Source organism: Streptomyces sp. NPDC051109, from assembly GCF_044455885.1.
In the GTDB taxonomy this organism is placed as follows: Bacteria; Actinomycetota; Actinomycetes; order Streptomycetales; family Streptomycetaceae; genus Streptomyces.
This window is the reverse complement of the sequence record NZ_JBITFF010000036.1, coordinates 1-42,911: the sequence shown is the minus strand read 5'-3', so window position 1 is coordinate 42,911 and position 42,911 is coordinate 1. Positions and strand designations below refer to the sequence as shown.

Annotated in this window: 42 protein-coding genes and 2 pseudogenes; 24 read left to right on the top strand and 20 right to left on the bottom strand. The window is 68.2% G+C overall.

Annotated features, from left to right (window positions below):
* Positions 1-322 precede the first annotated feature (322 nt).
* Entirely contained in the window at positions 323-487 is a 165-nt protein-coding gene (locus ACIBAD_RS35605) for a hypothetical protein (RefSeq protein ID WP_398911065.1), read from the bottom strand.
* A gap of 139 nt (positions 488-626) precedes the next feature.
* Here ACIBAD_RS35605 and ACIBAD_RS35600 point away from each other — a divergent pair, with 139 nt between their 5' ends.
* Positions 627-3,332: a Helicase associated domain protein gene (locus ACIBAD_RS35600; protein WP_398911063.1), complete on the top strand. Its 2,706-nt coding sequence runs from the start codon at positions 627-629 to the stop codon at positions 3,330-3,332.
* Between the two features lie 851 nt (positions 3,333-4,183).
* Positions 4,184-4,612, top strand: a complete 429-nt coding sequence (locus tag ACIBAD_RS35595; RefSeq protein ID WP_398911061.1) for a YidB family protein — start codon at positions 4,184-4,186, stop codon at positions 4,610-4,612.
* Positions 4,613-4,773: 161 nt separating this feature from the next.
* Here the strand turns inward: ACIBAD_RS35595 and ACIBAD_RS35590 are convergent, their stop codons facing one another.
* The 3 genes from ACIBAD_RS35590 to ACIBAD_RS35580 all read right to left on the bottom strand — a co-directional run bounded on the left by ACIBAD_RS35590 (position 4,774) and on the right by ACIBAD_RS35580 (position 8,148).
* Positions 4,774-4,983, bottom strand: a complete 210-nt coding sequence (locus ACIBAD_RS35590; RefSeq protein ID WP_398911059.1) for a hypothetical protein — start codon at positions 4,981-4,983, stop codon at positions 4,774-4,776.
* Positions 4,984-5,464: 481 nt separating this feature from the next.
* The gene (locus ACIBAD_RS35585) at positions 5,465-7,111 is read right to left on the bottom strand and encodes a replication-relaxation family protein (protein WP_398911056.1); all 1,647 of its coding nucleotides are present in this window, start codon (positions 7,109-7,111) and stop codon (positions 5,465-5,467) included.
* Between the two features lie 863 nt (positions 7,112-7,974).
* Positions 7,975-8,148 carry a hypothetical protein gene (locus tag ACIBAD_RS35580; protein WP_398911054.1) on the bottom strand — a complete coding sequence of 58 codons (174 nt, stop codon included), beginning with the start codon at positions 8,146-8,148 and terminating at the stop codon, positions 7,975-7,977.
* Between the two features lie 138 nt (positions 8,149-8,286).
* On the opposite strand from ACIBAD_RS35580, the gene ACIBAD_RS35575 reads away from it, so the two are divergent.
* From ACIBAD_RS35575 to ACIBAD_RS35565, 3 genes are all read left to right on the top strand, one after another.
* Entirely contained in the window at positions 8,287-8,730 is a 444-nt protein-coding gene (locus tag ACIBAD_RS35575) for a hypothetical protein (RefSeq protein WP_398911052.1), read from the top strand.
* 393 nt (positions 8,731-9,123) lie between these two features.
* Complete coding sequence (gene lysM, locus ACIBAD_RS35570) at positions 9,124-9,564, top strand: peptidoglycan-binding protein LysM (protein ID WP_398911050.1); 441 nt, start codon at positions 9,124-9,126, stop codon at positions 9,562-9,564.
* Positions 9,565-9,715: 151 nt separating this feature from the next.
* Positions 9,716-11,419, top strand: coding sequence for an IS1182 family transposase (locus ACIBAD_RS35565; protein ID WP_398911048.1), 1,704 nt, complete (start codon positions 9,716-9,718; stop codon positions 11,417-11,419).
* Between the two features lie 400 nt (positions 11,420-11,819).
* On the opposite strand, the gene ACIBAD_RS35560 is transcribed toward ACIBAD_RS35565, so the two are convergent.
* Both ACIBAD_RS35560 and ACIBAD_RS35555 read right to left on the bottom strand, forming a co-directional pair.
* Positions 11,820-12,122 (bottom strand): hypothetical protein, encoded by a 303-nt coding sequence (locus ACIBAD_RS35560; protein WP_398911046.1) that lies wholly within the window; start codon positions 12,120-12,122, stop codon positions 11,820-11,822.
* A 52-nt stretch (positions 12,123-12,174) separates the two neighbouring features.
* Positions 12,175-13,416, bottom strand: a complete 1,242-nt coding sequence (locus tag ACIBAD_RS35555; protein WP_398911044.1) for an IS110 family transposase — start codon at positions 13,414-13,416, stop codon at positions 12,175-12,177.
* Positions 13,417-14,129: 713 nt separating this feature from the next.
* Here ACIBAD_RS35555 and ACIBAD_RS35550 point away from each other — a divergent pair.
* From ACIBAD_RS35550 to ACIBAD_RS35540, 3 genes are all read left to right on the top strand, one after another.
* Positions 14,130-14,309: a hypothetical protein gene (locus ACIBAD_RS35550; protein WP_134066981.1), complete on the top strand. Its 180-nt coding sequence runs from the start codon at positions 14,130-14,132 to the stop codon at positions 14,307-14,309.
* A 29-nt stretch (positions 14,310-14,338) separates the two neighbouring features.
* A complete protein-coding gene (locus ACIBAD_RS35545) occupies positions 14,339-15,196 on the top strand; it encodes a GNAT family N-acetyltransferase (protein WP_134066983.1) in 858 nt (285 codons plus the stop codon).
* Positions 15,197-15,288: 92 nt separating this feature from the next.
* On the top strand, positions 15,289-15,591 hold the full coding sequence (locus ACIBAD_RS35540) for a hypothetical protein (protein ID WP_398911042.1): 303 nt from the start codon (positions 15,289-15,291) through the stop codon (positions 15,589-15,591).
* 863 nt (positions 15,592-16,454) lie between these two features.
* Here the strand turns inward: ACIBAD_RS35540 and ACIBAD_RS35535 are convergent.
* A complete protein-coding gene (locus tag ACIBAD_RS35535; protein WP_398911040.1) occupies positions 16,455-17,216 on the bottom strand; it encodes a hypothetical protein in 762 nt (253 codons plus the stop codon).
* Positions 17,217-17,332: 116 nt separating this feature from the next.
* Between ACIBAD_RS35535 and ACIBAD_RS35530 the strand changes: the two genes are divergently transcribed.
* On the top strand, positions 17,333-17,584 hold the full coding sequence (locus ACIBAD_RS35530) for an ATP-binding protein (protein ID WP_134066987.1): 252 nt from the start codon (positions 17,333-17,335) through the stop codon (positions 17,582-17,584).
* Between the two features lie 773 nt (positions 17,585-18,357).
* Here ACIBAD_RS35530 and ACIBAD_RS35525 read toward each other — a convergent pair.
* Together ACIBAD_RS35525 and ACIBAD_RS35520 are read right to left on the bottom strand one after the other, a co-directional pair.
* Positions 18,358-18,831 carry a lamin tail domain-containing protein gene (locus ACIBAD_RS35525; RefSeq protein ID WP_398911037.1) on the bottom strand — a complete coding sequence of 158 codons (474 nt, stop codon included), beginning with the start codon at positions 18,829-18,831 and terminating at the stop codon, positions 18,358-18,360.
* A gap of 829 nt (positions 18,832-19,660) precedes the next feature.
* Positions 19,661-20,332 carry a hypothetical protein gene (locus tag ACIBAD_RS35520; protein WP_134066991.1) on the bottom strand — a complete coding sequence of 224 codons (672 nt, stop codon included), beginning with the start codon at positions 20,330-20,332 and terminating at the stop codon, positions 19,661-19,663.
* Between the two features lie 5 nt (positions 20,333-20,337).
* Between ACIBAD_RS35520 and ACIBAD_RS35515 the strand changes: the two genes are divergently transcribed.
* A complete protein-coding gene (locus tag ACIBAD_RS35515) occupies positions 20,338-20,940 on the top strand; it encodes a hypothetical protein (RefSeq protein ID WP_398911035.1) in 603 nt (200 codons plus the stop codon).
* Positions 20,941-21,590: 650 nt separating this feature from the next.
* Here ACIBAD_RS35515 and ACIBAD_RS35510 read toward each other — a convergent pair.
* A complete protein-coding gene (locus tag ACIBAD_RS35510; protein ID WP_398911033.1) occupies positions 21,591-22,103 on the bottom strand; it encodes a hypothetical protein in 513 nt (170 codons plus the stop codon).
* 741 nt (positions 22,104-22,844) lie between these two features.
* Positions 22,845-23,561 carry a hypothetical protein gene (locus ACIBAD_RS35505; protein ID WP_398911031.1) on the bottom strand — a complete coding sequence of 239 codons (717 nt, stop codon included), beginning with the start codon at positions 23,559-23,561 and terminating at the stop codon, positions 22,845-22,847.
* Positions 23,562-23,817: 256 nt separating this feature from the next.
* Here ACIBAD_RS35505 and ACIBAD_RS35500 point away from each other — a divergent pair, with 256 nt between their 5' ends.
* Complete coding sequence (locus ACIBAD_RS35500) at positions 23,818-24,066, top strand: hypothetical protein (RefSeq protein WP_398911029.1); 249 nt, start codon at positions 23,818-23,820, stop codon at positions 24,064-24,066.
* A 53-nt stretch (positions 24,067-24,119) separates the two neighbouring features.
* On the opposite strand, the gene ACIBAD_RS35495 is transcribed toward ACIBAD_RS35500, so the two are convergent.
* From ACIBAD_RS35495 to ACIBAD_RS35485, 3 genes are all read right to left on the bottom strand, one after another.
* Positions 24,120-24,656: an AAA family ATPase gene (locus ACIBAD_RS35495; RefSeq protein ID WP_134066999.1), complete on the bottom strand. Its 537-nt coding sequence runs from the start codon at positions 24,654-24,656 to the stop codon at positions 24,120-24,122.
* Positions 24,657-24,858: 202 nt separating this feature from the next.
* Positions 24,859-25,062, bottom strand: coding sequence for a transposase (locus ACIBAD_RS35490; RefSeq protein ID WP_398911071.1), 204 nt, complete (start codon positions 25,060-25,062; stop codon positions 24,859-24,861).
* Positions 25,046-25,291 (bottom strand): hypothetical protein, encoded by a 246-nt coding sequence (locus ACIBAD_RS35485; RefSeq protein ID WP_398911067.1) that lies wholly within the window; start codon positions 25,289-25,291, stop codon positions 25,046-25,048. Before ACIBAD_RS35485 ends, ACIBAD_RS35490 begins: the two co-directional genes overlap by 17 nt.
* A 495-nt stretch (positions 25,292-25,786) precedes the next feature.
* On the opposite strand from ACIBAD_RS35485, the gene ACIBAD_RS35480 reads away from it, so the two are divergent.
* From ACIBAD_RS35480 to ACIBAD_RS35435, 10 genes and pseudogenes are all read left to right on the top strand, one after another.
* The gene (locus ACIBAD_RS35480) at positions 25,787-26,107 is read left to right on the top strand and encodes a hypothetical protein (protein ID WP_134067001.1); all 321 of its coding nucleotides are present in this window, start codon (positions 25,787-25,789) and stop codon (positions 26,105-26,107) included.
* 2 nt (positions 26,108-26,109) lie between these two features.
* Complete coding sequence (locus tag ACIBAD_RS35475; RefSeq protein ID WP_134067003.1) at positions 26,110-26,751, top strand: hypothetical protein; 642 nt, start codon at positions 26,110-26,112, stop codon at positions 26,749-26,751.
* Positions 26,752-26,772: 21 nt separating this feature from the next.
* On the top strand, positions 26,773-27,429 hold the full coding sequence (locus ACIBAD_RS35470; RefSeq protein ID WP_398911026.1) for a hypothetical protein: 657 nt from the start codon (positions 26,773-26,775) through the stop codon (positions 27,427-27,429).
* A gap of 206 nt (positions 27,430-27,635) precedes the next feature.
* Positions 27,636-27,812, top strand: coding sequence for a hypothetical protein (locus tag ACIBAD_RS35465; RefSeq protein ID WP_166681882.1), 177 nt, complete (start codon positions 27,636-27,638; stop codon positions 27,810-27,812).
* Positions 27,813-28,590: 778 nt separating this feature from the next.
* Positions 28,591-28,788 (top strand): hypothetical protein, encoded by a 198-nt coding sequence (locus ACIBAD_RS35460; protein WP_134067007.1) that lies wholly within the window; start codon positions 28,591-28,593, stop codon positions 28,786-28,788.
* Positions 28,789-28,795: 7 nt separating this feature from the next.
* Positions 28,796-29,671 (top strand): DUF692 family multinuclear iron-containing protein, encoded by an 876-nt coding sequence (locus ACIBAD_RS35455; RefSeq protein WP_134067009.1) that lies wholly within the window; start codon positions 28,796-28,798, stop codon positions 29,669-29,671.
* Entirely contained in the window at positions 29,668-30,516 is an 849-nt protein-coding gene (locus ACIBAD_RS35450) for a hypothetical protein (RefSeq protein WP_398911022.1), read from the top strand. Before ACIBAD_RS35455 ends, ACIBAD_RS35450 begins: the two co-directional genes overlap by 4 nt.
* 6 nt (positions 30,517-30,522) lie before the next feature.
* Positions 30,523-32,502 carry a B12-binding domain-containing radical SAM protein gene (locus ACIBAD_RS35445; RefSeq protein WP_398911020.1) on the top strand — a complete coding sequence of 660 codons (1,980 nt, stop codon included), beginning with the start codon at positions 30,523-30,525 and terminating at the stop codon, positions 32,500-32,502.
* Positions 32,499-33,512 carry an SAM-dependent methyltransferase gene (locus ACIBAD_RS35440; RefSeq protein ID WP_398911018.1) on the top strand — a complete coding sequence of 338 codons (1,014 nt, stop codon included), beginning with the start codon at positions 32,499-32,501 and terminating at the stop codon, positions 33,510-33,512. The genes ACIBAD_RS35445 and ACIBAD_RS35440 overlap by 4 nt, the downstream gene beginning before the upstream one ends.
* Before the next feature lie 46 nt (positions 33,513-33,558).
* Positions 33,559-33,670: pseudogene (locus ACIBAD_RS35435) on the top strand (IS30 family transposase); the annotation flags it as partial.
* A gap of 591 nt (positions 33,671-34,261) precedes the next feature.
* Here ACIBAD_RS35435 and ACIBAD_RS35430 read toward each other — a convergent pair.
* The 4 genes from ACIBAD_RS35430 to ACIBAD_RS35415 form a co-directional block, all read right to left on the bottom strand.
* Entirely contained in the window at positions 34,262-34,558 is a 297-nt protein-coding gene (locus tag ACIBAD_RS35430; protein ID WP_134067017.1) for a hypothetical protein, read from the bottom strand.
* A 611-nt stretch (positions 34,559-35,169) separates the two neighbouring features.
* Complete coding sequence (locus ACIBAD_RS35425) at positions 35,170-35,874, bottom strand: replication-relaxation family protein (protein ID WP_398911016.1); 705 nt, start codon at positions 35,872-35,874, stop codon at positions 35,170-35,172.
* A gap of 759 nt (positions 35,875-36,633) precedes the next feature.
* Positions 36,634-37,389 carry a GlxA family transcriptional regulator gene (locus tag ACIBAD_RS35420; protein ID WP_398911014.1) on the bottom strand — a complete coding sequence of 252 codons (756 nt, stop codon included), beginning with the start codon at positions 37,387-37,389 and terminating at the stop codon, positions 36,634-36,636.
* A gap of 288 nt (positions 37,390-37,677) precedes the next feature.
* Positions 37,678-38,517, bottom strand: coding sequence for a serine protease (locus ACIBAD_RS35415; protein ID WP_134067021.1), 840 nt, complete (start codon positions 38,515-38,517; stop codon positions 37,678-37,680).
* Between the two features lie 160 nt (positions 38,518-38,677).
* Here ACIBAD_RS35415 and ACIBAD_RS35410 point away from each other — a divergent pair, with 160 nt between their 5' ends.
* Together ACIBAD_RS35410 and ACIBAD_RS35405 are read left to right on the top strand one after the other, a co-directional pair.
* Positions 38,678-39,676 carry a GlxA family transcriptional regulator gene (locus tag ACIBAD_RS35410; RefSeq protein ID WP_398911012.1) on the top strand — a complete coding sequence of 333 codons (999 nt, stop codon included), beginning with the start codon at positions 38,678-38,680 and terminating at the stop codon, positions 39,674-39,676.
* 942 nt (positions 39,677-40,618) lie between these two features.
* Positions 40,619-40,882, top strand: coding sequence for a hypothetical protein (locus tag ACIBAD_RS35405; protein ID WP_398911069.1), 264 nt, complete (start codon positions 40,619-40,621; stop codon positions 40,880-40,882).
* A gap of 402 nt (positions 40,883-41,284) precedes the next feature.
* On the opposite strand, the pseudogene ACIBAD_RS35400 reads toward ACIBAD_RS35405, so the two are convergent.
* Positions 41,285-41,921: pseudogene (locus ACIBAD_RS35400) on the bottom strand (alkaline phosphatase family protein); the annotation flags it as partial.
* Positions 41,922-42,107: 186 nt separating this feature from the next.
* Between ACIBAD_RS35400 and ACIBAD_RS35395 the strand changes: the two are divergent.
* On the top strand, positions 42,108-42,254 hold the full coding sequence (locus tag ACIBAD_RS35395) for a hypothetical protein (protein WP_398911010.1): 147 nt from the start codon (positions 42,108-42,110) through the stop codon (positions 42,252-42,254).
* Positions 42,255-42,266: 12 nt separating this feature from the next.
* Here ACIBAD_RS35395 and ACIBAD_RS35390 read toward each other — a convergent pair.
* A partial coding sequence (locus ACIBAD_RS35390) for a serine hydrolase domain-containing protein (protein ID WP_398911008.1) occupies positions 42,267-42,911 on the bottom strand: 645 nt, incomplete at its 5' end.

Sequence of the window (42,911 nt, the reverse complement as noted above, 5' to 3'; positions counted from 1 at the left end):
AGGTGGGACGCTGCGCGTCCCACCCACCCCCGGTGCTGCGCACCGGGGGTGACGCTCCGTTCGCTGCGCTCTCGGAGCTGTGGGCCTGTGGCCCACTTCCCGGGCTTCCGCTTCGCTTCAGCCCGGGCCGGCGGGTCCGCTGCGCTCCCCCGCCTCAACGGTCCTTCCGGCTGCGCCTCCAGTTTCCGGGGCCCGCTGGCGCGGGCCTAGCTGGCTACGGTGGTGGGGCTTGTTCGTGTGGGTTCCAGCGTAGCGCGTGCATCATAAAGATGCAGCATGTAACGTTGGCAGAAGTGCAGGACATGGTCTTCGGTCGTTGAGATTATTCGAGCCACTCTTTCCAGCGGGGATGAGCTGGATCGCAATATCCGTCTTCGATGGCCTGCTGATAAAGCCGCTGCGGGTCATCCGGGGTTCCGAAAGAGGAGAGGGCGCAGTCGGGGTAGACCGGCTGCAGACCATACCAACCAATCGACACTATCAGCATGATCAGGAGGGTCGCGGGAAGGTGCTTCCGCGTAGGAGGACCTGAAATAGGACGGATCATGCAGAGAGCATAGGGCAACTGTCATTTATCTGATTGCCTGAGGGTTCTCTGTGCCCCATGCATACCAGAAGTGGACATTATGACTGCCGTTCAGCTTAGGGAGCATCAGGTAGACCAGCGCTCCGCGTTTCGCAGGTGGGTGGGATTCCCTGCAAGGTCATCTGTGCCCCCGCAGGGTGCCCGGGGCACGATCGTGTCAGCGACCGGCTCGGGCAAGACGATCACGGCCGCCGCGTGCGCGTTGGAGTCGTTCTCGGACGGCCGGATCCTCGTGACGGTGCCGACCCTGGACCTGCTCGCGCAGACCGCCCAGGCGTGGCGGCTGGTGGGCCACACCGCCCCGATGGTCGCGGTGTGCTCGCTGGAGAACGACCCGGCCCTGGGCTCGCTGGGGGTGCGCACCACCACCAACCCGATCCAGCTCGCCCTATGGGCCGGGTCCGGGCCCGTGGTCGTGTTCGCCACGTACGCCTCTCTCGTGGACCGGGAGGACGTCGACGCTCCCGAGGGGCAGCGGAAGGTTCGCGGACCGCTGGAGGCCGCTCTGGCGGGCGGGGAGCGGCTCTACGGCCAGCGCATGGACGGCTTCGACCTCGCCATCGTGGACGAGGCCCACGGAACCGCTGGTGATCTTGGCCGTCCGTGGGCGGCGATCCACGACAACACCCGCATCCCCGCGGACTTCCGGCTGTACCTGACCGCGACCCCGCGCATCCTCGCCGCTCCCCGGCCGCAGAAGGGCGCGGACGGCCAGGAGGTGGAGCTCGCGACCATGGCCGACGACCCGAATGGGACCTACGGCGCATGGCTCGCGGAGCTCGGTCTGAGCGAGGCGATCGAGCGCGAGATCCTCGCCGGGTTCGAGATCGACGTCCTGGAAATCCGCGACCCCTCCCCCGTGCTCGGGGAGTCGGAGGAAGCGCGGCGCGGCCGGCGCCTGGCGCTGCTGCAGACGGCGCTCCTGGAGCACGCCGCCGCCTGGAACCTGCGCACCGTCATGACGTTCCACCAGAAGGTGGAGGAGGCCGCCGCGTTCGCGGAGAAGCTGCCGCAGACCGCTGCCGAGCTGTACATGAACGACGCCTCAGACGAGGACCTGGCGCAGGCGGCAAAGCTCCCCGCGTCGTCAATCGACGCGGAGTTCTACGAGCTGGAGGCCGGCCGCCACGTCCCGCCGGACCGCGTGTGGTCGGCGTGGCTGTGCGGCGACCACCTCGTGTCCGAGCGCCGGGAGGTGCTGCGCCAGTTCGCCAACGGCATCGACGCGGCCGGGCGCAGGGTCCACCGCGCCTTCCTCGCCAGCGTTCGCGTGCTCGGCGAGGGCGTCGACATCACCGGCGAGCGGGGAGTCGAGGCCGTCTGCTTCGCCGACACCCGCGGCTCCCAGGTAGAGATCGTGCAGAACATCGGCCGGGCGCTCCGCCTCAACCGCGACGGGTCCACCAAGGTCGCCAGGATCATCGTGCCGGTCTTCCTGGAGCCCGGTGAGAACCCGACCGACATGGTCGCCAGCGCCTCGTTCCGCCCCCTTGTAGCGGTTCTCCAGGGCCTGCGTTCGCATGACGAACGTCTGGTCGAGCAGCTCGCCTCACGTGCGCTCACGAGCGGCAAGCGCAAGGTCCACGTCCGGCGGGACGAGGACGGACGGATCGTCGGGGCCGGCGGGGAAGGCAACGGCGAGGACCAGGAGGACGACGACACGCAGGCCGCCGCCGACGCCGCCCTGCTCCACTTCTCCAGCCCGCGCGACGCCGCGACCATCGCCGCGTTCCTGCGCACCCGGGTCTACCGGCCGGAGTCCCTGGTGTGGCTGGAGGGCTACCAGGCCCTGATCCGGTGGCGGGCGGAGAACGCGATCACCGGCCTGTACGCCGTTCCGTATGACGTCGAGGTCGAGGTCGGCGTCACCAAGGACTTTCCGCTTGGCCGGTGGGTGCATCAGCAGCGGAAGGCGCTGCGGGCCGGTGAGCTGGAGGAGCGGCGCAAGACGCTGCTCGACTTGCCGGAGGCCGGGATGGTCTGGGAGCCGGGCGAGGAGGCGTGGGAAAACAAGCTCGCCGCGCTGCGGTCCTACCGGCGGGCCATGGGGCACCTCGCACCGCGTCAGGACGCGGTCTGGGGAGAGGGCGAGGCGATGGTGCCGGTCGGCCAGCACATGGCGAACCTGCGCCGCAAGGGCGGTCTGGGAAAGGACACGGAGCGGGCCGCCGTGCGCGCGCAGCAGCTGGCCGCGGTCGACGAGGACTGGAACTGCCCGTGGCCGCTGGACTGGCAGCGGCACTACCGCGTCCTCGCGGACCTGGTCGACGCCGACGGCGTCCTGCCGGCCATCGAACCGGGGGTGCTGTTCGAGGGCGATGACATCGGGCGCTGGCTGGAGCGGCAGAAGAACCCGGGCACCTGGGCGCAGCTGTCGACCGAGCAGCAGCAGCGGCTGTCGAAGCTGGGCGTCCAGCCCGACCAGGCCCCGTCTCCCGCCCCGGCAGCCGCTCGTGCGGCGAAGGCCCCGAGCAAGGTACAGCAGGCGTTCCAGCGGGGCCTGGCAGCCCTCACACAGTGGGTGGAGCGGGAAGGCGCGGACCGGCCCGTGCCGAGGGGGCACAGCGAACAGATCGCGGTCGACGGCGAGGAGGAGCCGGTGACCGTCAAGCTGGGCGTATGGATTTCGAACACGAAATCCAGGAGGGACCGGCTGGACGCCGACCAGCTCGCCGCGCTCGCGAAGCTGGGCATGGACTGGGCGAAACCGGTGGCGGTCCCCCAGGCCGCCCCGGGCAATCCCTGACCGCTTCCAGCGTCGTAACTGGACCCCGGGCCTCAACGGGCCCGGGGTCCGGTGCTGTTCCGAGAGTGCAACGCGCTGCCCCGACCTCAGCTCAGATCGGGTGTTTCCGCAGCTCAGGGCTGCAACACGGGTCTGCAACACGGGGCTCTGTTGCAGCCGGTGTTGCAGTGCCGCGTTGCAGGGCGCGTGCTTCGCCCGGCTGGCCCAGGTGCCGGCGCAGGTTAGACCGATGCCCCGCCCGCCGTGCTCCAAGGCTTCGACCTCCCACTGCACCGGGTGCTCGATGTCGAAGCCGTAGCGGCGGGCGAAGGCCGGCCACCGCGGATCGCCGCGCTTGCCCTCGGTCGCGGGCAGCCCGTACGCGCGCATCTGCTCGTAGGTGAGCAGCACACGCGTGACCCGGCTCCAGCATCCGGTGCGCTGTACCCAGTCGCGTTCGATGTCCTCGCCTGAGCAGTCGAAATCCCCGACGTTTCTCCGGGGCGCCACGAGCGTGCGGTTTGAGTTCACGCAGCTCAGGAGCGGTCAAGACGAGCGTAGCGGGTGCAACAGCTGTGGTGCACGAGGTTGGCCGCGAGTTCACCTGCCCGCGCGGGATTGGGGCCTAGGCCCGTGGACCTGGCGACAACGGCACGGGCCTGGTGTCGTAGTGAGTGGCATGGGACGGCTTTCAAGGGCGGATCAGCGCGAGGCCGGGTCGTGGCGCCAGAACCTGGCACGCCCTGGTCAGATTCTGCGACGGCGCAGGGGGACGGGATTTGACTCAAAGTATCCCCGGCGAAGATCACGCATTGCTAGCCTCCTGCTACAGGCCGGTCATACCCGGCTGTCCGAGCTGACCAGGGGACATCATGACCGCGAACGACGGAATCTCCATCGCCCAGACCACCGAGGGTGCGTTGACGGAGATCACCAACAACGTACAGAGGATTGGAGCGGCCAACGTTCAGTCCTGGGTTGGCACGGGGGCCAATGAGCCGCTCACGTCCCCTGAGGTCGTCACGATCCTCGGTGAGGACACTCTTGCCGAGGTCGCCGAGAAGACCGGAGCCGACAGCGGTGCACTCGCGGAGTATGTGGCAGAGCAGCTGCCGGTGCTGATCGACCAGATTTCCCCGGACGGGCAGATCACCAGTGACCCTGAGGTGCTCGACCAGGCGTTCACTGAGTTCGAGAGCAAGGCCCCGTTCACGGTGCCCACCGCCCGGATCGGAATGGCCGCAGTACGGCCCGCCGAGTTCATCATCCTCCAGTTCACGCAGGGAGTCGACCAGGTCTAGAGATCCGCAGCGTCTCACGCACAGGTGCCCCGAGCCGTCCGTACGGCTCGGGGCACCTGTGCGTGACGTCAGGCGGTCAGCTTCAACGCGGGAGCGATACCACTACCGGGGCCCAGGGAAGCGGCTGGGCGGCAGCCCGCCAGTGCAGTCCGCTGCGCCGACTACCCCTCCCTACGGGCCGGATCGCGGTTGAGCTGGGCCATGAGTTCGCGGTTGGTCGCGCGGGCGGCGTGCAGCTCGTCGCCCTGGTCGTGGAGTTTGAGTTCCAGGTCGACCGCTTGCTGTTCGAGGGTGGTGATCCGGGCCTTGAGCTGCTCGATGTCGTCGGGTGCGCCGATGCCCACCTCGCGCCAGACCTGCTCGCCCAGCACCTCGCCGAGGCGGGCTTCGAGGCTGCGGACCTGGGCGGCGAGCCGGGCTGTGCGGGCGTCGGCCGCCAGGAGGTCGGCCTGCAGGGAGGCCCGGCTGACCGCGGGTCCCCGGCCGCCAGGAACGGCGGGCGGCTCGGCGGCCTGGGCGTGGACCTGGCCGAGGAGGTCGCGGTGGCGGTAGAGGAAGCGGTCGGGGAAGCGGCCCTCGCGGGGCCTGAGCGAGCCGGGAAGACAGCCGCCGGTACATCGACGGCGTGTGCGGCAGGACGCCTTCGGAGACGAGCCGGTACATCACCTGTCGCAATATGACGTCGCCCTCGTAGCTCTCCACGATCTGCCGGGCCCGGTCCACCACGGCTGGCCATCGCACCCGCTCACTCGCCATGCGGTACATGTACCCATCGCCGCGCCGCCACCGACGGCGCGGGCTTGCCCAGGGTGACCTTGGGGTTGCCCGCGCTCCTCGGAGGGCTTGCCCGCGTCAGCCGCGCAGACGTGAGAACCAACCGGTCTTCCGCTGCTCGGGCACGGCCTGGTCCTGCTCCTGGGGCTGCTCCTTGGGCTGGGGCCGGGGGTCGTCCGGCCAGGCTTCCGTCCAGTCGGTGTCGTACCGGCGGTCGCAGTCTCCGCACAGCGTCGGGCGGGCTTCCATGGGAACGGGGCCCCAGCCGGTGCGGTTCACCGCCTTCCACCGCTCGTCGGTGAACGCCGCTTTGCACTCGGTGCAGCGTGGACGACGGGGGAAGCGCAGGAGGTCCGTCTGCTTGGCCCAGTCGGGGAGCGGCTCCTGGTGCTCCTCCTGCCTGCTGGGCGTGGGGACAGCGCTCGCGACGGCGCCGGCCTTGCAGCTGTCGCACAACTGGGGGTGGGAGTCCTTCGGGGTGCCCCAGTCCGTCGCTTGTGCCACCTGCCAGCGTTCGTCGGTGAACTTCTCCCCGCAGCCGGCGCACACGGGACGGCGCGCCTCACGCTCGGCTGCCTGCTTCGCCGCCTGCTCCTGCGCCGCGCGCTGCACCTTCGCCCTGTGCTCCTCCTGAGCACGCGCGGTCTCTTCCCGGGCGCGAGCTTCGACGGCCTCGCGGCGGGGATTGCCGATCGCTTCCCACAGGTGCTGCTTGTGGTCACGGCCGAAGCGGAGGAACACCGGTCCGGCCGGGCCGTGCTCGCGCAGCTGGTTCAGTCCGGTCGCGATGATCGGGATCCTTCCGTCGTAGTCGTGGAAGCCCTTGCGCCTCTGCCCCTGCCACAGGTGCCGGGTGAGCTCCATCAGGCGCGGGACGGTGCGGTTGGGGTTGCGTTCGCCGATCCGGTTGAACACCAGCAGCACCGGCGGGTGTATCGCGTCGCCGGACCAGGTGGCCGGAGCGTTCCAGCGGGTGCGCCACATCGGGCGCTCGCGGCCGTCGGTGTCCTTCACCTTCCGCCGGAAGAACCGGGCGTACTTCTCCAGCTTGTCGGCGAGCTCCTCGGCGGTCTCGTGGCAGTTGTCGACCTCGATGAACAGCAGCGGCACCCGGTCCTGCGGTGCGGTGAGGACGATGTCGGCCTGGGCGCCGCCCTTGCCGGGCGCGTTCCAGGTGCCGGTGGCGGGCAGCGGGACCTCGGTCCAGTACGAGGCGATGGTGCCGATGCCGTCCGGTGCGTCGACGGCGGCCTGGGCGGCGGCGCGGACTTCGGCCGGGTCTTTGGTGAGTCTGGCCATGTTCGGCTTCGGGCGCAGCATCGCGATGACGGTCTCGTTGACGGCCATGGGGTGGGAGGCGCCGCTGGAGCCCGCGCCGCGTGCGGTGGACCCCATCTCCGTCACGGGGCGCTGCAGCTCGTAGGAGGCGGCTTGCAGGCCCTTGGGGGTGAGGTTCCGCAGGGAGTCGCCGGTCTCGGTGGAGCCGCCGTTCTCGGACAGGCCGTGCCCCCGCATGTCGGAGAGCGCGGCGGTGTGCGAGGCGGTGCGGGCCTGCTTCTGCTTCGACGGGGTCGGCTTGTCGGCGTGCCGGAAGGTCAGGTGCGGGGCGCCGATTCGCTGGATCTGATCCGTCGTGGCGACCTTCAGCGCTCCGAGCACGCGCAGCACGTCGCCGCGGTAGCTGTTCGTCGACCCTGCCGGGTTGGTCTTCCTCTTCCCCGCCATCAGCTCTGCTCCCTCGTCGCTCGCGACCGGCCGCCGGCCGATCGCCGCTGCTGGCCGCGCCCGGCCGGGGAGGGCGTCCGGGCCCCCCGGAACCCGATGCTCTCCTCCAATACGGACATCAGGAGGAGAGAAGAGGGTTGTGACGGCGCGGTTTTCGCGCCGATTGCGGCCCTGACAAGGGGTTTTCCTCCGGCTTGGGGTGCCGGGCACCAAAGGGGGTTCCTAAGGGGCCTTCGAAGGGGGCGCCCAGGGATCCCCCTTGGGCTTGCCCGCCAGGGGCCGGCCTTCCGGTGTGATCGGCCCGAGCGGTGCCGCTGCCCGGCCCTCGGGTGGGTGGTCGTCATCGTCTCGTCTCCTTCGCTGCCCCGGCCGGGGCGATCGGTACGAAGGAGGAGCGTGCAGGGGACCCCCTTGTCCGCGGTCTGACCGTGGCCGGTAGCGGGGCCTGGTCAAGGAGAAACGCGACGGCGGGCGAGGCGGTAGCAGAGGTGGACAAGGGGTCGTGGTCGCGCTCGTGGTCGGGCCGACCACCCTGGACAAGGGGGGCCAGGGTGCTTTGCTGCGGGGCTGGCCACTAGGGCCTGTCGGATGGACCGGAGTCCCCGGTCCGGCCCCGGCAAGCACGTCGCCCCGGCACGGGCTTTGAATGGCTCATACCGGGGCGGTGCGAATCTCAGAAGGTCACCTCACGTCGACGTTCACCACGTCCAGCACGTTGGGGACGGCTGCGATTTCTAAGTGCGCGCCTGAACCTTGGCCTTCGGTGCTTCCGCGCTCGTATAGGTGGCGACAACGCAAGGGCGGCGAGCCGACCAGTAGCTTCATGCGCCGGGTCAGACCGGCAAAGCGGTGGGCGGCAGCACCTAACCGGGGGGCAGCAGGACGTTGACGACGTTCGTCACGACGACGACGACGGTGCTGGCCGTGTCGATGACGGAGCCGACGGGAAGGGTGCCGTCGGCTGCGTGGGCAGGGGCGGAGAAGGCTCCGAGAGCGATGGTGGCGAGGGCCGCAGTAGCGGCGATGTGTTTGATCACGTCTCCATAACCGTCGGAATGTGCAGCGGTTACGCCGTCCCGCGCCGCGAGTTCTCCGTCCTCTGTCCACAGGACCGCACGCCAACCATGCGAGGAGCACGCCGCGAGTCCCGCGGCGGCCATCGTAAGGAGAGCTTGATGCCGTACCTGATCGCGCCCCGTACTCCGCTGACGCCCGAGCAGGTGGAGCGGGGCTTCGACTACCTCCTGGCGCTGCAGATGGGCGGCGGCGCCTCTGTCGCCGGGCGGGCGGAAGCCGACCCGGCGCTGGCGTTCGTCCTGCTGCGGCTCGCAGAGGACACCGTCTGGCCCGTCACGGCCGTGAGCGGGGAGGAAGACCCGTGCGCGGACTCCTTCGCCCTGGACGAGGTTGGATGCGCGCTGCTGTCCGCGCTGCGGGACTGGGCACGGGCCTCCCCCACCACGGCGGCGTTGGGCATCGCCCGCACCATCATCCGGTTCACGGTGAACGTCATCCCGGACCCCGACCACCCGGACACCGCCGACACCCTGGAGGCGATGCGTGATGAGCACCTGGTGCTGGCTCACGCGATGCACTCCACACCCGGGGCGCACCAGTAGCCGCACCACGGTGGGGGTGTGGGCGCGCACCCACCCGGTGCGCACCAACTCCATCCGGTGCGCGCCACCGTCCATCCGGTGCGCATCCACTCAGTGGGTGGTGCGCACCGGTGCGGCCGGCGGCGCGGGAGTGGTGCGCAACGGGTGGGTGGGTGCGGTGGAGTGGACCCAGTGGAGGCATCGCGTTTCACCTTGACACGGGCCGAGGACCCTGTTGGCCAATTCGAGTGGCGACGTACACGCTCCGACATCGTTGTTTGAGCATCCGGCGAGGTACCGGGATCGAGCAGCATCGTGGGAGGGCAGCAGTTCACTGAGAACAAGCAACTAGGGGCGGGTGATCGCCTTGATCCCTAGACTTCGAGTACTGACCATCTATCAGGAGCGTCGCATATGACACTGCACTCATTCGTCAGGGAGGCTGGCGAGAAGCTGGTCGGCTTCCTCGACCCGGGGAACGCCGAAGCCGAGGCTCAGCTGAAGCAGCACATCGAGGCGGTGGGCCTCGGGTCGCCGAACATCGGGGCATCCGTCGAAGGCGACAAGGTCGTTCTGAAGGGAGAGGTGGCGTCGCAGGAGGAGGCAGAAAAGCTCGTACTCGTCACGGGCAACATCCACGGCGTGGCGAATGTGGAAGACCAACTGACGGTCACAGGGCCTACCACAGCAGTGTCCCGCTTCACGACTGTTAGAAAGGGCGACACTCTTCCTTCGATCGCGAAGGCTCAGTACGGGGACGCAAATCGCTACAACTGGATCTTCGAGGCCAACAAGCCCATGCTGAGCCACCCGGACAGGATCTACCCCGGTATGGTCCTCCGGCTGCCGAACTGAGTTGCTACACCCATACCGCCGGTGTGCTGCAAGGAGCGCACCGGCGCCTGCCGGTAGCTGTTGGCCGATTCCGTTGTGGTCGCACTCGGCGCGGAGTCGTTGATCCGATCATCCGGCGTTGCCGGGGTTGGACAGCGTCGGGGAGGCGTCAGTGTCGCTGCGTACGAGCGGGCCGGGCCGGATTCCGGAGACGACGCGGAGGATCGCCGAAGCCGCCTTACCTCAAGGCAGCCTGGCGATCAGGGTGCGTGATGCGCTGGGTGAGCTGTTCCGCGACGAGGACTTCGCTGATCTGTTCCCCCAGCGGGGTCGGCCGGCCCTGTCTCCGGCGGTTCTCTCCCTGGTGTCGATCCTGCAGTTCACCGAGGGACTGTCTGACCGTCAGGCTGCCCTGGCTGCCAGGGCACGTATCGACTGGAAGTACGCCCTCGGCCTGGAGCTCGAGGACCCAGGGTTCGACCATTCAGTGCTGAGCGAGTTCCGAGATCGGCTGGTCGAAGGCAGCGCAGAGACCCGCATCACGGACGCCGTGCTGGCTGCCGCCTCGGAGGCCGGCTTGCTGAAGACTCGCGGCCGCCAACGCACCGACAGCACGCACGTGCTGTCGGCAGTCCGCGGACTGAACCGTCTGGAACTGGTCGGCGAGACCCTGCGAGCAGCCCTGAACGCGCTGGCCGTGGCCGCGCCACGGTGGCTTGCCGAACTGGCCGACGACGGGTGGTTCAAGCGGTACTCCTACCGGATCGAGGACTACCGGCTTCCGCAGGCAAAGACCGAGCGCATCGAGAGGGGACACGAGATCGGAAACGACGGCATGCGCCTGCTGCAGGCCATCTTCCACCCGACCACACCCGGATGGCTCCGCCAGGTCCCGGCCGTGGAAACGCTCCGCCGGACCTGGGTCCAGGAGTTCCAGATCGAGGACGACACCGTCCGTTGGCGTCACCCGAAGAACATTGCGCCTGCTGGCCAACGCCCGGTCTCGCCCTACGACAGCGTCGCCCGCGCCGGATCCAAGCGAGACACCGACTGGTCAGGATGGAAGGTCCACATCACCGAGACGTGCGAGCCCGACCACCCCAACCTCATCACCCACGTGCTCACCACGACGGCCCCCATCCACGACGTCCAGGTGACCGACACCATCCACGAGGGTCTCGCCGAGCAGAACCTGCTGCCGGCTGAACACTTCGTCGACTCTGGCTACACCGAGGCCCGCGTCCTCGTCTCCGCCCGACGCGACTACAACATCGACGTCGTCGGACCGGTCCAGGGCACCGCGGCCTGGCAAGCCAAAGACGGAGACGGATTCACACAGGAGAGCTTCACCATCGACTGGCAGGCCCAGGAGGTGAGCTGTCCAAACGGCAAGCGCAGCAGGGGCTGGTCCGCCAGCAACAGCCAGACCGGAGCCCCCGTCATTCGGGTCTGGTTCTCCATCAACGACTGCGGACCCTGCCCCGTCCGCACCCAGTGCACGCGCGGCACCGGCAGAATCGGCAGACGCCTGACCTTCAGAAACCGCGAAGAACTTGAAGCGCTCCGCAAGGCACGCGAAGAGCAGAAGACGGACGAGTGGCGGCGGCGCTACCAGGCCCGCGCGGGCATCGAGAGCACGATCTCGCAGGGCGTCCGGCAGATGGGGCTACGACGGGCTCGCTACCACGGCGCAACCAAGACGCACCTTCAGCACCAGTTCACAGCCGCAGCCCTCAACCTCACACGCATCGACGCCTGGATCACCGAGACACCGCGGGGCAGCAGCCGCACCTCCCACTTCCGCCGACTGCGACCGCCCAATGACCCTTTGACCGCAGACCACCGAGCAGACATTTCGGACTGCATCTCCCCTTGACACACGACGTTTCCCCTTGACCTGCAGGGCCCCCTGTGGAATTGGCCAACAGGGTCACGGGCCGAGGTCAAGGAGAAATGCGGCAGGCGCCCACCGGGTGGATGCCATCTTCCCCGGCGATGGCATCCACTCCCGCACGATGTCGTCCACTCCACCGAGTGGGCTCCACTCAGTGGAGTGGATGCCGCGCACGGTGTCCTCCACTCCGATGCGGTGGACTCCACTCCACCGAGTGGAGTCCACCGCGTCGTCGGTGCGCACCACCGCACCGGCGCCCGGCATCGGGTCCACTCGGTGGGCTCCACTCGGTGGACGAGATGTACCCCTGACACCTCCGCCGGCCCCGAACCCGAAGCAGACCTCTTCCTCCGGCTATCGCGGACAAAGACACCTCATGTAGTTAAGCCGTCAAGCCGCCGCCCCATCTCCCCCGCAGAACCTCGGCCCAGTCGCCAGCTTCCGGACCCGGATCTTCCCACTGTGGCACCGGGCTGGGAGCCGTCTCGATCAGGTGAACGAGCGTCCAGGCGACGCCGTAGCAGTCGTCAGGACCGAAGCAGGTGGCCAGGGCAGTCGCCTCTTCGGAGGTGACAGGACGGGAGATCGTCCTCAGCTGGCGTTCACGCCGGTCGATCTCTTCCTCGCTCGCGTCCCAGTCGGGAAGCGGTCCATCGGCAACGAAAGCCTGCACTTCGGGTCTCATGGCCGAATGATCGTCTCCCCTGCCGCCCGTGGACAAGCTGCCCCGTTCTGCTTCACGCATTGGCTGTTCCTGCTGGCTGGGGCTCTGCAGGGAAGGCGATCGCTTCATCGAACGGAACCCCTGCCAAGAGGCAGTGGTGGAGCTGGCCGAGCATGCGGTTGAAGAGGTGCCGCAGCGCCTGCATGTGCCAGTCCCCGCCGGTCCGTCGTCGCCGGTAGTGGGCGTCGGCGCCGGCCGAGCCGCTGAGGGAGGCGAAGGCCCAGAGGTGGCCGACGTGGTTGAGCCGGTTGTTCTTGACGAACCGGCGTCCGACGTAGTGGCGCTTGCCGGAAGCGCGGGTGATGGGGGCAGCGCCCGCGTATGCCTTCAGCCCTCCGGCGGTGGCGAACCGGGTACGGTCGTCGCCGATCTCAGCGAGGATCCGTGCGCCGATCTGGGAGCCGATGCCGGGGAAGCTCAGCATGATCGTGGCGTCGGGATGGGCTCGGAAGGCTTCCTCCGTGGCTTCGCCGAGATCGGCGACTGCTTCGCAGGCGGCGTCCAGCTGCAGAAGCAGGGCCGCGGCCTGCTTGCCCATCGCGTCTTCGACCAGCGGGACGTGGTGCGGGGCTTCGCGGCGGAAAAGCTGCTGCAGCCGCTCGGCATCGGCCTCGATGTTCCTGCGGCGGCCGGCCCGTTTCATCATGGCTGTCAGGCGCCAGAGCGGCAGCTTGGCAGCCAGCGCGGGCGTCGGTGCCACCGCCAGGATCCGGCGGGCGTCCGGGCGGGCCAGACCGCCCTGCTTGTCCTTGAACGCCTCCAGGAACGCCGGGAAGTACTCACGCAGCAGGGAACGGAGCTGGTTGCAGAGCTGCTGCCGGCTCCAGACCGCGTCCTGCTGGGCTCGGGCCAGGACGGCCACGGCCTGGGCAAGATCGGTGTCGGCAGCCAGCGGCCGGTGCATCGGCATGTCCGTGCGGATGATGTTGGCGAGCACGAGCGCGTCGCCGGGGTCAGACTTCTTGCGGCTCACCCCGTGGCGGTCGCGGTAGCGGGAGGCCGCCATCGGGTTGACCGCGAAGATCTGCCGAGGCCCCTGCCTCAGCGTGGCCACCAGCAGACCGCGGCTGGTCTCGATCGCCACCGGGATCGGCGCCTCGGCGGTGTCCCCGTGCTCGGCCAGGAGGTCCAGCAGCAGCCGGTAGCCATCCAGGTCGTCGCCGATGCGGCACTTGGCCAGCAGCTTGCCGGTGCCGTCGACGAGCGCGACGTCGTGGTGCCCCTCCGCCCAGTCGATCCCGCAGAACACATCCATGGATCCCGCCCCTTCGCCGGTGCTGTTCTCGAACGCGAGCACACGGGACCGCACGGCGCACTAATTCCAGGACTCCAAGGTCCGCCACCTCATCAGCCGTGCGCGGCACCGCAAGGCCGCACGGGCGCACGCCGTGTCCAGAGCTCAAGGCTCGTGAGGAAGAACGCGTCACCATGCGGCAGCTCATCCATCGAGGATCCCGAACCCGAGGGGCCCGCGGGGGCAGAACGTGCGAGGACCGGCCGACGCCCAGCGCCACCAGTCTTTGCAAAGACCTCGCACGGTCGGAGGTGTCGTAGGGGTCACCACGGCACCGACCGGACCACACACGTCCTGCCCCGGGCTGGACAACGCCGCCCCGGGCCCCTCAGAGATCCAGAACCTCTAATTACTAACGAATTAGAGGTGTCGTTCTGCGAAGGGGGCTTGCCCATGACCTCTGACCTGCACGAATGCAAGATCACCAGATTCTGGGGGTCCCACTCCCGGTCACACCTTCGGTCCCCCGCCTAGTGCAACCGTGCAGACAACCCTCCAGCCTCCTTCCGGTGCAACCCTCCAGCGGGCCGACGCGGCCTCCAGCCGGAGAGGCTTGCCCAGGTGGGCCGGGCGGGTGAAGGCCGGCCCTGCGGCGTACCTGGGGTGCCGGGTAACCGGTTGGGGTGGAGCGGACCGACCGGCCCGTGCACGAGGTCACGTCTGCGAGGCAGGGCATGGGACGTCACAAGCAGCACAAGCCGCGCCGCGAGAACAGCGTCCGGCCGTCCACGGAGTGGTTCGGCACCGCGTTCCACTCCGTTCTGGGGATGGTGCACCTGGACGTCCGCCAGTCCGGCAACGGCATCCTGATCACCTCCTCCCCCGCCGAGATCGACGGCGCCCGTTTGAAATGAAGTGGCGCCACTGGTGCCCTGTTGCTTGGATGCCCGGCGTGACTTCTACTGATTTTGACGATCATCCCGAGCGGGCATTGCTGGACCAGCTCGAGGAGTACTACGACGCGGTCCCGCGCCACGGCGCCCGAGTTGAGGACCACGGGCCGCTGACCCTGTTCGTGCGGGAGGGCCAGGGCTGGCCGTTCTACGCACGTCCCGCACGGGGATGGACCGGACCTCTGGAGGCCACCGACGTGCAGAAGGTCCGTGCCCGCCAGCGGGAGCTGGGGATCCCGGAGAGTTTCGAATGGGTCGCGGAGACCACGCCCACGCTGCGGGCAGCAGTGGAGGAGTCGGGACTCATGGTCCACGAACATCCGCTGATGGTGCTCGATCCCGGTACTCCCGCAACTCCATTGGAGGAGTTGTCCGGCAACATATCCGTGCGAATCGTAGGCGCGGACGATCCGATACTGCCCAGCGCCCTGGCCGTTCCTCACCTCGCCTTCGCCGAGCCTGGAACCCACGTCGGTCACGCGGGAGCACCACAACTGGCGGAAGCGATCGACGCCCGGGTCGCCGACGGATCGGTGGAACGCACGATCGTGCGTATCCGGGCAGGTCTGACGGCGGTCGCCGCAGCTGTCGAGCATGGATCAGCGCTGTCCGCAGGCCAGCACCAACCACTCACAGGAGTCAGCGAGATCGTCGGCGTCGGAACACTCCCCGCAGCTCGCCGTCGCGGTCTCGCACTCGCGGTCACCGAGGCACTGGTGGCCGACGCCCGATCGCGGGGTGCGGCAACCGTCTTCCTGTCGGCAAGTGACGACGACGTTGCGCGGGTCTACGCCCGACTCGGCTTCCGCAAGATCGGTACGGCGCTGATCGCCGAACCCGCCGAATAAGTCGGCTCCGTCCACTTCGCAGTGGCGTTACTTCTCACCGACATTTTCGGGCTCTGTTATCGACAAGTGGTGTCCGAACTCGGATACAGACGGTGCCCGTTTTCACCTACGAAGCCACCGGGGAGAACCTCCCGCGGATCGTGCCGCTGCTCAACCCGGACTCCCCGCCCGGGGACGAGGTAGATGACTGTCTGCCGTGCCCCGGCTGCTACCGGCCCGTCTACGACAGCTCCTCCTCGCACACCCGCATCGGCGCCACCCCGTTCCCTCTGGCCGGGCTGTGCAGGCTGTGCGCCGACGGGACCACACTCCGCTCGCTGCGCCAGGCCGACCTCGTCCCCGTCGACCCGGAACAGCTCGTCGTCCTGGAGACCGTGGCCCCCGCGATGGCGTAATCGGCCTCTGGGCAAGCCTCTTCTCGAGGGTGCTTGCCCAGGGTCGCCTCAGGCTTGCCCGGCCGCCGGCCAGCGGGCGGGCCAGGCCGGTGCCGTCGCAGTGGAAGCACCGGCCGCCGCCGGGCGTGCTGGGGGCGCCGATGGTGCCGACGGCCTGGCGCAGGAGCTGGGTGAGGCCGTGAACGTGGGCCGGGTGCAGCGTGAGTTCGTCACGAGCGCCCACCACGATTTCCAGCGTCTCCCCGGCGAGAGCCTGCCTGTCGTCCGATTCTCGGGCGGGGACCACATGCACCGCGCAGTGATGCGCGGCCTTGCCGGCATCCGTCCCCGCCCAGAGCTCGGGCACCCGAGCCTCCCTCGTCGATCGGTTGACTGGTCCCTGCAGACGACCACGCCGACGTGTCCTTACGCAGCGATCTTGGTTCGCTCATCCCAATGAGTGGCCGTGTCGTCGCGGGGCACTGGGCGGCAATCAGTCAGAGCCACACCTTCGGCATGAGCGCCGTCCAGCCACACCCAGGCCCCCGGGTCTCCCGATCGTACGAATGACCGGAATCAACCCGCCAACACGGTAAGGAGCGTCGTAGTTGGCCAGCCTGGCCAACCGGCTACTCAGCCGCGAGTCATCAGCCAGGTGGTCCGGTGCACATCGTGGGGCCGCCGCAGCGACCCCGGGGAGGATCCGGCCGGGTTTGGCGCTAGATCCGCGATCTTCATACCGGTTCGGTGACTGGGCTGTATTGCTACGTCAGGGGTTTCCGTTCCCGTTCTGCCAGTTCTCTCTGATGACCAGGTTTCCCGCTTCGGCCGGTTCGCCGCTGATCCGATCGGCAACCCGGCCCCCACGCCGCGCCCCGTGCCGCTCACTGCTTCGTCAGAAGCAGCCCGGGAAGCGCGATGACCGGAGCCGCCCGGTTGCCGTCGACGATGTGCACCTGGGTCGCGGGTCCGCCCGGGATGCACGCGAGCGCGCCCTCGCGGTGTAGCCACAGCTGAACCGAAGTCGACATCTGCGGGTAGTCGAAGGCCCATCTGCCCTGCTCCGTGCACGTCCCGACCCGCAGGGTGTATTCACCACCGTCCCCGTGCTCCATCTGCTCGGCCAGGGTCAGAGACGCAGTGTCGTTCGAGGCGGTCCACACTCCCGGATAGTCCGTGTAGGGCCCGGAGTAGGAGCCGCAGACCGACGCCACCAGCACGACGACGGCGATTGCGACTGCGGCGCGGGGCGGCTGGATCGACAGCCTCGTCGGGCTGCCGGTGCACAGGACAGTGGCCGCGCTTGAGGCGGCCATCGCGACGGCGCACCAGACGACCCAGGGCCCCGAGCCCGCCCTGACCAGCATGACCAGGAGTGCGAGCGCGAGGATCCACGAGGCGGCTGCCCGCCAGACGGCAGTGGTGTTCCGGGCATTGCGCAGCGTCAGCACCACGACCACGATCGGCAGGACCGCCAGGGTCATGGCGAGGAGCATTGCGCACACCAAGACGAGAGTCCCCTCGAATTCCGGCATCAGCCTGGTGGTGTCCGCCAACGCGAACGTTCCCACCAGCCCCCCGACCTCCACCGCGAGCGCCGACCACAGCACGACGGCGAGCCAGCGGCCCGTCGTTCCTTCCCCCACCAAAGGCCCCCAGGATTTGAGCACGTTCAATTAGTGGAGTGCATGGTACTGGACCCTGCCATCCCGTCAGGGAGCAGGTGCACGGAGCCGGACCTGCCCACCGCACGGAGCAGTGGGTGATCTCCAACGCCGACCGCCACGCAGGCGGCGCCACCGCCCTCCAGATCACCGCCTGGACCGGAATCGTCACCGTCGAAGTCCGCGACCGCTCGACCACCCCGCCACGGATCACGGCCTGGGCCCCCGATACACCCGGCGGCTTCGGCTGGCGACTGGTCAACCAGCTCGCCACCACCGACATCCGCATCCACCCCGACGGCAAAACCGTCACAGCCATGCTCACCGCGCCCTCGACCAGCCGGCCCTGACCCCACCGGCGCTCAGCCGATCTCCCCCAGGACCACCGCGCGCACCCCGCACCCATGCCCACGCCCACGGATGCGCGGCGAGGCTGGCCAGCCTGGTGGCCAGGGCGGGCGGTCATCGCGTGTGACGGTGCCGGCCGTGCTTGTGGTCTTCGCCGGTCGTCAGCAGCACGAGGGCCAGACCAAGAGGCAGCAGAAACAGCAGCAACAAAGTCATGCCACCGCATGTGCCCACCCGAAAGCAGCCAACACAGAGTCCTCCAGGCGCCCGCAGGGCATTCCGAGGAACCGGACATCCAGTGGCCGACCAGGCATGCGTCGAGCGCACGGGCGCGGGACCGGATCCGGCCGCAACGCCTGTCGAGGGCGGCCGGCTTCTCCAGACGGCAGCCGGCCGGGGCTGGCTGCCGTCGTTACCTTCTCACCGGTAAATCGTTTCTCCGATTGTCGCGCCGGAATGCACACCGCTCCCCCGCGGTACCGCGACACCGGCCCGGGCGCCACCCTTTCCCCCCTGGCTCCCGGGCCCCACCGCTCCGAGCCGGCCACATCCGGCCGAGTACGCGACGACGGGACGACACCGGTGCAGCAGGGCAAGATGCCGCGCTTGCCCACCGCCCCTAGCCCTGGCTTTCAGCGCACGTCGCCGAGCCCGGGAGAGACAGGGCGCACCGTCGTGCCCTTGCCTGTCCGGCCGGCGGAAGTCGAGGCGCTTGTCTCAGGTGCGGTGTCGGCGGCAGCCCGCCGTCCAGGCGGCCGCCGACACCTGGCACCGGTCAGTGGTGGCGGCGGCCCCAGGACTCGGTGTCGACGGTGCGGCCGCGGTCATCGCGCAGGGTCGCGGTGTCGGCGCGGTTGTCCCAGACGTAGTCGCGGCTGTTCTGGAACAGGTCGGTGCGGGTGTTGTGGCCGGATCCGGTGTGGATTCGGAGGGTGGCCCGGCCGTTGATACGGATGTTGTCGAAGCGGTAGCCATTGCCGTCCTCGTCCCGCAGGGTCCAGCCGCGGAGGTTGATCGCGTCGCGGGTGGTGTTGGTGATCTCCACCCACTCCGCGTTCAGGGACCGGTTGGAGCGGTCGTCGCGTCCGGGGCTGTCGGCCTGGACCCGGGAGATCTCCACCCGCGGCCGCTGCTGGTGGTGGCGGTCGTGGTCCTGCGCGGCCGCCGGCAGAGCTGCGGCGCCGACGACGGTGCCGGCGGCCAGGAGGGTGGCGGCGATACGGCGGACGGAGGAAGAAACATGCGACATGGGTGGCGCTCCCTCAAGAACAGCCCTCCACCAGCCGAAACGGGTAGCTGGAGGCGCTTTTCGGTGTCGGCCCGGTTGAGCCGAGGGCCACACTCTCGACCCGACACGACCCCGGGCGCACCCCCCGCATACGCCGGTTACCAGACACGGACATATCCGTCACACTCACCTGCATAATGCACGCATACCGGCTGATCGTAGCCCTGACATTCACTGAGCGCTACACCCACCCACACCGGAAGCCGTGATTCCTGTTCGTACGCCCCGGCGCACCACCAGGCGCACTTGCCCGCCGCCTCACCCGGCCGGACCAGCGGATCAGGTAACAGCCGTTCTCCGGAATTCTTCGCACACCAGACCGTAGTTCGCACGCATGCGCCTGCCCTTGCCGACCGGCGGGTGCACGGCGGGAACCCGGCAGCGCACCCGCCGGCGCGGTGGCGTACAGCGCCCGCAGCGGGTGAACTCCGCGTCGCCCAACCCCCGGCGCCGAAGACCACGCCCCCGCCGCACCGCCTCCGATACTCAAGTCCCCGGTCTCACCGCCGCCCTGGTCGCCGCCGACACCGGACCGGGGACGGCCGTCACCGCGTACGCCCCGCACCCCTGGCCGGTGCATGCTGCTGACGGTGCGCGGCCACCGCAGGCTCCGCGGGCGCCGACTGGCCGGGCGCAGCGGCGGCCGGGGCCGTGGTGGAGCGGGAGCGGGCGGCGGTGGCTGCGACGCGGGGGCCGTCGGGCATCGGGGCGCCGGGCGGGGTGGTCAGGGCCCGCAAGGTCGCGCCGACCATGCGGCCCGCGAGTTCACCGGGCGGGGCGCAGCTGCTGTTCAGCGCAGTGAGGCTGTCGGGTTCTTGCCGCTCTGGGTCTGCTTTACGCGGTCCACCACCATCTTGGTGATGTCCATGAGCCGACCCGGCACCTCGGCGCCGGGTGTCCAGGCGTACTCGACTTTCGCGACGACGGAGCCCTGTCGCACGGTGATGCCGCGGCCCGTCCATCCCCTGTCTCCGGCCGGCAGTGCGTAGGCGTCGATGGCGTCTCCCGGAGGGTTGGCGCCGAGATCGTCCTCCGTGCCTGTCCCCTTGAAGAAGCGCGCGGCGTCGGCCGCGTCATTGAAGGAGATCATCTGAACGCTGATGTTCTGCGTGTGGTAGTCGGTGGCACCTCCGGCGGCCGTGGCGATGGCCTCGGCGCACATCTCGTCTCGCCAGCCGTTGGACTGGCAGATGGCGGGATTCGACATGTCCCAGCTTTGCGTGCTGCGTTCCTCCAGCCCCCGAGGCATGTTGATCCCCCTCGGGACCGCTGCTTCCAGCAGCTTCGGATACATGACCAGAGCCGCAGGGCTGCTCTTGGCGGGGGCGGGCGCGCCAGCGCCGTCCCCCTTGCCGAGGGAACCGCCAGTTGCCCCCGTGGTGCAACCAGCCGTCAGCACGCAGATGCAGGCCGCTGACGCCAGACGTCCGGCACGCGCCCCGAACACTCGATAGCCGATCACGATGCGTGGTGCTCCCGTCTCCGTACGACAGGGTGCTGCGGGCACTGGGTGCCGCACACGAGGGGTCGGTCGGAGTGCTGCTGGCCGACGGCAGTGAGCCGGGCCCCGTCTACTTCGACGTCGGCAGCGGCCCCAGCAAGCCGTCCTCAACCGAGTGGCACGCCTACGACGGCCGGCGCGCCCGCCCCCGGGCCGCACTCCTGCGCGGCAGCTGCACGTGCGGGTGGCGGGGCGCGGCCGAGTACCCGCTCGACTGGAACGCCCTGCTGGCAGACCGGCCGCTGTATGAGGCGGATGTGGACCTGTCCGGGCCGGTCGCGGACTACGAGGCCCACCTGGCGGTGATCCGGGACGCCGCCGTCCCCCTCCCCGAAGAGCTCACCGCACTGATCACCGAACTCGTCCGCGCCCTCGACGACCTGGCCGACCGGGAACCGCTGACCGCGCTGAAAGCCCTGGCCGACCTCCGCTACGTCATCGCCCAGACCGGCCAGGACGCGGTGTACGAACTCTCCGCCCGCGACGTACCGCTCAAGAAGATCGCGACCGCCCTCGGCACCAGCGAAACCGCCGCCCGCAGCTACCTCAACCGCTACCTGAACTCCTAACCCCCAGCCGGCCGCACGCCAGCGCCGGTCCGGCACCGAGCACGTCAACCCTGGGACCGCCCCCAGACCCACGCGGGCGGGCGCTCCGGCTACGGGGCCGGGGTGAACTCCACGTCCGTGCCGCCGCAGCCGGCCGCAACGTCCAGCAGCCGGTCCCGCTGCACTGCACCCTCAGGGCCCACGTTGTGGACGTCCCCACGGGTCGCGCACCAGCGCGATCACGAGGTGTCCCCCTGGTGGTGCCGCGGTTGGAACCCGTAGCAGGAGATCTGCCGCCGGGCTATCCATTCGGGCGAAGGTCGTGTCCTCGCCGGCTCGCAGGGGACGTGTCGGTGGCCGCCCGCCGTCCAAGCGGCCACCGCGCGCAATGACGGGCCCGCAGCAACCATGCTGTGTCCTTCAGGTCGCCTTGGTCGAGAACCCGTCTACCAGGAGCTTCGCCGTTCCGTACAGCCCTCACCCACCAACGCGCCGACGACACAGCCAGGTTGGAAAAGGCTCACTGCCGCCTGGGCCGCTCCTGCCAGGAACGCCACCGAGCCCAGCGCCAGCGACGACACCATCGCAGGCGCCACCACGGCCAAGCCGATACATCGGTTCATGGTTCTCTCCCGTCCGGGAGCTCACAGACAAACCATGCTTGCGCACCCTTACTTGCAGAACTGTGCCAGTGCGGCTGCCGAGCCGGCGTTGTAGCCCTTCTCGTAGTTCGGGTCCAGGGGGGCGACACCCTGCTTCGGCGGTTCCTTCTTGCAGTCCGCCTTCGTGTCGGCGACTCCTTGCCGGTACCCCGTGCGGTACTGGACCTGAGCATCCTTCTGCCCGTCCTCATTGACGGTGCCGCATGAGATCTTGGGCCCGTTTCCCTGCTTCATGGTAAAGGGGGCTTGATCTTTGGCAGCCCCGGTCGAGACCGTCCCGTCAGCCTTCGCGATGAATATGACCCCGAAACCCGTCTTGGTCTGGACATTCACGGGTTCTCCCGGCCTGAAACCCTGCCCCTCGATATCGAATTCGTCCGGTTTCTGGGCGCTCTGTTTCACACTGCACGAGGCGGTGGGCACTGCCGCCTGGGCCGCTCCTGGCAGGAACGCCACCGAGCCCAGCGCCAGCGACGACACCATCACAGGCGCCACCACGGCCAGGCCGATACATCGGTTCATGGTTCTCTCCCGTCCGGGAGCTCACAGACAACATGGCTCGGGGCCGTCGGCAGAGGTGCGGGCGGGACAGTTTCTTGGGACAGGCCTCCATGGGGACCGCGTCCCGAGGCCCCGGGGGGTCCGCCGAGCAGACCCTGAGCGGTGGGCCTTCCATGGGCCCCGCATCCGAGAACGGCCGCCACCACCGGTAGCAGCCTCGGGCGGCCTCAATCGGTCTTTCCATCGTCCCGCCGAACGCTCCGCCTGTCGACCGGGGAGCGGTTCGCGAGCGGCGCTGAGTCAGTGCGGCCAATGAGCGGGTTCCCGGTCGTGGTCGTCCGGGCTGTCACACGTACCGGTACCGCCCTCGCAGGCGAGGCACTCGCAGTGGCCGACATGGTGGGAGGCACGGGGCTGCGCCGGCACGCTGGGTGTCGGCCGTGGGGCCGGCACGGGCATGGGCACAGGCGCTCCTGAGAGTTCCGTCCGCATGTCCTTGAAAGGGCGTCCCTCCCAGCCTCTGCACGTCTCGCAGCCGCCGCCGGGGGCCCGTCGTGGCCGGTGACGTGGCAGCGCTGCTTCCACTTGGTCGACTGCGCCGTCACCCGCGCGCCGCCACGGTCGGCAGTGCCGGTCCGCCGACATGTGCGCGGCGTGCCCGAGCGGCCCACGGCCGCGGCTCACGATCGGATTCGCTCCGGGGCCGGACGCTCCGGCCCCACGGCATCATCGGCGGCATCCGGCGATCTCGTCAGTCCGGACTCAACCACCCAGGGGGCGGTATGCCGAGTTGATACGGTCGAGAGTCCAACCTCCTCCGCCCGGAGCGCAGTTCAGCGCCGCGTCGGCTGTGCGTGACGCGTTGGTACCGGTATTGAAGTTGGCATTTGGAGTGTTGGGCAGGAGGCCCATGTAGTACTGCCCGCTCGACGTCCACACACACTGGTGCAGGTTGAGGTACTGGGTGTCGGCCAGGTCGAACGACGCGACGGCGGAGTTGGCCAGGAGCAGCCGCCAGCCACCCCCACCAGGGCCACAGTTCAGCTTCGTATCGGCCGAGTTGGAGACGTTGGTGCCGGTGTTGAAGTTGACGTTCGGGGTATTGGGGAGCACGGCTGTGTAGTGCTGCCCGGGAGAGAAGTACACGCACTGGTGTACGTTCAGGTACCGCGCAGCGCTGAGATCGAAGGCCTTCACTGCAGAGTTGGCGGGCGCCGGCCTCCAGCCCCCGCCGCCCGGACCGCAGGAGAGCGCACTGTCCGGTGTGTTGGAGACGTTCGTGCCCGTGTTGAAGGCGGTATTCGCCGTGTTCGGCAGCACGTTCGTGTAATGCCCGCCGCTGCCGACGAAGACGCACTGGTGGAGGTTCAGATAGCGCCCGGCCGGCCGTGCCCGTGGCTGCTCTGCCACAGCGGTGCTTCCCAGGGTCAGGCCGATGGCTGCCGCGACTGCTGTCGCGACAACGAAAAATCTGGGCATGGCACGCTCCTCCCGGACTGACGCCGCCCATCAGGGTATGTACTCACCAAGCTACTGACGCCAAGCCCAAGGAGGGTGCGAACGCACAAGAGGTAGCTCGTATGGCCCAGCCTCGATCGTTCATGAGTTTCCGTCAGCGTGCTGACGGGGACTCTGTGTCTCTGTGTGGTGGGGGCAAGACGATCCAGCCCCCGAATGGACGGGGCGACGCCGGGGAACCGGGCAGCCCGGCAGCCGCCCACGCGGCCGGCCAGTCATGCTGCCCGATCCGCAGGCGCCCGGGCCGCCGGCCCCGAAGCTGTCGGACCATCCGGCCTACCAGCAGATCATGGCGGTGTTCGCCGCGGCCGACGCGCCGCTGCGGGCGCGGCAGGTATGCGAGGCGATGGACCTGGAGATCGCGCCCAACAACATCAACAACACCCGCCTGAAGCTCAAGCGGCTGACCGAGCGCGGAATCCTGGCCGAGACCGAGCAGGGCTTTTTCACCCAGCCACGGCCGTAGCCTGCCGACGACACCGTGCTTGCCCCTTCCGAAAGCGCGGAACGGACATCAACTTACGCACCGCCGCTCAGCTCCTGAACTGCGTCGATGACGCTGTCCACCACCTCGGTCACCGGCTTGGACGCATCGATGATCGTCGCGCCACGGCTTTCGTAGATCGCTCGCATCCGAGGATTCCACTCCAGGGACGCTGCGAGCTCTTCGGGGTGTTGACCGAATGGGTTCGTAGTGCGGGTCGCGAGCCGGTGGCGGAGCGTGTCCTCGTTGATCACCAGGCACACGACGACGTCGAAAAGATCGCGGACCTCTGCCTCGTTCTCCGCCGACCCACACAAGAACGCGATTCGGAAACGAGACTCCTCGACGAGGGTCTCAACGCGCTCGCGGACGATCGCCCACCCGTATCGATCGAGCCAGCCCTCGGGAACGGGATACGGAGCATCCATCACGACCTCGCCCGTGGCTCGGTCGATCCAGCGACTGAAGCCGTCCTCATCGGCGTCGAGCGCGACGTAGCCACGCGCTCGCAACACCCCGCAGACCGTGGACTTACCAGTCCCTGAATTGCCCGTCACCCACACCACTGTCACGCCGCCAGCGTAGACATCACCACCCTGGGCCAGCGACGCAATCGCCGCGATCAGGCAAGGTGTAGATTCGACCGAGCGACTGCTCCGGCACAGCCGGTGAATGGCCAAAGCCCCAGCTCAGACACCATGCCACGGGCGTCAAGCACGCCATCGCAACCGGTCACTCAACCCGAGCTGCACCCAAGCCGAAACGCACATCAACTCACGTTCCGCCCTCTAAGCTCGACGACTCCCGGTCGGGCAGCAGGTCGATCGGCCTGCGGGTTTCGACGTCCACGAGGACGGTGCCGTAGTTCCGGCCTTTTCGGGAGGCGTACTCGTCGACGCCGACCACTCGCGGGGCCGGCACCTCCGGCCCGGGAAGTGCGTCGACCAGCCGCAGGACCGTGCTACGGCTGACCGGCACGCCGACGACGTGGACCAGGCGGGCGCCGGCCCGGCCCGAGGGCGAGACCGATGGCGGCCAGGGTGGTGCGCAGCCGCTCGGTCCGCTGGCCGTGCCTTCGGTTCAGGCCCGGTATCTGCTCGACGAACGTGCGACGTCCACACTCAGCGTTCCGGCAGGTGAACCGACGGACCCGCAGCTGGAGTACGACGCTTCGTCCCGCACTTGGAACATCAGCGGGAAACCGCACGTAGGAGCTGTGAACCCCACAGGACCACGTTCCACAACCCGGGCACCAGGCACCCGCGGCAGTGCACCGCACATCAACACGCACTACCGCGATGTTCACGTCCACCGACAGCACCGCGACGTCGTCGATCGACGGGAACAGCAGCTTCTCCAACCGGAGCAAGACCTCTTTAACAGCCCCGAACTGTCGGGGCAGCGGTCACACACAGTACACGGGCCACACAACCTGAGCCAGAACCACAACCCGTGGCTAAAGCCAGTCCGCTGAAAGGCCAAGTCAGCGCCCAGCGGGCTCCTCGTGCTGGCGCGTGGCCGCGGTACTGCGGCCGACCTGGCACGAGCGCGACGTCCTTGCACGTCGGTCAGCCCGAGGAGCGCATCGGATTAGGGGAACCGGACCACATCAGCCGTCCGGACGCAATGTCGGATCGTAGCGCAGCTTACGGTGTGTGATGCTCTATTTCCGAAGCGTGCACCGACTGGAAAGGGTGAGCTTATGAGCGAGACCAAGGGTGACGCTGTGGTCCTTGCCGATGCTGAGGGTTACTACTACGTCCTACCCAGAGAGGTCATCGAGGTATCGCGGATCGAGAAGGCGGCACAGGGCCGCGTCGACGAACTGCTGGCCGCCGACGTCTCCGGCGGGTCGGCCCACTTCTCCTACCGCGGCGCGATCACGCTGCCCGCCGACAGCGAGTGGACGCACTTCACGCCGAACGTGGCGTGGCCGAACGGCATCGCGAAGTCCGGCCGGCAGCACCCCAACCAGATGGTGATGATGGACAAGCCAGTCATCCGCGCCGCCGGAGCAGAGTAGGCATGCTCCTCGGATCGGCCGCGGCCGGCGAACGCGGATGGACCCCGTCAGTCCCCAACGAGTTCACCGTTGGCCTGCCAGCCGTGGCTCGCATCCAGCGGGAAAGCCTCGCCCAGCAGGGATTTGCGGCGTTCGGCGAACTCTGGAACGGCGCGACCGCCGAGGCGATCGCCGTGGAAGCGGCGACGTTGTACCCGACCGCGCGCCGGGTCGGCGGGCTGATCCAGGCCAAGGCATCTGACGGCCCGCTGCTGACGCGACTTCACTTCGCCTTGGTGCCCTTAGCGAGAGCCCTGACCGGTCGACTGCTTGTACCGTCGTACGGCTGGTACAACTTCTACCCGAGCGACGACGCGATCTGGCTGCACGTCGACGTCGAGAAGTCCGATCTGGCGATCCTGGCCACCGCGCTGGGCAGCGTCGGTCCGCTCCATCTCCACCCCGAACTGGCCGGTCAGACCCAGGCGGAACTGGACCGGCTGCAGGCCGGTCCCTCCTGGGACGCCGACAGCGGATGCCGCGTCGCCTACCCCCGACATGGCGTCCTCGCCCTGCGCGGGCGGTCCGTACCCCATCACCGGCCAGGACGCCCTCTGCCGACCCTGGGTGCGGTCGTAGCCCTGCACTTCACGTCGCTTCTGTAGCCACATCCGAGAGGACGGCTGATGCACCAGCTCGCACCCGAGATCGTCCCGCTCGACACCACGGACCTCCTGCCCTTCGTACCGACAGCGGCCGATCGTCGGTCCTTTGGGACGCTCGGATACGCGCACCTCGACGGTCTGTGGGACATGGGGTTCCACGACAGACTCGCCGACGAAGCACGCGAACGTCACGCGCATGCCCGGATCCCGGACGCCGGCCCTCGCACCCCCGTGGAAGAGTGCCGCCGAGTCCGCAAGCAGACCCCGGCGGCCACGGGGCAGCTCCTGTCCCGGCTCCACGTCTCAATGACCGGCGTCGCCCGTGCCCTATCCAGCCGACTCCTCGTCCCCACCTTCTCGGCCTACGGCTACTACCAGGGCGACGATGAGGTGTTGCTCCACCTGGACACGGACGACTGCGACGTTACCCTGCTGACCACGGTGCTGGGCCGGGTCGCGCCGCTGCACTTGCGGCCCGAACTGCGCGGCCGCACCATGGCCGAACTGGGGCGACTTGAGGACGACGTGACGTGGGACCGCCACGGCGGGATCACGGTCGACTACCCAGTCCTCGGGCTCACGGCCCTGGCTGGCAACACCGTGCCGCACAACCGGCCCGGCCGGCCTACCACCGCGGTGAGCGCCGTGGCCGCCCTCTGCTACCGCGCGCTCTTTTGACCTGGCCAGGACCGGTCAACGCGGACGTCTTGGCACGGCAGGTAGGCGAGCGGGTCCTCCGATCCAGCGATGTTGCTACATGTGTTGTACGAAAAACTGAGCTGCTGTGACGTCTGTCGCCGCCTTGCGCCACATGGGTAGCCCTCTGAGAACCCCTTGTGCACGTCATGCAGGGCTGCGCGGTAGGCGCAGTACGGGGGCTGAGCATGTCCGTCCTGCCGCCCGACCTCCCCCGGCTGCGGACCCTGGTCGCCTACGGCGAACTCAGCCGCACGGAGAGGGCCCTTGCCGCCGCCGAGGAGCGCGAGGCCGCCACCGCCCGGCAGCAGCCGCCGCCCGATCCCCCGGCGTGGCTGATCGAGCGCGGGATGGGCACCCTCTGACCCGCCGCCCTCGCCGCCCTCGCCGCCAGCACTAAACAGCTCAGGCGGGACCTCGGGCCGACGTCGCCGACATCCAAGCCGCCATCAACCGCCTCGGACAACGCAACGCTGAGGTGATGCGCCATCTGGAGGAGCGACAGGCCGAACTCGACGCAGCCCGGGCCGCCAACCGGGATCTGCCCCAAGCTCTCAACCCGCGCAGTTGATCCAACTCGGCCGCAGACAGCTAGGATCCGCGTTCCGGCCGCGCTCCCGCCAGACGGCCGGATTGGGGCGGAACTCTGAGCACAGGGGGCATCAAGAGCATAAGGACGGGATCACCCAACTGGGACCACTGCGGTTACGGTGCGACTCGAATTGAGCCCCCCGGCTGTCCTGGCATCCAAGTGGCTTTCTTCACCACCTGCCTGGCCCATCTCACCGCGGCCTAGCAGAATCAACATCTGGACAGGCTTGGACCTGGAAGTGACTGCGACTATCGCGGAACTTCCTTCAGTGAGCTTCTTCGAGTTGGCCACCGATCGGGTGATGGGCCCTGAAGCGCAACGAGCGAGGCGCCGACCTGTTGCGAGATGTCTGACGTCTCAATCACGTTGCTTGGGCCGTCGGCTACGACGAGGGCCGGCATCTCCAGGGCGTTGCTGGCAACAGTTGATTACGCGAACTCATCAGTACCAACCGCCGCCTCGCCCGAATAGCGATATCTGAGGGAACAGCACGGTTTTCCCGTATGCTCCAGCTAGGTCTTGGCCAGCAGGAACGTGGAAAGGAATTTGCGATGGCGGAGCAGAGCAACAAGCGGCAGGGCGACGTCGAGGTCAACCTCGCGAAGGACAGGGCGCGGGTGTCGTTCACGCTGGACGTGGACGCCGTCACCAGGTGTCTCGAGAAGAACGGCACGCTGACCATCCGCTTCGAGGAGATCGGTTCGACGATGCTGACCAGCCTGCCCGACGCAATGGTCACGGAGGACTGATCGCGAGGTGAAGAGCACTGCGACCGCACCCTTTTCACTGGTCGGGTCGACGAAAGTCGGCCTTTCCTACAGCAGTTATGTAGGGCCCTTCCTGGCGGACCACCCCGGGGAGATCGACTACGTCGAGGTTCCCTTCGAGCTTCTCCATTACGACCGCAGGCCGCTCGGCCTGCCCAACGAAATGCCGCTGCTGCTCCATAGCTCCTCGCTGTCCCTGGCCGGGGACGTGCCGCCCGAGGCAGAGATCGTGGACTCGATCGCGGCGTGGGTGAGTAAGACGAGTGTTCCTTGGCTGAGCGAGCACATGGCGTTCGTGACCTCCGGGTCTTCCGTGGGTTTCGACGGGGCGGCAGTGCCGTTGTACGACGTCGGCTACTCCGTCAATCCGCCATTGAACGCGGAGACCGCGCATCGGGTGATCAGCGCCGTGGACCGTTACCGGCACCGGCTTGGCGTACCGCTGCTACTTGAGAATCCGCCGATCTACTTCGCGCCGCCCGGCACCACGATGTCACCCACGGAGTTCGCCAACCTGGTATGCGCCGCGTGCCCGGCACGGCTACTCGTCGACCTGGCCCACTTTTACCTCAGTTGCCGCAACCTCGGGCTCGATCCGGTGAGCGAGTTGCTGGGGCTTCCACTCGACCGGATCGATCAGCTCCACATCTCTGGGGTGAGTGCGCGGGACGGGGCCTGGTGGGACGACCACACCGTGCGCGCCCCCGACGAGGTTCATGACCTGCTCTCGCTGGTGCTGCGCAGCACTCCGGTCGCGGCGATCACTCTTGAGTACAACTGGTCGGGCAACTTCCCGATCCCGGCCCTACTCGGAGAGATTGAGCGGGTACGGGGCAGCCTGGCCGTGGCCGGAGTAGCCGTATGACGACCGCGGCGGTTCAGCATTTCCTGGCGCGCTGTGTCGTCGATCCGCCGTTCCTAGACCTGGCCCGCAACGATCTCCAGCGCGCCCTGTCCGGGTTGGACCTCACCGGCCAGGAACGGCGAGAGTTCCTAGGCTTGGACTTGAACCGTGTGCGTACCTTTGCGGGCTTCGTCACCAAGGTACAGAACAACACGCTGTGGCATACGTTTCCGTACACCCGCCTGCTGGTGGATCACTATGGTCTCGACCTCGAACTGTTCTCCGCCTACCAGGCCCAGCATCAGTGCGACCGGACCGACCGGGTCGACCGCAACCAGCGCACGAGGCACTTCGCCGCGTTCTTCCCCGGCTGGCTAGCCTCAATTGGGACCACGCACTACCCGGGGCTGCTCGATCTGTTCCAACACGAACGCATCTGGTTCGAACAACGGCTCGCGCTGCAGGCCTCATTGCCCGATCAGGGACGGCCCATCGACCCAACCCTACTCGACCAGGAGGGGCGCGCCGCGGACAGTCTCGTGCCGTGTATCCGGGGTCTGCTGCTCATCGAGTCCTTCGCCCACGACCCGGCCCACGTCATCCAGGCCCTGCAGACGGATCGGCGGGCACTGGCCGATCTGACTGCGTCGCCGCGCTTGCTTGCCTACTGGGGCGACCGGGACTCGTTGCAGCTGCGCATCTTCGAGGTCGATGTGCACCTGTGCGACCTGCTTGGCCGTGTCGACGGCGGGCACACCCTTGGGCAGCTGCTTCCCGCGGGCGACAACCCGCTGCGGTCGGCGTTGCGAACAGCCGTGCGCCGGATGGCCGAGGTTGGGGTACTCACCTTCCACGAAGAGGACTGACGGGCTGTGCGGATCGTTCTTTGCGACAACGTGCTCATCAATCAGGCTCGTCCGGACGCACCGTTCGACCTGCAGCCGCACCTCGGGCTCCTGTCGCTGTCAGCCGTGGCGCGTGAGCATGGGCACACCGCGGCGGTGTTCGATCCGAGTCTGGCACTGCACCGTCGGCAGCTTCGCCTTGATGAGACGTTCTACCGCGGGCTCGCGTGGGCGCTGCTCGATGAGGAACCCGATGCGCTCGGTCTCACGACACTGGGCTGTAACCTCATCTGCACGGCGAAGGTCGCCTCTCACGTCAAGCGGCAGCGGCCGCACCTGCCGATCTTGCTGGGCGGTCCGCACGCAACGATCCTGCATCGCGAGCTGCTGCGGCATTTCGATGCCTTCGACATCGTTGTACGTGGCGAAGCCGAGGCGGTGCTTCCCGCCCTGCTCGATCGCTCCTGCGCCGACGACCTGTCGGGCACGTCCGGGCTGAGCTACCGGGTGGGGGACGAGATCGTGTCGACCGCGGACATCCCGCAGTTCGGCGACCTGGACGAGCTGCCCTTCCCGGCCTACGATCTTTACCCCATCGCAGAGCTGGGCCTGCACTCGCTGCGGGTGGAGGCCGGGCGCGACTGCCCGTTCAGCTGCACCTTCTGCTCGACCGCGTCGTTCTTCGGCCGCCGCTACCGCCTGAAGTCGTCCGAGCGGTTGGTGAGCGAGCTCGACCACCTCAACCGCACGTACGGTATCAACGACTTCGCGCTGACCCACGACATGTTCACGGCCAACAAGCACAAGGTGCGCCATTTCTGCGAGACCGTGGCCGGGCGCGGCTACACCTGGTCCTGCTCGGCCCGCATGGACTGCGTCGACAGCGACCTGCTGGCCACCATGCACGAGTCCGGCTGCCGCTCGATCTACTACGGCGTCGAAACCGGCTCCGCCCGGATGCAGAAGATCAGCCGCAAGCATCTCGATCTCGGCCTAGTCCACCCGACCCTCGACCTCACCGGCGGTCTCGGCATGAAGTCGACCGTTTCCCTGATTACGGGGTTTCCCGAGGAGACGAGCGAGGATCAGGACGCCACCCTCGACCTGCTCGGCGAATGCACGGCGCGCTCACCAGGTCTGATCAACCTGCAGCTGCACCTGCTGACTCCCGAGCCCGGCACCGCGCTGCACGACGAGTACGGCGAGCGCCTCGCCTACGACGGCCACATCAGCGACTTCAACTTCCCCACGCTCGAACCCGACGACAGCCGGGTGATGAGCGAACTCCCGCAGTTGTTCATGAACCACCACTACTACCCGACCGCCCTGACCCGGTCGCGGCATTTGTTCGTCGACCGGGCCTTCCCGCTGCTGTACGCCCTGGGACACTCGTTGCTGCGCCGCATGCTCCACGACTTCGACGGGCGGCTGAGCTCACTGGTCCGCGAGCTGCACACGTTCGCCGATGCGGCGTCGGTGCCCCTTCCCGACGGCCCGCTGCTCGTCAACTTCGTCCGGCACACGTGGGGAGCGGCGCACCCGATCTGCTCCACGGTCCGCTTCCTGGTCATGGGTGAAGGGCTGCGGGCGAAGACGCTGGCCGAGCCTGCGGACGAGGCCGGCGAAGGGGTCCCGTCGTGCCGGCTCAGCCCGTCGGCGGGGCTGCTGCGGGACATGCATGACGTTCCGTCGCTGCTGGACGGCCTGCAGTTGGATCAGGCGGCGTCAGCCGTCGCTCCCACCGCACCGGACCGCAACCTTCTGCTATTCGTCGACGCGGCGCAGCCGGATCGCGTCCGGTCGTTCGACGTCGACGGCATCGCCCTCGAATTCGTGGCCTGGCTCGCCGCGCCCCGATCCGGTGAGGAACTATCGCACTGGCTCTCCCGCCACGACGACCAGCACGGGAGCCTGCGATCCTTCGCAGGCGACCTGTGCCGCCTCGGCGTCCTGCTCGACACGACGGAGTCCGCGCGGGCCCCGCGACTTGATAGGAGCCCTGTGTGAACCCATTCACGGAGCCCCGGCCCAAGGCGTCGGTGCTCGATGCAATCGAAGGCTATTACCTGGCCAGCACCCTCAACCACCTGCACCGGGTCGGGCTGCTCGATCATTTGCGCGATGGCAGCACGGTCGAGCGACTTGGCTGCCGTTTCGGTTACACGCCGGACCTGCTCGCGGCGCTGCTGGAGTTCCTGGTCCAGCGCACCGACCTCGTCACCCGCTCTGGTGACGAGTACCGGCTCGCGGCGACCTTCGCTGACGAGTACTTCCTGGGCTTCCAGTTGGACAAGTTCATCGGCGGCTACGGTCCGGCCATCACCAGCCTCGAGGAGAGCCTCCGCCGGGAAGACCGCGGCTGCTCGCTGGTGAATCGGGTCGTGGAGTCCGAGGCGTACGGCCGTTTTGGCCCTCCTCCCAACCCCGTCGTGCTCGCCATCATGCGGACCCTGACCTCCCACGCGATGCTCGACATCGGGTGCGGCCCAGCAACCACGCTCACAGCCCTGGCGGAACGTGATGCCGCATTCCGGGGCTGGGGCGTGGACGTGGTCGAGTCGATGTGCGACGCGGCGCGCGCCCGCGTCAGCCGGTTGGGCCTCGAGGACCGGATCAAAATCATTCACGGCGACGGCCGCGACCTCGCCGCGGTGCTGCCAGCCGACCTGCGAGAGCAGGTGGAGGTCGTCCACTGCAAGTCGGTAGTCAATGAGTTCTTCGGCGGCGGCGACAGCGGGGCCGTGGCCTTTCTGCGCAGCCTAAGCGCGCTGTTCCCCAAGCGGTTGCTGCTCAACGTGGACTACTACGGAAAGCTCGGCCGAGTCGACGCCATCCCGTCGCAATATCGGCACACGGTGGTACATGACGTCATTCAGGCGCTCACTGGCCAAGGTGTTCCTCCTGAGCGCAGGGAGGAGTGGCTGCCGATCTACGAAGCTGCTGGAGTACGGCTCGAACATGTCTTCGAGGGTGACGACTCCGGCATCGAGTGGTTCGTCCACGTCGTGGAGCTCTGACACCGAACAACTCTCACTGGCCCAGCACACCCAGTTGAAGACCGACACCGGCATGGCCATCTACTTCGCCGACCCCCACAGCCCTTGGCAGCGGGGCACAAACGAGAACACGAACGGGCTGCTTCGCCAGTTCTTCCCGAAGGGCACCGACTCCTCGACGGTGAACTACGCTCGCTCCAGACAAGCGATGTTGCGACGGCTCCTTGCACCCAAGCAGTACACGAGTTTCCGGCTCGTCGAGCATCTGCACGCTGCCGGTATCGCCGCCTCGATCGGCTCGGTCGGCGACGCCTATGAAGGCGCTCTCTCAAGAGGTGCGGCAAGCTGACGCTATTGATCTTGCCACTTCGAAGGTAACGGTCGAAGAGGTCTGTGAGCTGATCGTCTCCGGCATCTAGTTCGGCCGCTACGTGCCGGGGAAGGTGCCGCCCCGCAAGTCCTCCATGGGGCCCTCCAGGCAGCGTTCGCGGCCGTCAACGCCACCTCGGGGTCAAGTTCACCCGGGTGGACTTACCGCCGTCACTCTGGCCACCAGACGCCCCAGGGAGTTCACGGAACCGTCACTATGACCGTTATTGGGTAGCGAGAAGCACCGCCCCGCGGGTTAGCGGCAGGCCGGCTGTCTGGCATCCGGATCTCGGCCAGGAGTGAGCGCAGCAGCGGGGCCGCCGCCGGGCGGTGGCGGCCCCCACGAAGGCAGGTACAGCGAAGGCATTACCCCCGCAGCCGACTCCAGTCCGCGGCCAGGATCAGGGCGTGTTCAGCCCGAAGGTCTGGCCACTGACGTTGGTTGCGCCTGGGCTGTGGATGTTGTTGTTGGTGGTGATGTTGTTGAACATCGGAAGCACACCATTGAGGTTGATCGGGAGGATGGACCCGCCACCGTTACCCCCGTTGCAGACGTTGACCGTGTGGCTCGCCGTGTCCAGGAGACGAGGGGTGGTTCCTGCTTCGATGACCCTGGCGGTGTTGGTGACCGTGCAGGGCTGCTGGTTGCTGGGGATGAACACGTCGGCCTCGATGACGTAGCTGTCGCCAGGGTTCATGCGGCCCGATCGGCAAGTTAGCCCCGTCCGGTCGGGGGGCTGGGGGATATTGCCCTCGCACTCAACGGTCCCGGTGGTGTCACTGACGACACGGGACTCCAGGAACGTGATCCCGGCGGGTACGTGTCCTCCATTTGGGTACCGAAGTCATTGGTCGGCTCGGCACCGGTGTTACGGACCGTGATGCGATAGGTGCCCACGCCGCCGCGGGTGAACTCCCCCACATGGGTCTTCGTGATCTCCACCTGTGCCTGCGCGTACGCCGGCGTGACCCCTGTGACGAAGACTGCGACGCCCAGTCCAAGGACGGTGCCGAGGGCGGCGAAGCGCCGCCTCAACGTGCGAATGGCCATAGTTACTCCTGTCAGACGACTGTCACCCGTGACCTCTTCACACACAGCAACGCGTCGGCAAGCGGCCAGATCACGGGTGCGATGGCCACGCCACTCGATTGCCAGGGCCGGATGCGGTCCCCTGGGCGGACAGTCACCCGTCCACCCGCACCCGCGCCGACGCCATGCCTTGCTATCCAAGATCACCGCTGCCACGCCAGGTGGGACACGCCTCCAGACCACGCGGCAACGGCCCCGAGTAGAAGTCGTACAGCGGTTTCAGCGGCCGACGGCTTCGCGGTAGCGGTCGCGACGTCGGTGCGGGTCGTCGAGGCCGTTCTCGTACCAGGGCTCGCCGCGCTTCAGGCTGGGCAGGGTGTTGGCCCACACCGCGATGGTGATGCCCCGGACGGCGGCGGTGAGCGCCTGGAGGCGGTTGTCGAGGAGATGCTCAGCCTTGCCCGCCAGGACGACGTGCAGCCCCAGGAAGGTGGTGGAGCGGGTGTAGCGGTGGCGCTGCCAAAAGGGGTAGGTGCCGCGGACTCCTTCGCAGACTCGGTGGCCGGCGTAGCGCTCGTAGTCCCAGACCTCCTTGGCGAGGCGGGCTTGGGCCATGGTGCCGTTGTCGAGTTCGAAGAGGCGGACCTCGCTGGTCTCGGTCGGCACGGCGAGGACGGCGTCGGTGTTGAAGGACAGGCCGGTCTCCTTGATGGCGTGGTTGACCTCCACCTGCCAGTCGGTCAGGTACTCCCGGCGCCCGCCGAGGACGGTGTCGGTGTCGGCGAGGATCGTGTCGGTCACCGCGATGGCGTGCGGGCCGAACCCGGCTCTCACGGCCTTCGCTCCGGTGCCGGCCTTGGGCCGGGGCGGTAGCTCGTTGCCATCGGCCAGAGCCTTCTGCCCGGCCGGGGTGAGGTTCCAGATCTGGTGCTTGCCGTCCTTGCCGTTCGTCTCCGCCAGCCCGAGCTCCGCCAGTTCCACCATCGCCCTGCGCACCTACGACCGGCCGTCCGACCCCTCTTCCGTGATCACCTGCGCCATCTGCCGGACCGTGGCGATCCGAACACACCCGAGCATCCGCAGCGCATCGGCCCGTACCTTCCCGACCGTGGGAGTGGACTTCTTCCCCCTCGCCGATGTCTCAGGGGTGGGGAGAGAGGTGTCAGCGTGCCAGGCAGACCCCTGCCGCGCGGTGTGAGCTGCGGTGATGGGGACGGCATTGGAATCGTTCACGGCACTGGACGCGGCACCGGGTTCCCGGCCGTCCGCAGGTCCCTCGGCACCCCTTGACCAGGTCGGGCGCTGCTCCGGCTCGGGATGCCGGGCGCTGCTGGCGTACGTCATGGTCGAGGCTCCTCACGCGGGTGGGCGTGGGACTCCGGGCAGAGTCCCGCATTCACCTGCTACAGGTGCCGAGGAAGCCGGTGGTGTGACGCCTGTTATCGAGCCGTGATCATTCGAGGGGTGCGGCGCAGAGCTCGGAGACAATCGTGAACGAGGTCGTCACCATCGGCACCACCATCGCCGTGTGCGTAGTCCGGGCGTATGCCATGCCGTTGCGGATGTGCCGGCTGTAGTCGAGGTACTCCGCCTGCCGGGCAGTCAGGATGCCGGTCTCGGCGCCCTGCTTGATGAGCTGGTGCAGCGGCTTCTTGCCGCGCCCGGGGTGTGGTCGCGCAGCACAATCTCCACCGCGGTCAGGGAGTGCATGGCCGCCGGTGAAGAACCCGTGCAGTAGGACGGTTATCCCTGATCTTCCTGGGCGGGCTTGGCGCGATGGGCTTGACGGTAGGCGCGGGGTGTGAGCCCGGTCAGGGATCGGAAGTGGCGGCGCAGGACCGCCGGTGAGGTGAAGCCGGTACGGGCGGCGATCCGTTCAACAGGGATGTCGGTTTCTGTGAGTAGTCGCTGGGCTTCTGAGATGCGCGCGTGGAGCAGGTACTGGAGGGGGGTGCGACCGGTATGGGTACGGAAGCGGCGCGTGAGGCTGCTCGTGCTGGTCCGTGCGTGCGCGGCGATCTCTGGGAGTGACACGGCCCGGTCGAGCCGGGATTCCAGCCACCGGAGGGTCGGTTCGAGCCCCGAGCTGTCCATGATCTCTCGTTCGATGGTGTCCTGGACCCTGTCCGCATCGACCTGCAGTGGTGTGATCAGTTCCCGGGCCGTCTCTCCCGCCACCCTGGCGCCGTGGTCATCACGAAGGATGTGCAGACAGATGTCCAGTCCGCCGAAAATCCCTGCCGTTGTGAGGAAGCAGCCGTCCTCGACCACGGTGCCGATCGGGTCGACCTGGAGCCGGGGGTGGTGTGTCGCGAGTTCTTCGGTATGGCGCCAGCCAGTTGTTGCGCGGCGCCCGTCCAACAAGCCGGTCGCCGCCAGGGTGAATACGCCGGTTCCGACAGCTGCGACCCGGATGCCCCGGTCTGCTGCCGCGCGCAGCGCTGCGAGAACTGATTCCGGCGGCTCGTCCAGGTGGCCGGGGTGCTCGGTGATCAGCACGACATCAGCTCCTACGAGGCCTTCCAGGCCCCAGGGGAGGCTGATGGGCGTCGGATCCGGCGAGCAGAACACCCGAAGACCGGGGGCTGCGCAGAGTCGTACCTCGTATCCCACCCCCGGATGGTGACGGGACGCAGCTCCGAACACCATTCCGGGGGTGGTGAGGTGAGGGCCGGGAACCCTGTCGTGCGCGAGGACAGCGATGACTGACACCTTCGGAATATAGCCAGGTCGGCGCTCGTGCCGTCGTCAGGTTCGTGTCCGGGCCCCCAGCCCCTGCCTGTCGTGTCAGCCGGCCTTGCGGATCGTGTTTCGGATCCAGTCGGCGTAAACCGGCACGTTGGTGTAGAGGCCGGGCCCGGTAGCGCACGTCGGGTCGTTGTCGCCGTCGCCCGAGGTCGTACCGATGAGTTCCCAGCGGCCGTTTCTGGCGCGCTGCAGTTGCGGGCCGCCGGAGTCCCCGTTGCATGCCATGGCACCCGGCGTGGGGCTCACCGTGCACAGCCGGGTTTCCCCGGCTCGATTGAAGCACTCAGCCTCGGAACCGCGGCGGGTGTCCAGCTGCTGGAGCCGCTCAGGGAACACCCAGTCCTTGGGGTGACCGGCGCCAACGACGGTACCGAAGCCGAGGATCCGAGTGGGGTTGCCCACCGGTCCCGCCTGCTTCGCAATCCGGATGGGCTGATGGACGACCGGCCGGTCCAGACGTACCAACGCAAGGTCGTTCTGGTTGGGCGCGCCGGCCTGGCCCAAGGCGTACCCCGGGTGCATGACGACCTTGTCGACCTTGCGGACGGTACCGCCGGACGTGCGGTGCTCGCTGCCGACACGGACCAGACCCTCCTGGGTCACCCCGATGTTCGGGTCCACGCAGTGGCCAGCCGTAAGCACCCATTGTCGGTCGATCAGCGTCGCCCCGCACCCGGCCTTCAACACCGTCCCGTCCTCCAGCGGGATGGACAGGGGGATCGACGCCATGAAGGAGTAACGCTCCGTAGAGTCATCGCCGTTCACGATGGCACTGGCGCTTCCGGTCATGAGCGTAGCCCCGAGCGCGGCAGCCACACCGGCTGCGGCCGCGACTCGCATCGTCAGGCTGCGCCGGCGTGTGGAACGGAGATCGGGCATGGGGCGATGAGATGGGGGAAGACGCACGTCAGTCCTCTCGTAAGGGGCATAGGAACGGGCACGGCCGGGAGTCTCCAGGCTTCGTGTTGATCCCCATCCTCCGAGCCGGACGCCGCCGCTAAACAGCCGCTTGAATGTCACTCTCGGCTAAATTCGGGACATGTCTTTGATCGCAGTTCTGGCGCTCGACGGAGTTCCCGGCCACCAGCTCACTACCCCTGGCCTGGTCTTCGCCGCCGCTGCCAGGCACCACCCGTGGGTCAACTACGACCTGCGGATCTGCACGGCGCCGGGCTTCGAGAGAACAGGCGGGCCCGCTGCCTTCCGCATCGAGACATCCTGGGGACTGGAGGGCCTGGAAGACGCCGATACAGTGCTGTTGCCCGGCTGCGCAAGCTTCCGTGACGCACCACCGCCCGCCGTGGCAAACGCCCTGCGTACCGCCGCCGCGCGTGGCTGCCGCATTGGCGCGATCGATACCGGCACCTTCGTTCTCGCCGCCACCGGTCTGCTCGACGGACGAGCCGCTGCCACCAGCCGCCGCCACGCCGCGGAGCTGGCGCGCCTATACCCTCGAATTGAGGTCGACCCGGATGGCTCGGTCGTATCGCACGGCCCCTTTCACACCGCTGCCGGGGTCCTCGGAGGCCTCGACCTTTGTCTGCGGCTGGTCACCATCGACCACGGCGAAGCCGTGGTCATCGAAACCGAGAGGCAGGCTTTCCTTCAGCTCCACTCCCCGGCGGACGGCTCCGTCGGTAACGTCTCCCCCTCGGCCATCATCCCCTCAGACGGCAACCTCGAGGAGGCAATCCGGTGGATGGAAGCCAACCTCCAACATCCACTGACCCTCACCCAAATCGCTGGCCACGCGAGCCTCGGCCCACGCACACTGACACGGCGATTCCGTACCGAGACCGGACTCAGCCCGCTCCAGTACCTGCTCCGCGCCCGCATCCAGCTCGCCCAGCGGCTCCTGGAGCGCACCGACGACCCGATCGAGCGCATCGCTGCCCGTACCGGTCTTGGCACACCCGCGAATCTGCGGCACCACTTCCATCGCTATACCGGCACCACTCCCGGCATCTACCGCAACGCTTTCCGCTCCCTCGCGGCTGCCCTCACCTGGGCCGAGCGGGACCAGGCCGAACAGCTCTGACTACCCAATCCCTTTTCTCGGCTGTTCTCTGGCGACGTGGTCCGGATACATGGAGCGCCAGCGCCCCAGCCCGCCTCGCCACCAGCAGACCCCTTACGCGAACGCCCAGGTCGTGCGTGCCAGGTGCCGGCGGCACAGGTTCGCGACGTACCTCGCACAGCACTGGGATACGTACGCCTGCGCACCGGAAACTGCGGTGGTGCGCACCGCACCCGTTGGGGGGCTCCACCGCCGGGCGGTACACCGCACCCGGTGCGCGATGCGGTGGCGGGCCCTATCAGACACCCCCTTGATCAGTTCGTGACCGCGGCCGGAGCCGCCGTGTCAAGGAGGAACCTGCCGGTGGCGAAACGTGGTCAAGGGGGTGGAGCCGAATGTGGCCGAGAGGGTGAGGCGGACCTGGTCAAGGGGTGGGTGCGTAGGCTCGCCCGGTGCAGCTGCGGCGCAGCGGGCGCAGACGACGGTGCCGTGCTTCGTCGCATGGTGCACACCCCGTGCGGTGCGGGACATTACGGTGCGCCCGAGAGTGGAGCCCTCCCCATTCGGTGCGCACCGGGTGGAGTCCACTGAGTGGAGCCCACTCATGGACTCCACCCGCTCGACATCAGGCGGTCCACTCGGTGAACGGTGCCCGGGTGTCGTCACCACAGCCAGGCGTTCGAGTGTCGCATCCGGGACAGGGCGCGGGCGTCGCGGCGAGCGGCGGCGCTCATCGCCTCCTGATGGGGGGCGGGCCGCAGGGCGCTTGTGCTGGCGCGTGTGCCCGTCGTTCGGCCTGCGAAGCGCGTACCTATGAGAGCCAACCGAACTGAACGCGATCTACGGCAAAACCCACGCCGCGTGACGCGGCGCCCGCACCACCGCCCTCGCCCTCGACGGGCGAGGGCGGCGCATCTCCGATACGGCCGGCTCGTACGAGCAAACCTCGGACTACGCACTGCCGTGGGGGCGCCTGAACGTGTTCCGCTCCTCCTCCTCGCCCGTCTCGACGAAGAGAGGGCCCCAACCGAAGCACAGGACCAGGCGCTCGCCGAGCTATCTGCGAGCCTGCCGCGCTTCGCGACCCACTTCGAACTCCACCGGGGGCTGACTCTCGCGCGCTCCGGCGACCGTACGGGCGGCGTCGCGCATGCCACCGCCGCGATGAATGCCCTGCCGCCGGAGAAGCACAGCCTGCGCATGCTCCTGGACGAGATCAAAGCCTGACCTCCGACCCCGAAAGACGCCCCACGCTCGATCGAGGCGCGCGGCGGGCAGAGCGGTGGCACCAGCCACGAGCGTTTGCAGCGTACGGGACCCGGTCAGCCGGCCCCGCACCCGGCAGCCGGCTTGGACTACGGGACGTCGCCCCGCCACACGGGCCGGCCACCATCCCGGCGGCCGGTTCGTAGTCGGACCGCCCCGCGGGCCGAACGCGCCGTGATCCGACATCAGCAGCGTCCCATCCACGACCTCTTGGGCAGGCCAGCCCGTGACATCGAGCAACAGGCCGTCCAGGGGTCCACTGACCAACTCGACGTAGATGTGGCCCGGCTGCGGGCCCGAGTCACAATCGTCCGGCTCCGACCCGTACACGCGCCGATCCCCCCACGAAGCATCCACCCACACAGGCAGGACAGGCTTGGGGAGCTGAGCCACCTGCCGCCGAGCCTGCGCGAGGTCATTCGCGGCACCGTAGGACAGGCGCGGGGGGGATGCGGGGTTGCCGAAGCCGAATGCGCGGCGGCGCCACGCGCTGATGTTCGGCTCCCTGACGCCGGTCACGGCTTCCAGGAACCGAAGGGCCGAGGCGTGGTTGAAGACTTCGCCGGCGGCCCAGCCGCCAACGGTCCAGGCGAGACGATCAGGCACGGGACGCGGAAGCCGCCGATCGGCAGGCCGTTCACATGCTCGTCTGGGGTGCCTTTCGGTGCCACGGGCGGGGGCACGTGGTCGAACAGGCCGCCGTTGTCGTCGTAGCCGGCGATGACGACGGTCTTCTTCCACACGTCGGGGTTGTCGGTGATCGCCTCGATCTGCCCGACGATGAAGTCCGCGCCTGCGGCGGGCAGCGCGCCAGGGCGCTCGGACTGCGCAGTGGGGGCAATGATCCAGGACACGGTCGGGAGCCGGTCGTTTCGGGCGTCCTCTTCGAACGTGCCCTCGGGGTGCTTGCGCCGCGCTCGAACAGGGGGCTGCCCGGTTTGGCGTCCTTGAACGTCTGGAAGTCGTTCAGCACATTGAGGGCGGAGTCGCCCCCCTGCTCACGCTCTCCGCACCGACAAGGGTCGGACGCACAGGTTCGGATTCCCGATCCGAGCGAGGGAGAGCAGGAATCGTGTCGCCTTGCGGTGTCGTGGATTGCCGTAGCGGCGTGCGGGAGCCTGCCCTCCTCGGATCGCCGACCTTGCCCTCGGTCGCCAAGATCCCGTACGGGCGTACCTGCTCGTAAGTGAGCAGCAGCCGGGTCACCGAGGTCCAGCAGCCCGTCTGCCTGCCGCCCACGAACCCGTCCTTCGCGACCACTGAGTGGCCGGTCATCGCCTCCCGCATCCTGGCCGGTGCTTCACTGCGGGCATTGCGACCTCACCCGCGCTGACATGACGCTGTCTCAGTCACACAGGGTCGCCATCTGCGCCTTCAGCAGTCCCTTGCTTCGCGGGACGGGCGGCTCACCCTTCAGGTCCTGGCCGAGGTCGTAGACATTGGCGGCCAGGACCAGCTGCCGCTCACCGTCGGAGGTGGTGAGGGACACGCTGGTGAAGCCCGGTCCGCCGCCGTCGGTCTCCCAGACACTGATCGGCTTGGTGTCCGGCTCCGAGCCGCACGGCAGGTCCATGCGCTGCACGCCGAGTCCGTAGGACGGAGCCTCGGGGAACTGCACCGTGGTCAGGAGTTCGCGCTGCTGGGCGGGGCGCAGCAGCTTGCCAGTGAACAGGGCCCGGTGGAAATGGGCCAGGTCGTCGACGGTGGAGATCATGGCGCCGGCGGTCCAGTCGTAGGACGGGCTGAATCGGGTCACATCGTGTCCCGTGAGGTCGTAACCGTGAAGATGAGGGCCGTGAATGGCCGGGTCGGTCAAGGGGAAGGAGGTGTCCTTCAGGCCGAGCGGGGCGAGAATCCGCCGATTGATTTCGGAGGGCGCGCTGTGACGTGTTACTGCCTCGATCACCAGACCGGCGAGTAGGTAGTTGGTATTGGAGTACGACCAGCCGCTGCCGGGCGCGAAGAGCGGCTGGTGCCGGACCGCGCGGGC

Coding starts and splice junctions, on each gene's coding strand:
- ACIBAD_RS35465 (WP_166681882.1), top strand. CDS start 27,636: ATGTCCGTCCTGCCGCCCGACCTCCCCCGGCTGCGGACCCTGGTCGCC.
- ACIBAD_RS35475 (WP_134067003.1), top strand. CDS start 26,110: ATGCTCCTCGGATCGGCCGCGGCCGGCGAACGCGGATGGACCCCGTCA.
- ACIBAD_RS35410 (WP_398911012.1), top strand. CDS start 38,678: ATGTCTTTGATCGCAGTTCTGGCGCTCGACGGAGTTCCCGGCCACCAG.
- ACIBAD_RS35560 (WP_398911046.1), bottom strand. CDS start 12,122: ATGAGACCCGAAGTGCAGGCTTTCGTTGCCGATGGACCGCTTCCCGAC.
- ACIBAD_RS35415 (WP_134067021.1), bottom strand. CDS start 38,517: ATGCCCGATCTCCGTTCCACACGCCGGCGCAGCCTGACGATGCGAGTC.
- ACIBAD_RS35500 (WP_398911029.1), top strand. CDS start 23,818: ATGCTGCCCGATCCGCAGGCGCCCGGGCCGCCGGCCCCGAAGCTGTCG.
- lysM (WP_398911050.1), top strand. CDS start 9,124: ATGACACTGCACTCATTCGTCAGGGAGGCTGGCGAGAAGCTGGTCGGC.
- ACIBAD_RS35595 (WP_398911061.1), top strand. CDS start 4,184: ATGACCGCGAACGACGGAATCTCCATCGCCCAGACCACCGAGGGTGCG.
- ACIBAD_RS35575 (WP_398911052.1), top strand. CDS start 8,287: ATGCCGTACCTGATCGCGCCCCGTACTCCGCTGACGCCCGAGCAGGTG.
- ACIBAD_RS35585 (WP_398911056.1), bottom strand. CDS start 7,111: ATGGCGGGGAAGAGGAAGACCAACCCGGCAGGGTCGACGAACAGCTAC.
- ACIBAD_RS35505 (WP_398911031.1), bottom strand. CDS start 23,561: ATGCCCAGATTTTTCGTTGTCGCGACAGCAGTCGCGGCAGCCATCGGC.
- ACIBAD_RS35425 (WP_398911016.1), bottom strand. CDS start 35,874: ATGGTGGAACTGGCGGAGCTCGGGCTGGCGGAGACGAACGGCAAGGAC.
- ACIBAD_RS35605 (WP_398911065.1), bottom strand. CDS start 487: ATGCTGATAGTGTCGATTGGTTGGTATGGTCTGCAGCCGGTCTACCCC.
- ACIBAD_RS35555 (WP_398911044.1), bottom strand. CDS start 13,416: ATGGATGTGTTCTGCGGGATCGACTGGGCGGAGGGGCACCACGACGTC.
- ACIBAD_RS35450 (WP_398911022.1), top strand. CDS start 29,668: ATGACGACCGCGGCGGTTCAGCATTTCCTGGCGCGCTGTGTCGTCGAT.
- ACIBAD_RS35460 (WP_134067007.1), top strand. CDS start 28,591: ATGGCGGAGCAGAGCAACAAGCGGCAGGGCGACGTCGAGGTCAACCTC.
- ACIBAD_RS35525 (WP_398911037.1), bottom strand. CDS start 18,831: ATGTCGCATGTTTCTTCCTCCGTCCGCCGTATCGCCGCCACCCTCCTG.
- ACIBAD_RS35480 (WP_134067001.1), top strand. CDS start 25,787: ATGAGCGAGACCAAGGGTGACGCTGTGGTCCTTGCCGATGCTGAGGGT.
- ACIBAD_RS35550 (WP_134066981.1), top strand. CDS start 14,130: ATGGGACGTCACAAGCAGCACAAGCCGCGCCGCGAGAACAGCGTCCGG.
- ACIBAD_RS35470 (WP_398911026.1), top strand. CDS start 26,773: ATGCACCAGCTCGCACCCGAGATCGTCCCGCTCGACACCACGGACCTC.
- ACIBAD_RS35545 (WP_134066983.1), top strand. CDS start 14,339: ATGCCCGGCGTGACTTCTACTGATTTTGACGATCATCCCGAGCGGGCA.
- ACIBAD_RS35430 (WP_134067017.1), bottom strand. CDS start 34,558: ATGAACCCTGGCGACAGCTACGTCATCGAGGCCGACGTGTTCATCCCC.
- ACIBAD_RS35510 (WP_398911033.1), bottom strand. CDS start 22,103: ATGAACCGATGTATCGGCCTGGCCGTGGTGGCGCCTGTGATGGTGTCG.
- ACIBAD_RS35600 (WP_398911063.1), top strand. CDS start 627: ATGACTGCCGTTCAGCTTAGGGAGCATCAGGTAGACCAGCGCTCCGCG.